This window comes from Bradyrhizobium sp. LLZ17 (assembly GCF_041200145.1).
GTDB lineage: Bacteria > Pseudomonadota > Alphaproteobacteria > Rhizobiales > Xanthobacteraceae > Bradyrhizobium.
Genome location: NZ_CP165734.1, coordinates 2,953,575 through 3,010,102 on the forward strand (window position 1 = coordinate 2,953,575; position 56,528 = coordinate 3,010,102).

Below are 56,528 nucleotides of genomic sequence, written 5' to 3' on the forward strand. Positions count from 1 at the left end.
GGTGAATCAAGAGACGAGGACATGAACATCAACAAGACTGCCACCCCTCCGCTTGCGCCCGGGCTGATCGAACAATTCCGCAAGATCGTCGGCGAGAAGCATGCGATCACCGATGCAGCCGACATCGAGGCCTATGTCACCGAGGAGCGCAATTTGTTCCACGGCCGCTCGCCGCTGGTGCTGCGTCCAGGCTCGACGGCGGAAGTCGCCGCGATCTGCAAGCTCGCCTCGGAGCATGCAATCGCGCTGGTGCCCCAGGGCGGCAATACCGGCCTCGTCGGCGGCCAGACGCCGCACAATGGCGAGGTCCTGGTGTCGCTGCGCCGCCTCGACAAGATCCGCGAAATCGACGTCGCCTCGAATACCATGACCTGCGAGGCCGGCGTGGTGCTGCAAGTCGCGCAGCAGAAGGCGGCAGACGTCGACCGGCTGTTTCCGCTGTCGCTCGGCGCCGAAGGCAGCTGCACGATCGGCGGCAATCTCTCGACCAATGCCGGCGGCACCGCCGCGCTCGCCTACGGCGTCGCGCGCGAGATGGCGCTGGGGTTAGAGGTCGTGCTGGCCGACGGGCGCGTGCTCAACGCGCTGTCGAAACTGAAGAAGGACAACACCGGCTACAATTTGCACAACCTCTTCATCGGCGCGGAAGGCACGCTCGGCATCATCACGGCGGCGACGCTGAAACTGTTTCCGAAGCCGCGGGCGATCGAGACCGCCTTCGCCGGGCTGAAGTCGCCGGAGGCGGCCTTGAGCCTGCTCACGATCGCGCAAAGCGAGGCCGCCAATGCGCTGACCAGCTTCGAGCTGCTGTCGGAGATGGCGGTCGATTTCTCGATCCGCCACGGCATCGACGTGCGCGATCCGCTTCAGGCGAAGCATCCCTGGTACGTGCTGATGGAATTGTCCTCAGCCGGCGATGATGCCCGCGCGCCGCTGGAGACCATCCTGTCCCGCGCGATGGAAGACGAGATCGTCGACGACGCCGTGATAGCGGCCAATCTCAGCCAGCGCGCCGCATTCTGGAAGCTGCGCGACGAGATGTCGTCGGCGCAGAAGCCGGAGGGCGGCTCGATCAAGCACGACATCTCCGTGCCGGTCGCTGCCGTGCCCGCCTTCATCGCGGAGGCCAATGCCGCCGTGGTCAAGCTGATCCCCGGCGCACGGCCGGTGCCGTTCGGCCATCTCGGCGACGGCAATCTGCACTACAATGTCAGCCAGCCCATTGGCGCCAACACCGCGGATTACCTGGCGCGCTGGCACGAGATGAATGCCGTCGTGTTCGCGATCGTGCTGCGCATGGGCGGCTCGATCTCGGCCGAGCACGGCATCGGCGTGCTCAAGCGCGACGAGCTGCCTGACGTCAAGGACAAGACCGCGATCGAGCTGATGCGGTCGATCAAGGCGATGCTCGATCCGCTTGGAATCATGAACCCGGGGAAAGTGCTGTGAACGTGTCTATGTCCTCTGCCCTGACGATCGAGGAGATCACCGATGTCGACGTCGAGCCTGTCGTCGCGCTGTGGCAGCGCTGCGGCCTGACGCGGCCCTGGAACGATCCGCATGCCGACATCGCACTGGCGCGGCGACGCGACAATTCCACCATCATGGTCGGACGCGAGGCCGGCGCAATCGTCGCGACCGCCATGGTCGGCCATGACGGCCATCGCGGCTGGGTGTACTACGTCGCGGTCGATCCCGACTGCCGCAAGCGCGGCTACGGCCGCGTGCTCATGGCGGCGGTGGAAGACTGGCTCCGCCAGGCCGGGATTGCCAAGCTGCAGCTCCTGGTCCGGCGCGGGAACGAGCAGGCCAATGCGTTCTACGTTTCGCTCGGATTCGAGGAATCCACCTCGGTGATGTTCCAGAAGTGGCTCGACGGCCGCGATACCACTCCCAACAACTGAGATCGAGCCATGACGATTTCCGACCGCGTCCGCATCAAGGACGTCCGCGTGCTCTCGGACAACTGGACGCCACTGAAAGAGACGACGTTCGACTACCGGCGCGCCAATGGCGAATGGCAGACCCAGCACCGCGAAACCTATGAGCGCGACAACGCCGCAGCCGTGCTGCCTTACAACCGCGTCGGGCGCACGGTGATCCTGGTGCGCCAGTTCCGGCTGCCGGTGTTTATCCGCGGCTACGACGATCTGCTGATCGAAGCCGCCGCCGGCGTGCTGGACGATGCTTCTCCCGAGGTGCGCATCCGCGCCGAAGCCGAGGAGGAAACCGGCTATCGCCTGCACCACGTCCACAAGGTGTTCGAGGCGTTCATGAGCCCCGGCGCCATCACCGAGAAGCTGCATTTCTTCGTCGCCGAATACGAGCCGGAGATGCGGGTCAGCGACGGCGGCGGCCTGGAGCATGAGGGCGAGGACATCGAGGTGATCGAGCTCGGCATCGACGAAGCGCTCGCCATGATCGCCGACGGACGCATTATCGACGCCAAGGCGATCATGCTGCTGCAATACGCAGCGCTGCATCTGTTTCGGTAGGCGCAGCTGCCTTCTTCCCTTCTCCCCCCGTGGGAGAAGGGAAAAACCAACGCAATCCGCTCTAATATGCCTGCAATTCTGACCTGCGCCGCAACGCCCGCTGTTGAGCTAGCCACCGACTATCTCTAATCTGGACTCGACAAACCAGGAGACGCGCCCATGTCCGCTCCGCGCGACGATGAATTCGGCTTTGCGCCCGACTACGACGCCCCCGTCCCCTACATGCAGCGCACGCGCGACTATTATGCGGCGATCGGCTACACCACGCCGTATCGCTGGGCGCATTACACCGAGGCGCCGTTCCAGCCGCTGACGAAGAAGCTTTCGCAATCCAGGATCACCCTCATCACAACGGCTGCGCCGTATGATCCGGCCAAGGGCGACCAGGGACCCGGCGCGGCGTACAATGGCGGCGCCAAATTCTACCAGGTCTATGACGGCGACACCGCGAAACAGCACGACCTTCGTATCTCGCACATCGGCTACGATCGCAAGCACACCACGGCCACGGACAACGGCACCTGGTTTCCGCTGCCGCAGCTCCTGAAAGCCTCCGCCGCCGGGCGCATCGGCGAAGTGGCCCCGCGCTTCTTCGGCGCGCCGACCAATCGAAGCCACCGCGTCACGCTCGATATCGACGCGCCGGAAATCCTGGCGCGCTGCCTTGCTGACAAGGTCGACGCCGCCGTGCTGGTGCCGAACTGCCCGGTGTGCCACCAGACCACGGCGCTGGTGGCGCGGCATCTCGAGGCCCATGGAATTCCGACCGTAGTGATGGGCTGCGCCAAGGACATCATCGAGCACGCCGCCGTGCCGCGGTTCCTGTTCTCGGAGTTCCCGCTCGGCAATTCCGCCGGCAAGCCGCACGATCTCGCCTCGCAGGCGCAGACATTGGAGCTGGCGCTAAAACTGCTGGAGGCCGCGAGCGGCCCGCAGACCACCATGCAATCGCCGCTGCGCTGGAGCGAGGACGCCTCCTGGAAGCTCGACTACAACAATGTCGCGCAGATGAGCCCGGAAGAGCTGGCGCGGCGGCGCGCCGAATTCGACAAGCAGAAGGAGATCGCGCGCGGCAATCGCGCCGCCTGACGTCCTCCAGCAACAAACAACATCGGGGAGAGAGACGTGACGCGACCGTTCGAGGGCGTGAAGATCCTGGATTTCACGCAAGTGCTGGCCGGCCCCTATGCGAGTTACCAGCTTGCATTGCTCGGTGCCGACGTCATCAAGGTCGAACGGCGCGAGGGCGAGGATATGCGCCGCACGCCGCTGTCGCGCGAATGGGCCGATCGCGGGCTCGCCCCTGCCTTCCAGGCCATCAACGGCAACAAGCGCAGCCTGACGCTCGACCTGCAAAAGCCCGATGCGATCGCCGTCGTGAAGAGGCTGGCCGCGCAGGTCGACGTCGTCATGGAGAACTTCCGCCCCGGCGTGATGGACAAGCTCGGCATCGGCTATGAGGCGCTGTCCGCGGTCAACCCGAAGCTGATCTACTGCGCGGTGTCCGGCTTCGGCCAGACCGGCCCGGATCGCCTGCGGCCCGGCTATGACGGCAAGATGCAGGCGTTGTCCGGCATCATGGCGATCACAGGCCATCCCGAGACCGGGCCGACGCGCGCGGGCTTTGCGGTGTGCGACGTGCTGTCGGGCGCCACCGCCGCGTTCGGCGTATCGAGCGCGCTGTACCAGCGCGACCGCACCGGCAAGGGCCAGCTCATTGACGTCTCGATGCTGGAAGCCACGATGGCGTTTCTATCGGGGCAAATCGCCGATTGGTCGGTCGCCGGCCACCGCCAGCAGCTGTCCGGCAATCAGGCGGTGAGCCGCAAGACCACCGCCAATCTCTTCAAGGCCGGCGACGGTTACATCCTGCTCGCCGTCAACAACGAGAAGCAGTATCGCGCGCTGATGTCCGCGCTCGGCCGCGAGGACACGCTGTCCGATCCGCGCTTTGCCGACTGGTTCTCGCGCAACGAGAACGAGCCGGCTCTGCGCGCCATCATCGAGGAAGCGCTCGCAGCAAGGCCAGCGCGCGAATGGGAGGCGATTTTGGAAGATTCCGGCGCGCCCTGCGCCAGCATCTGGAAGATCGAGGAGATCATCGATCATCCGCAGATCAAGGCGCGCGGAGCGATCCAGGAGCTGGACACCCCCTACGGCCGACTGCGCTTTGCCGGCAGCGGATTCAAGCTCGCGCATGGCGGCGGCAGGCTCGACCGGATGGCGCCGGAATTGGGCGCGGATACCGATGCGGTGCTGAGCGAACTCGGCTTTGATGCGGCGGACATTGCGGAGTTGAGGGCAAGGGAGATCGTGTGAGGGCGGCGCGACAAACTCCAACGTCCTCCCGGATCTGCTCTCGCTCTGACAAGGCTTCGCGTTGGAGCTCGCTTGTCCCGGACGACACGGTGCTCTGTGGCCACGACTAAAACAGCGACCCCTGCCCGTCATCCGCCGAACCGGCTGCCGCCTTGCGCATCACCTTCTTCGGCTTCAACGCCTCGACCTCCATCTCCTCCGCGCTGATCGGCAGCAATAGCTGCTCGTCGTCATTGGCGACACGGTTGACGCGGGTGGACACGGGGTGCCAGGCGAATTCGCCGATGCGCGGCGCGGTCATCAGCGGCAGGACCGCATCGATCTCGTCGCCGCGGGTGTCGAGCCAACGTTCGAGATCGCGCGGGCTGATGGTCACGGGCACGCGGTCATGCAGCGCGGCGAGATCCTCGCTCGCCGCCGCCGTGACGATTGCGACCGTGTCGACCTCCTCGCCGTTCGGCCCGGCCCAAGTCTCGAAAATCGCAGCGAAGCCGAGCGGCGCGCCGTCGGCGCGATGGATGAAGAAGGGCTGCTTGCGGCCGTCGACGGCCTTCCACTCGTAATAGCCGTCGGCCGGGATCACGCCGCGGCGCCGGCGAATGGCGTTCTTGAACGCGGGCTTGTCCAGCACCGTCTCGGAGCGGGCGTTGATCAGCAAGGTAAAGCCGCGGGGATCCTTGGCCCAGGTCGGCAGCAAGCCCCAGCGCATCAGGCGGAAATGGCGAGCGCCGTTCTCGACCAGCACGACTGGAATCGGTTGTGTCGGGGCCACATTGTACCGGGGCGGGAAATTCGGCTGCTCGATATAGCCAAACAGTTGCCGTAAAGCCGCGGGGGCCGAAGTTATGACGAAGCGTCCACACATCCTTGGCCGTCCATATAGGGTCCGTTCAGGTCCTTTTAACCCCCAACGTTAACACTGCGGCGGATGAGCTCAACGGTCTCCCAAGCCGCCCGGACGCATGGACAGACGGGGCCCGAGGCCGCGGCCTGGGCTGAGCGGCTGCGCGTGGCCAACATCAATCCGCGGACCGGGCTTGCCACCGACTATCTCAACCATTTCAATGAAGCCGTGATGCTGCTCGAAATGGTGCCGGACATGCCGGAATGCGCCGAAGATTTCTTGACCTGGTCGCCACTGTCCTACGCCGAGCACTTCACCGCCTCGAATTTCAAGGCGCGCGATCTCGCCATCGAAGCCTATGAGAAGGCCGAGCCGTCCGTGCGCGCCCAGTTCGACCATCTCACCGATACCATGACGTCGATCCTGACCGCGGTCGGCTCGGCCATGTGCGATGTCGAGAAGGACACGACCCGCGTCCGGCTCGCTGAGCAAGCTACCCTCTGGGTCAAGCCGCTGATCGCGGCCTGCGGCGGCATCATCAATGGCGGCGCGGAGGCCGACATCGACACCATCATGGCGAATTGAGCTCTGGGGAGGTGACGAGAATGGCCCCGGTCGTCCAGCCCAGCCATCCCCAGCTCGCCGTCTCGGCCGCCATTTTTCGTGACGGCAAAGTGCTGCTGGTCCGCCGTGCCCGCTCGCCCGCAAAGGGGTTTTATTCGCTCCCCGGCGGCCGGGTCGAGTTCGGCGAATCGCTGCAGCAGGCGCTGGCGCGCGAGGTCGATGAGGAGACGGGGCTCGGCATCGAGATCATCGGCCTTGCCGGCTGGCGTGAGGTGCTGCCGGCCGCACCCGGCGCCGGCCATTACCTGATCATGTCCTTTGCCGCTCGCTGGACGGCCAGGGAGCCGGTCCTGAACGACGAGCTCGACGATGTCCGCTGGGTCGCACCGGACGCACTGGCCAGCCTGGGCGACCTCCAGCTGACGGGGGGCCTCGAGGAGGTCATCCAGTCCGCCCACCGCCTGATCGCACCCTGACGGCCGTTCCCGCCCGCCTTGCGTCCATCGTCCCGAGGAGGCATACAGCGGCCGATGTCCACGCGATTTCTGGCCATTTTTGCCCTGATTCTCGCCTGCGCCTCCGCGCCCGCCCGGGCCCAGGACGTGGCGGCGCCGTTCGACGCCGATTTGCAACGGTTGGCCGAGATCCTGGGCGGCCTGCATTATCTGCGCGGCATCTGCGGCTCCAACGAAGGCAACAAATGGCGCAGCGAGATGCAGGCATTGATCGATGCCGAAACGCCCGCCGGCGAGCGCCGCACCCGCATGATCGCCGGCTTCAACCGCGGCTATAACGGCTTTCAGCAGACCTACCGGAGCTGCACGCCGGCCGCGACCGTCGCAATCCGCCGCTACATCGAAGAAGGCTCGAAGATTTCTCGGGATCTCACGGCGCGTTACGCGAACTGAGACGCGCGAAGGAACCCTGTCATCGTCTTTGTTCACAGCCGTTAACCGTTCTTAAAGATGTGGCCTAGCGGGCGTTAACGCGCGTGCTACACCTCTCGAACAGCGCATCGCCGTGGATCGCGCCCCAGCCCTAACGAGTTTCATGAGCCATTCAGTGTCCTACGCCCCCGCACGCGCGCCGCTGCCCGATCACGAGCAGAAACAGGCCGCGCTGAGCTATCTCAACGAAGCCTGGGCCGAGGCGCGCCATGACGGCGTCGACGGCGATTGCCTGGCGCAGGCCAGCCTGTTCGCGGCGCTGGCCGAACTCGTCGGCACCTATGGCGAAGACGCGGTGGCGAAGTTCGTCGAGGGATTTCCCGGGCGCATCCGTAACGGCGAGTTCTCGGTCGACATCTCCCGGCAATAGCCCTCGGTTCCCTGTCCGTTACGGCTCGACCTTGAGCGTCGCTTTCATATTGGGATGAAAGCGACAGTAGTATTCGACCGTCCCCACCTTCTTCACGACCGTCGTCGCTGATTTCTTCGCCGGCAGGTTCACGTCGAAATCGCCGTTCCTCGCGGTTGCGGTGTGGGCGAAGACGTCCTTGTTGATCCACTCGATCGTATCGCCGACCTTCACCGAGACTTCGGCCGGCGATATCTCCAGATTCTCCATCGTGATCTGAATTGTCGCGGCGTGTGCCGGGACGAGCATCGTTGCGAACACGATCGCTGTCATCATCGAAGACAACCGTCCCGGCATTCTCTTCTCCCCTATTTCAGCTCGGCCGCGACATGCTCGGCGTGCTGCTCATGCCCCTGGAAGATCTTCAAGCCCGTCTGCAGCAGGCTCTTCAGCTCTGGATTGCTGGCCGAGGGAATGAGCTGGGTCTCCAGCGCGCCGTTGACCGTCTTGTGGTAGGCGACCTCATTGGCGACATAGGCCTTGTCGAACGCTGCGCCGTCCAGCTTGTCGAGCTCGGCGAGCTTGTCGCTCGCCTGCTTCGACAGCGCGCGGCTGGTGTCATTGTCCTCGGGCGTGACATTGAGCCTCTTGACCAGCGCGAGCGCCTGCTTGTTGACCGCCTCGTGATCGCGCAGCATGTCCTCGGCGAAGGCCTTGACGTCCTTGTTCTTGGCTTTCTTCACCGCCTGCTTGGCGGCATTGATGTCGATCACCCCTGCGGTGTAGGCGATGTGCGCGATCTGCGGATCGCTCGGCTTAGCGCCTTGCGCGAGCGCAGGGCTGGACAAAAGGGCGACTGCAGCAATCGCTGCGCTCCATCGAACGAACATGGTTTAATACTCCTGTGGCGCCGTGGCTGTGCCGGCATTGCTTGCACAGGAGTTGGATGAGAATTCCGCGCGAACGTTCCCGGAAATTTACGCGCCGACGCCGAGACGTTTCAGCACGGCTTCGGTGAGGCGCTCGCAGCGCTGGCCGGCGAACGGAAAGGCATCCATCACGACCGGCCCGATCTTCCTCTCGACGTTCTCGCGCAGCATGGTGCGCGCACGATGCAACCGCGTCTTGACGGTCTCGACCTTGACGCCGAGCAGTTCGGCGGTCTCCTCCATGCTCATCCCCTCCATCACCCGCGCGATGAAGACCATGCGGAAGACATCGGGCAACTCATCGATCGCGCGCTCGACGACGCGCTGGATTTCACGTTGGGCCATAGATCTTTCCGGGTCACTTGCAGCGGACGACAGCGGGAACTGGATGATCTGTGCTTCGAGTACGGCGTCCGGCAACATGTCCAGTTCGACATGCGGCTTCCGGGCCCTCACCCGGGTAAGCGCCTCGTTGATCGCTATGCGCGACAGCCATGTCGACAGACCGGACTCGCCGCGGAAGCTCTCAAGACGCGTGAACGCGCGGACATAGGTCTCCTGCACCACATCCTCGGCCTCGCTGTCGCTGCGCAGGATGCCGCGGGCAAGCCGATAGAGCCTGCGGTTGTTGGCCTGCATGATCGCGCGCAGAGCCGCCTCGTCACGGGCCAGCGCGCGGCAGATCAGCTCCGCCTCCGGCGCGTTGGCATCCAGGGCGGGGAATATTGCAGTGCGATGGATGGCGGTCACGGGCGTGTCTCCAGCTCTCCTAACGTTGGATGCAGGGCTGGCAAGAAGGTTCCCGAAAAAAGCTCTAATCCGTCTCGATCGGCAGCCCCGGATCCCTCGCCCACTCACCCATCGATGCGTCGTACAGCGTGAGCTTGTCGTAGCCGAGCTGCGTCAGCATGAGCAGGTCGATCGTCGCCGAGATGCCGCCGCCGCAATAAAGGATCACATTCTTGTCACGCGTGATGCCTTGGGCGGTGAACTTTGCTTCGGCATCCGCAAGCGCCGTCAGCGTCTTGTCGGCAGTCGTGAGCGTTGCAGCCGGAACGTTGACGCTGCCGGGAATGCGGCCGGGCCGGCCGTAGCGGCTCGGTTCGAGACCGCGATGGAACTGCGGCCCGAGCGCGTTGACGATAACGGTTACGGGATCGCCGATCCGCGCCGCGACGGTGTTCTTGTCGACGAAAAACCCAGCGCGCGGCGCAGCCTTGAACGTCGTGGCCGGATACCCCTTGGGTGCGCCCGTCGCAATCGGCCGTCCCTCTTCCTTCCATTTGTCGAGACCGCCGTCGAGCACGCGCGCGTCGACGCCAAGCGAACGCAGCATCCACCAAAACCGCGTCGACCACATCATCGTGCCGATGCTGTAGAGCACGATGGTTTTGGATGCATCGAGGCCGTGGCGGCCGAAGGCGGCCTCCAACTGCGCCACGGCAGGCATCATGAAGAAGTGCTGCGCGGAGGCGTCGGAAAACTCACCTTGCAGATCGAGGAAATCGGCGCCCGGGATGTGGCCGGCCTCGAACGCCTTGTCGCCGGGCACTGCACGATAGGGCATGTCGCTGCCGGGAGGCGCTGGCTCCAGATACGTCGTGCAGTCGTAGAGGCGAAGGCTGGGATCGCCGAGCTGGGCGGCGAGTTGCTCGGTCGTGATGAGGGGGGTCGGTTGGTTCATTGACTACTCTCCCTGTCGAACGGAATTGTAGCTCTCTCCCTACGTCATTGCGAGCGCAGCGAAGCAATCCAGAATCCCTCCGCGGCGGCAGCATGGATTGCTTCGCTGCGCTCGCAATGACGAGGTTGCGGATACAAAGCGCCTCCTGTGTTCCAACGCCCTCGCGGCTACTGTTTCAGTGTCTCCAGAAACCGCACCGGCTCGCCTTGCGACGGCGTCACGAGTTCGCCCTGCCACATCACGCGGCGGCCGCGGATGAAGGTGCCGACGGGCCAGCCGGTGACGCGGACGCCATCATAGGGGGTCCATCCGGCTTTCGAGACGACCCATTTGTTGGTGATGGTCTCGCTGCGCTTGAGGTCGATAACGGTGAAGTCGGCGTCGTAGCCGGCCGCGATGCGGCCCTTGCAGGCCATGTTGTAGAGACGCGCGGGGCCGGCGCTGGTGAGATCGACGAAACGCGCCAGCGACAAGCGGCCTGCATTGACGTGATCGAGCATGATCGGCACCAGCGTCTGCACGCCGGTCATGCCGGAGGGCGAGGCCGGATAGGTTTTCTGCTTCTCTTCCAGCGTATGCGGCGCATGATCAGAGCCGAGCACGTCGATGATACCTTGTTCGATGCCGCGCCAAACGCCGGCGCGGTGATCGGCGCCGCGCACCGGCGGGTTCATCTGCGCGAGCGTGCCGAGCCGCTCGTAGCATTCCGGCGCGGCCAGCGTGAGGTGATGCGGTGTCGCCTCGCAGGATGCAACATCCTTGTGGTCGCGCAGAAACTCGATCTCTTCCTTGGTCGAGATGTGCAGCACGTGGATGCGCTTGCCCGTCTCATGCGCGAGCTTGACCAGCCGCTCCGTCGCCATCAGCGCCGCGGTCTCGTCGCGCCACACCGGATGCGAGCGCGCATCGCCCTCGATGCGCAGCGATTTGCGGTCGTTGAGGCGGTATTCGTCCTCGGCATGGAACGCCGCGCGGCGGCGGATCACCTGGAAGATTCGTCGCAGGCTTTCGTCGTCCTCCACCAGCAGCGCGCCGGTCGAGGAACCGATGAACACCTTCACGCCGGCGCAGCCCGGCGCGCGTTCGAGCACCGGCAGATCCTGCACGTTCTCGCGGGTGCCGCCGATGAAGAAGGCGAAATCGCAATGCATATTGTGATGGGCGCGCTTCACCTTGTCGGTGAACTCGGCCTCGTTCACCGTCAATGGAGATGTGTTCGGCATCTCGAACACGGCCGTGACACCGCCCATCACGGCGCTGCGTGAGCCGGTTTCGAGGTCCTCCTTGTGCGTCAGCCCGGGCTCGCGGAAATGCACCTGCGTGTCCATAACGCCGGGCAGGACGTGCAGGCCTTTGCAGTCGATCACCTCCGCGGCGGAGGCTTGCAACAGCGCGCCGATCTCGGCAATACGGCCACCCACGATGCCAATATCACGAACGCCCTCGCCGTCCTGGTTGACCACGGTGCCGCCCTTGAGGATGACGTCGAAACGCTGGGTCATGGCTAGAGGCCTCTCTCGTCCCCAAGCGCAGGGCTCGAGGTCTTGTCGTTTTTGCCTTGCGGGCTTACGTTCCGGAGCAACATGTCGCAAGAGATTTTAGTATGAAATCAGCGTTTCTTCCGGACCGGGGCGTGGTCAAGGTCGCGGGCGAGGATGCGCGCAACTTCCTCAATGGCCTCGTCACGACCGATGTCGACAAGCTCAAGCCGGCCCTGGGCCGATTCGGTGCGCTGCTGACGCCGCAGGGCAAGATCATCGTCGATTTCCTGATTACGGAAGCGCCGGCTGGCCATGGCGGCGGGTTCCTGATCGACTGCCCGAGGGCGCTGGCCGACGGCCTCGCCACCAAGCTGAAATTCTACAAGCTCCGCGCCAAGGTCACGGTGGAAAACCTCTCCGACAGTCTCGGCGTGCTTGCGGCCTGGGACGGCCAGCTTGCCGCTCAGCCCGACCTCGCCTTCGCCGACCCACGCAATGGCGAGCTCGGCTATCGCATCCTGATCCCCGAAGATCTCAAGCAGAAGCTGTCCGATCTCATCGGCGCCGAACTGGTCGATGCAGCAGCCTATGAGACCCATCGCATCGCGCTTGGCGTGCCGCGCGGCGGACTGGATTTCATGTACAGCGACGCGTTCCCGCACGAGACCAACATGGATCGTCTGGCCGGCGTCGATTTCGACAAGGGCTGCTATGTCGGCCAGGAGGTCGTGTCGCGCATGCAGCATCGCGGCACGGCGCGCACCCGCAGCGTCAAGGTGCTGCTCGATGGGCCATCGCCCGAGACCGGTGCCACCATTCTCGCCGGCGACAAGCCGGTCGGTACCATTGGCTCGACTGCCGACGGCAAGGGCATCGCGCTGGTGCGCATCGACCGTGTCGCCGATGCGCTCGACGCAAACCAGCCGCTCAGCGCCGGCGGCATTGCGTTGCACCTCGCCGAACCTGAGGTCGTGCGCATTCCAACGAAGCAGCCTATCGCATGAGCCGTGCTCCGCGCCTCCATGCCGACGGCCTGACCCGCTGCCCGTGGCCGGGCGAAGATCCGCTCTACGTCGCCTATCACGACACCGAATGGGGCGTGCCGGAATATGACGACCGCGCGCTCTATGAAAAGCTGATGCTCGACGGGTTCCAGGCCGGCTTGTCCTGGATCACGATCCTGCGCAAACGCGACAATTTCCGCAAAGCCTTCGACGATTTCCAGCCGGAGAAAATCGCGCGCTACACGCCCCAGAAGGTCCATGCCCTGATGAATGATGCGGGCATCGTTCGCAACCGTGCCAAGATCGATGGCGCGATCCTGAGCGCAAGATCTTATCTGGAGATAATGGAGAAAGGCCCGGGTTTCTCCAAGCTGCTGTGGGACTTCATGGACGGAAGGCCCAAGGTCAACCATTTCAAGACCACCGCGAGCGTGCCGGCCTCGACGTCCCTTTCGGTGCAGATCTCAAAGGAGCTGTCCTCCCGCGGCTTCAAGTTCGTCGGCCCGACCATCGTTTACGCCTTCATGGAGGCAACCGGCATGGTCAACGACCATCTCGTCGACTGCCATTGCCACGCGAGCTGCGGCAAGACGCAGCGCAAACCGCGCCTCAAGGTCAAATGAGCGCGAAGAAGGCGGAACGCGACGTGGCGTCTCGTGCCTGGCAGCGCATGCTGTCAGGCCGGCGGCTCGATTTGCTCGATCCATCGCCGCTCGACATCGAGATTGCCGACATCGCGCATGGGCTGGCGCGGGTGGGACGCTGGAACGGGCAGACCACCGGCGCCCACATCTTCTCGGTCGCACAGCATACGCTGCTGGTGGAAACCGTGATGCGGCACGAGGCGCCGCGGGTCGATCAGCGCCTGCGGCTCGCCGCGCTGCTGCACGATGCGCCCGAATATGTGATCGGCGACATGATCTCGCCGTTCAAGGCCGTGCTCGACGGCCACTACAAGGCGGTCGAGAAGCGCCTGCTCGGTGCGATCCACATCCGTTTCGGGCTGCCGCCGGAATTGGCCGACGAGATCACGCAACAGATCAAGGCCGCCGACCGCGGCGCGGCTTATCTCGAAGCGACCGAGCTCGCCGGCTTCAGCGATGCCGAGGCCAAACGCCTGTTCGGCCGCGATCCCGGCCTCTCCGACAGCGTCCGGCGCGACTATCTCACGCCCTGGACCGCGGCGCGGGCCGAGAAGCAGTTTCTGGAGCGGTTCAACGCGGTGTTTGCGTAATTCCTGTAGGGTGGGCAAAGGCGCACTTGCGTCGTGCCCGTCGAGTTTCGCGATTGCGACCAAAGTGGTGGGCACGCTTCCGCCTTCGCTCTTCGAGCTACGGCGGACATGTCGCTTTGCCCACCCTACGGGCGCTCGCTATAATGGCTGGCAAAAAGGTCCCCCATGATCCACGTCTGTTCCCTCGCCGCCCTTCCCGAGACCGTCCGCCTGACCGGCGCCAGCCATGTGCTAACCGTGATGGCCAATGTCGAGCAGGTGGTGCGGCCGGTGTCGGTGCTGCCGGCCAACCATCTCAAGGTGTCGATGGACGACATCACCGAGGAGATGGACGGTTTTGTCGCGCCGTCGGAGGCGCATATCGACCAAGTCCTGAACTTCGTGCGCGGCTGGGACCGCAATGCGCCATTGGTGGTGCATTGCTATGCCGGCATCAGCCGTTCCACTGCGAGCGCGTTCGCGACCGTCTGCGCGCTCAATCCGAATCGCGACGAGATCGAGATCGCGAAGAAGATTCGCGCGGCTTCACCGATCGCCTCGCCGAACCGGCGCATCGTCAGCCTCGCCGACCGCGCACTGGGCCGCAACGGCCGCATGCTGCGCGCACTCGACGAGATGGGCCCGGGCGCGATGATGGTGGACGGCCGCCCCTTCATGATCGAGCTCGAATGACCACTGCACGCAACACCGCAGGTACGCCCTCTCTCCCGCTTGCGGGCGGTGCAATTGCACATGAGTATGGCGGGCGTAGATGCTTTCACGCCGTCATGGCTGGGCTTGTCCCGGCCATCCACGAACTTTCCCGCGGCGCGAGACAGGGATGCCCGGGACAAGCCCGGGCATGACGGATTTGTGGCAGCGCCTGCGATCATTCCCAAATGAGCGAGAGACAGCTAACGCCGATCGAGATCGGCCTGACCGCGGCCATTGTCGCGATCGAGGACCATGAGCCGCTGGTCCTCACTGCCCGCGGCGGCGACGGGCTTGCCGGCCTGCCGTTCGGCCCGTTCGATGCGCCGAGCCACCGCACCTTCGAGATCGGCCTACGCGCCTGGGTCGAGGCCCAGGCGGGGTTGCGGCTCGGCTACGTCGAGCAGCTCTATACGTTCGGCGATCGCGGCCGCCACGCGGAGACCGGTGACACTGGCGCGCATATGGTATCGATCGGCTATCTCGCGCTGACGCGCGCTGTCGATAGCCCTGCGTCCACAAATGCGGCCAGTTTCGAGCCGTGGTATCGCTTCTTTCCCTGGGAAGACTGGCGCGAGGCGCCGCCCGCGATCATTGCCCGAGATATCATCCCGGCATTGACCAAATGGGCCGAACAGGAGCCGCCGGAGACCACACGCGCACTGCCGCGCAGGGATCGCGTGCGGTTCTATTTCGGCCTCGAGGGTGCGGCCTGGGACGAGGAGCGTGTGCTCGACCGGTACGAGCTCCTCTACGAGGCAGGCCTCGTCGAGGAGGCGCGGCGCGACGGCCGGCCTACGGCGTTGGCGCGCAAGGCGCTTCCCGCACTCGGCACTTCGATGCGGTTCGACCACCGGCGGATACTTGCCACGGCGATCGCCCGGCTGCGCGCAAAACTGAAGTACCGTCCTGTCGTCTTTGAACTTTTGCCCGCCGAGTTCACACTTACCGAACTGCAGTATACGGTGGAGGCGATCTCGGGCCGGGTCCTGCACAAGCAAAATTTCCGTCGCCTGGTCGAAATGGAGGCCCTGGTCGAACCGACCGGGGTGATGTCGACACAGACGGGCGGACGGCCGGCGGCGCTCTACCGCTTCCGCCGCGACGTGCTCCAGGAGCGGCCGGCGCCCGGATTGCGCGTGCGCTCCCGGCGCTAGGTTAAGATTTGCGCGATCGGCCCCTGCCCGCCGATTGCCTGGAGGCCCTATGTTCGACGCTCCGTTTGACGTCTTTGCGGTGATGATTGCGATCGCCGCGTTCCTGATCGCGCTCAAGGCGTCCAAGGAGGCGACTAATCTGCGCCGCCAGCTGAGTTCGTTGGAAGCCGCGCTGCATGCGCAACGACAGGTCCAGCCGCCGCCCCTGATGCCCGCGCAGGAGCCGCCGCCCTGGCCTGCGACGACCGCGGCAGAGCCAGCCCCGCTTGCGGCCGAAGCCGAGCCGGCGCCCCCGCTCGTCACCGATGATGTCTCACCGCCGCCGCTCGAAACCAGCACGGATCACATCGCGCCGCCGCCTCGCCTGCCGGCGGCAGAGCCCGGTTTCGAAGAGCGGCTCGGCACCCGCTGGGTGGTGTGGATCGGCGGCCTTGCGCTTGCCCTCGGTGGCTTCTTCATGGTGCGCTATTCGATCGAGGCCGGTCTTGTCGGCCCCGGCGTTCGCGTGTTCCTCGGCGGCCTGTTCGCGCTGGCGCTGCTCGGGGCCGGGGAGTGGTCGCGACGCAAGGAGAGCATTTCCGACATCGTGGCGCTGCCGATCGCCAACATCCCCGCGATCCTCACCGCGGCAGGAACGGCGGTGGCGTTTGCGACCATCTACGCAGCCTACGCACTCTACGGCTTTCTCGTGCCGGCCACCGCCTTCGTGCTGCTCGGGCTGGTCGCGCTCGGCACGCTCGCCGCGGCGCTTCTGCATGGACCCGCGCTTGCAGGTCTTGGCGTGGTCGGCGCCTTCGCGACGCCTGTCCTCGTCTCCAGCGCCAAGCCGGACTATTGGGCGCTCTACGCCTATCTCGCCATCGTCACCGCCGCGAGCTTCGGCCTCGCCCGCATCCGGCTGTGGCGCTGGCTTGCAGTGACGACCATCGTGTTCGCCGTGCTGTGGATTTTCCCGGGACTCGATCTCGGCGAATTGCAGGTCGCGCCGCACGCCTTCCATGTCATCGCGGGCTTCGTGCTGGCCGCACTCCTCGTGGTCTGCGGCTTCATGTTCGGGCCGACGATTGAAGATGGCCAGATCGAGCCGGTCTCATCGAGCGCGCTCGGCGCCTATCTGTTCGGCGCGATGCTGATCGTGCTGTCGAGCGCGCATGCCGATCTGGCGCTGATCGCCTTCACGCTGCTCGTCGCCGCGACGCTGTTGGTGGCCTGGCGCGCGCCGGCGGCGACCGGCGCGTTGGGTGCGTCCGCGGCAACCGTCTTCATCGTCTTCGCCGAATGGGCCGTGCGCGCCAATCCGGACATGCTGGTGCTGCCGGGCGGGCCCCTACCCGGCATCGGACCGACGGCCACAGACAGCGCGGTGACGCTGCATCTGCTGATGGCCGCGGTCTTCGCCGCCGGCTTCGGCATCGCCGGCTTCCGCGCGCAGGGCCGCTCGAGCTCGGCGATCATTCCGGTGGTGTGGTCGGCGGCCGGCGTCGCAACCCCGCTCGCGATCCTGGTTGCGCTCTACGCGCGCATCGCCCATCTCGACCGTTCGATCCCGTTCGCGATCCTGGCGGTGCTGCTCGCCGCCGCCTTTGGCGCGGCGACCGAAGCTCTCACCCGCCGCGAGACCCGGCCGGGCCTTGCGATCTCCGCCGCGTTGTTCGCGACCGGCACGCTCGGTGCGCTGGCGCTGGCGCTGACCTTTGCGCTGGAGAAGGGCTGGCTCACCATCGCGCTGGCGCTAATGTCGCTCGGCACCGCCTGGATCTCGATGCAGCGACCGATCCCGTTCCTACGCTGGCTCGCGGCTATCCTTGCAGGCGTCGTCACCGCGCGCATCGGTTATGATCCGCGCATCGTCGGTGACGCCGTCGGCACCACGCCGATCTTCAACTGGCTGCTGTGGGGCTATGGCCTGCCGGCAGCATCGTTCTGGGCAGCGAGCCGTTTCCTGCACCGCCGCGGCGACGACGCACCGCTGCGCATGCTGGAGGCGGCCGCGATCCTGTTCACTGCGCTGCTCGCTTTCATGGAAGTTCGTCACCTCGCGACCGGCGGCGACATGACCTCGTCGCCCTCGCTGCTCGAATGCGCGCTCCAGGTCTGCGTGGCGCTCGCCATGGCGATCGGGCTGGAGCGGCTGCGGCTGCGCAGCCGCAGTGTCGTGCATGATGTCGGCGCCGTCGTGCTCACGGCGATCGCCGGCTTCATCAGCGTGTTCGGCCTCCTCATCCTGGAGAACCCGCTGCTGTGGCGCATCGATATCGGCGGCGCGCTGTTCAACCTGCTGCTGCTCGGCTACGCGCTGCCGGCGGTGCTGATGCTGCTGCTGTCCTACGCGGTGGCAGGCGGGCGCGGCAAAGCCTATGCCAACACCATCGCGGGCGGCGCTCTCTTTTTTGCGCTGGCCTACGTCACACTGGAGATCCGCCGCTTCTATCATGGCCCGATCCTCACCAGCGGCGAGACGACGGGCGCCGAGCAATACACCTATTCCATCGGCTGGCTTGCCTTCGGCGTGGTGCTCCTCGGCGTCGGTCTTCTCGTCAACTCCGAGCGGGCGCGGCTGGCATCTGCCGTGGTCATCGCGCTGACGATCCTGAAGGCGTTCGTGATCGACATGTCGACGCTGACGGGCGTCTATCGTGCGCTGTCGTTCATGTGCCTTGGCATCGTGCTGGTCGCGATCGGCTGGCTCTATCAGCGCATTCTGTTCCGGCGGCAGGTAGCGCCGCCGCCGGCTCCGCAGCCAAGTGCATAACGATCAGGCCGCGCGGACCGATTCCAGGAACTGCGCGACCTCGACCTTCAGCCGCGTGCTGTCGTTCGCGAGCGACTTGGCGGCCGACAGCACCTCGGTCGAGGCCGAACCAGTCTCGATCGCGCCGCGCTGCACGTCCGTGATGTTGGAGGAGACCTGCTGCGTGCCGACCGAGGCCTGCTGCACGTTGCGCGAGATCTCCTGCGTGGCCGCGCCCTGCTCCTCGACGGCAGCAGCAATGGCGGCGGACACTTCGGAGAGCCGCTCGATGGTGCCGCCGATCTCCTGGATCGCGATGACGGATTCCTGCGTCGCCGCCTGAATCCCTGCGACTTGCGCCCCGATCTCTCCGGTCGCCTTTGCGGTCTGCTCGGCCAACGCCTTCACCTCGGAGGCAACGACGGCGAAGCCGCGGCCGGCCTCGCCTGCGCGCGCCGCCTCGATAGTCGCGTTCAGCGCCAGCAGATTGGTCTGCCCCGCGATGGTATTGATGAGTTCGACGACGTCGCCGATGCGTGACGCCGCGAGCGACAAGGCATTGACGCGCTCGTTGGTCCGCCCCGCCTGCTCGACGGCTTCCGCAGCCATCCGTGCCGAATCCTGCACCCGACGGCTGATCTCGGTGATGGAGGACGACAGCTCTTCCGAAGCCGACGCCACCGCCTGGACATTGGTGGAGGCCTCCTCCGACGCCGCGGCTACCACCGTCGCAAGCTCCTGACCGCGCTGCGCGGTGCCGGTCAACGTGCTCGCGGACGCCTCGAGTTCCGTCGAGGCCGAGGAGACGGTTCCGACGACTTCGCCGATCATGGTTTCGAATTTGCGCGTGATGGCGTCGACGCGCCGGCCGCGCTCGATCTTGGCCTCGGCATCGGCCGCGGCGACCTCGTCGGCGGCCTTCTTGGCGATCAGTGCTTCCTTGAAAATCTGGAGCGCGTCCGCCATCGAGCCGATCTCGGTCTTCTCGCCGCGATGCGGCACGTCGGCCGAGAGGTCGCCCTCGCCGAGCGCCTGCATCGGACTGATGATCGAGGCAATGCCGCGCGAAACGTCGCGCACGAGATAATAGGCGGCGCCGACCGCCACCAGGACCGAGGTCACGATCATGCCGACCAGCACGCGGAATATCGTGGCGTAGCTGTCGGCCGCCTGCTTGGTCTCGAGCTCGGCGCCCCGATTGTTGAGCTCGATGCCCTTCTGGAGCAAGGGATCGGCGGCTTGCGCCATCTTGGCGACCTTGGTCTGCAGCAACTCGTTGGCGTCGGTCGGGAAGCGGCCGACGCCCTTGCGCGACAGCGCCATCACATCTTGCACGCCGTTCAGATATTCGGCCCAGGCCTTGCTCCATTGCTCATAGAGCGAGCGCTCCTCGGCGGACGTGATGAGCGGTTCATAGACCTTGCGCGTCTGGTCGATGCGCTCGCGCAGCGAGGCGAGGCGCTTCTCGGCGGCGTCCTTGCCCTCGGCGGTGTCCTGCATCACATGCAGGCGGAGCGCGACACGCAGCTCGTTGATGTCGGCGCGAAGCGAGCCGAGCGCACGCACGCTCGGCAGCCAGCTCTCCGCGATCTCGACAGTGTGAGAATTGATGTTCTGCATGGTTCCGATCGCCGTCACGCCGACACCGGCGAGCGACAGAACAAGAACCGACAACACGGCCAGAAGCTTGAAGACGATCGACAACTTCGACATCACGATGAATCCCAATGATCTCACAACGGACAAGTCACCTGCGCCGCGACTGTCACGATGGACGGCAGGGCGGAAGTCATTCAATAATGCTGGCTGGTTCTTATCCCGGAGGATTGCACTCATAGTCGCAAGTAGCCGTTAACGGGATGCTGCGTAAAACTACCTAGCAGCCCGGCCGACGTCATTCTGCTGCAACCATGTGTTGCAGTTGGGCCGATATCTCGTTGCGTCACACCAGCGCACCGCAGTTCGCGGCGCGGCATCGAGCGGCATCACGCTGCCCCCACCGTATCCAGGAAGCGCGCGACTTCGCTCTTCAAGCGGTTGCTCTCCTGCGACAGCGATTGCGCGGCCGAATGCACCTGCGCCGAGGCAGCGCCGGTTTCTCCGGCGCCACGCTGAACGTCGCCGATGTTCGCCGAGACCTCCGAGGTGCCCTGCGCAGCGTGCTGGATGTTGCGGGAGATCTCCTGCGTCGCGGCGCCCTGCTCCTCGACGGCAGCGGCGATGGCCGACGATATCTCCGACATCCGCGCGATGGTGTCGCCGATCTCCTTGATCGCGCCGACGGAGTCCTGCGTCGCGGTCTGGATCGCACCGATGTGCTGGCCGATCTCCCCGGTCGCTTTCGCGGTTTGCTCGGCAAGCGCTTTCACCTCGCTCGCAACCACCGCAAAGCCTCTGCCGGCTTCGCCCGCCCGCGCCGCCTCGATCGTGGCGTTCAGCGCCAACAAATTGGTCTGTCCGGCGATCGTGTTGATCAGTTCGACCACGTCGCCGATCCGCCCGGCAGCCTTGGTCAATTCGGCGACACGCCTATTGGTGCGCTCGGCCTGCTCGACCGCGACGTCGGCGACGCGCGCCGATTCCTGCACTTGGCGGCTGATCTCGGAGATCGACGTCGTCATCTCCTCGCTCGCGGACGACACCGACTGCACATTGGCAGATGCCTCTTCCGAGGCGGACGCCACCGCGTTGGCGAGACCGCTGGACCGCTCGGCTGCCTGCGTCAGCGTGTTCGAGGACGCTTCGAGCTCGGTCGCCGCCGATGAGACGATTTCGATGATCTCGCCGACTGCGCCTTCAAAACTGTCAGCCAGCTGCTTCATATCCGCCTTGCGCTGCGCGCGGCGACGGGTATCGGCTTCGGCCTGCTCGGCACGGAGCCGCTCAGCCTCCGCCATGTTGCTCCGGAACACCTCGACCGCACCGGCCATCTCGCCGATCTCGTCTTTGCGCCCGACACCGGGAACGGCAATCGACAAATCGCCGCGCGCAAGCTCAGTCATCGCGTCGACCATGCCCGACAGTGCTTTCGAGATCGAGCGTCCCAGGAAGAAGCTGACAATCGCCAGCACCGCGACGGTGACGAAGAAGGCGATCATTATCCACAGGCGCACCGCGTCGCGGCTTGCAGCTTCCGATGCGTCGGCCTGCTTGTAGAGTCCTTCGACCGCGGTGCGGACTTCGACCATGCCTGGCTCAAGCTCACGAAACGTCTTCATCATGCTGGCGTCGAGCGCCGCGCTCTGCTGTGCGGTCTCGGCCCAGGCCACGAACTCGGATTGATATTTCTGCAGCTTGGCCGTGATCTCAGCGGAGACGGGAGCGGGTACGGCAGCAGCCTCCATGGCCTTCGAGAACTCGGTCGCGGCCTTCTTTAGTTCAGTGACGTATTTCGGATCGCGCCGAAGCATGAAATCCTTCTCGTGCCGGCGCATCGTCAGCATCCAGCTCGTCAGCCGCGGATGGTCGAGCTCCTTCAGCTTCCCCTCGATGTCGTGAACCGCGCCGCGGAGCGAACCGGACAACCCGACTGTCTCGTTCAGGCCGAGCTTGGTCTCGGCGGCGACCAGCGCGCTGAAATCCGTCGCGTACCGCTTGAAGCCGTCGTGGGCCTGCTTGGTCTTTTCGGAGAGCGCGCTGATGCCGCCCCGCGACGTCAGCCGCTCAAGCTCGTCGAAATCGCGGTTGATCGGGCCTATCAGCTCGGCATGCGCCTTCGCGTAGCTCTCGTTGCGGCGCTGCTCAAAGTTCTTCTCGTTGCGACGAGCCTCCAGCATCTCGATCGAGAGCTGCTGGTTGAGGTCCACGATCGCACGGGCACGGTTAGCGGCGCTGCGGGAGGTGTCCTGAGAGAGGCTGCCGATCTGGTAGATCGCGCCGAAAATTGCGAGACCAACAAGGCCGAATAACCCGATCGCCATCACCTTGTGCGTCAGGCGCATGGAAAGGCCGCTCATGAATGTGCTCCAAAACGGGCGATACGCGATACAGGATGGGGGACTCGAGAAGCCCGGAGTATTGCGGGGATTATGACCACTTCGCTTTTCGGGAAAGTTAACCTTGGACGCTAATCGTCGCGGCGCCGCAATATGCACGCGCGCATCCGCCGCTCGCTTGCGCGCGACAGTTGCAAGCCCGACGTGTCGGTGAAGGCCGCTGCCGTCAGGCCGCGCGCACGGTGTCGAGGAATTTTCCGACCTCGAGCTTGAGGCGGTTGCTGTCGCTCGACAGCGACTGTGCCGCCGCGAGCACCTGCGTGGATGCCGAGCCGGTCTCGCCTGCGCCGCGCTGGACGTCGGTAATGTTGGACGACACCTGATGCGTGCCTTCCGCCGCCTGCTGCACGTTGCGGGAGATCTCCTGCGTCGCCGCGCCTTGCTCTTCCACCGCGGCCGCAATGGCCGAGGAAATCTCCGACAACTTTTCGATGGTGTCGCTAATGTCCTTGATCGCACCAACCGATACCTGCGTCGCGGTCTGGATACCGGAGATCTGCTGACCGATCTCGCCGGTTGCCTTTGCGGTCTGCTCCGCCAGCGCCTTCACCTCGGAAGCGACGACGGCAAAGCCGCGGCCGGCCTCGCCGGCGCGCGCCGCCTCGATCGTGGCGTTGAGCGCCAGCAGATTGGTCTGGCCTGCGATGGTGTTGATCAGCTCGACGACGTCGCCGATCCGCGCCGCTGCCTTCGACAATTCACCGACGCGGTCGGTCGTGGTACAGGCCTGGCCGACCGCCTCGCTCGCCACCCGCGCCGATTCCTGCACTTGCCGGCTGATCTCGGTGATCGAGGAGGACAGCTCTTCCGTCGCGGACGCGACCGACTGCACGTTGGTGGAGGCTTCTTCGGAGGCTGCAGCCACCATCGTCGTAAGTCCCTGCGCGCGCTCTGCCGTCGAGGTCAGCGTCGACGCGGAGGCCTCGAGCTCTGTCGCGGCTGAAGATACCGTGTCGATGATCTCGCCCACTGCGGCTTCGAAACCGTTCGCAAGCTTGTGCATGTCGTCCCGGCGCTGCGCGGCCGCAAGCTTCTCGGAAGCTGCCTGCTCGCCGCGCAGGCGTTCAATTTCAAGGCCGTTTTGCTTGAAGACCTCCACTGTACGCGCGATCTCGCCGATCTCATCACCTCGGCTGACGCCGGGAACTTCGGTGCTGAAGTCGCGATCCGCGAGCCGGCACATCGCATGCGAAATAGCCGAAAGCGGGTTAAGAATCCGCGAGAAGGTGATCCAGAAGCTGACGCCGGCGAGCAGCAGAGCGGCGCACAGCAGCAGAGCTGTGAAAGCGAAATTACGGGTGCTGCCGGTGGCCTGAGACGTGGCCTCCTGATCTGCGGCAGCCCCTAGGGCTTCGCCGAGCTTCAGCACGCTATTGATGCCGGCGGTGGCACGCGCGAAGTATTCAGATCCGGTGATCTTGTAGTCCCCGCTTTCACCGGCAGCCAGCGTGACCGCGCGGGTTTCACCATAGAGGACGAAATAGATCTTCTCGACCTCGCTTATCGCATCCCCGACCTCCGCCGGCAGATCCGAGCGCAGCCGCACCGGCAATACCGTGTCCCAGGCGAGCTCGACCTTCGCCCGCAGCGCCGAGAGACGTTGGAAGCCTTCCGTGCCAAGTTGCGCGCGTGCCCCGATCGCACCGGCGAGCAAGGCGCGCTCTCTTCCGGCATACTCAGCCATCTGAGCTGCGAGATGTCGCAGGCCGGTCAGTTGCGCCAGCTTTGCCACAGGCGGACTGGTGAGGGTCTCGAGTGTCAGCCGCAGGCGGTTGCCCGCGACGTCGATCGCGTCGGTAATGGCGGGGACAAAACCGTCAACGACATCGGACGCGCGTTCGCCACGCGGATGCGAAAGGTTGCCATCGACCGTCTCGCGCAAAAGACGCAGCGCCTCGAACCTCGTTTGAGCTTCGGTAATCTGCTTCTGTCCCGCCGCCATTTCCGGAATCGCGCGGATATCGAGCACGGCAGCGCGAAAAGCCTCGTCGGCCGTCGCGCGCGCCTTCTCGATTTCGGTACGACGCTCCGAGGTCACGGCGTCAGGAGACTTCAGCGCCACGTTGGTCAATCCGCGTTCAATCGCCCACTGCCCTGCGCTACGCAGCAGCAGACGCGCAGCTCCATTGACCCTCAGGAATGCTTCGGACTCCTGCCGCTTGATGATCGCCTGGTAGGCAATGAATCCAGCCGAGGCCAATCCCAGCAAGGCGAGTGCCGTGATGATGGCCGGCAGAACCGTACCTATCCGAACATGTCCAAGCTTGCTGCGCGAACGGGCCATGTTGGCTCCGGTCCGCTCATTCCTGATGAGGCTCAACACAGTGGGTTTCCCCCGGGGGAACACGCAGCCAAGTCCTTGCCGGCCGCATGGACGTTGATCGCCCTTGCCTCCGAAGATACAGCTGGACCACCCTGTTTCGGTTAACGGGCGCCTTCGGAGTAATACTGAGATTTCGCGCCAAATAATTGAATTCGAAACACTATTCTCGCCAGAGAGTTGTAAATTTCGCCTTCAAGTCGCTACTGCGCGTCCTTGCAGCCGACACGGCGAAGCAGCTGATCACGCGACGTCGAGAGATTGCGCGAGCTTCAGGCCGCGCGCACGGTGTCGAGGAATTTTCCGACCTCGAGCTTGAGGCGGTTGCTGTCGCTCGACAGCGACTGTGCGGCCGCGAGCACCTGCGTGGATGCCGAACCGGTCTCGCCCGCGCCGCGCTGGACCTCCGTGATGTTGGACGACACCTGATGCGTGCCTTCCGCCGCCTGCTGCACGTTGCGGGAGATCTCCTGCGTCGCCGCGCCTTGCTCTTCCACCGCGGCCGCAATGGCCGAGGAAATCTCCGACAACTTTTCGATGGTGTCGCTAATGTCCTTGATCGCACCAACCGATACCTGCGTCGCGGTCTGGATACCGGAGATCTGCTGACCGATCTCGCCGGTTGCCTTTGCGGTCTGCTCCGCCAGCGCCTTCACCTCGGAAGCGACGACGGCAAAGCCGCGGCCGGCCTCGCCGGCGCGCGCCGCCTCGATCGTGGCGTTGAGCGCCAGCAGATTGGTCTGGCCTGCGATGGTGTTGATCAGCTCGACGACGTCGCCGATCCGCGCCGCTGCCTTCGACAATTCACCGACGCGGTCGGTCGTGGTACGGGCCTGGCCGACCGCCTCGCTCGCCACCCGCGCCGATTCCTGCACTTGCCGGCTGATCTCGGTGATCGAGGAGGACAGCTCTTCCGTCGCGGACGCGACCGACTGCACGTTGGTGGAGGCTTCTTCGGAGGCTGCAGCCACCATCGTCGTAAGTCCCTGCGCGCGCTCCGCGGTCGCGCTTAACAGGTTAACCGCACGCACCGGTAGGATGCCCAACTTCTAGCCGGTCCAGTCAGGGGCCGTCTCGCTCTCACCGACAAGGCTGATGCGAAACACCGGCGCCTTGTTCTCGTCGAGCAGCTCCATGCTCCATTTCGCATTCGGCTTCAGATTGCGCGCGATGGTGCCGAGCAAATTGGCGCAGACCTCTGTCATCTCGGTCCATGCGGCGGCGCGATCGTCGAACTCGTACGGCTGATCGGCGGCGCCGGAATAGCGGCCGGTGGTGATGCGGAAGAAATAGAGCGACATCGTTGAACCCTTGTGTCGGGCCGCCCTTGGCCGTCCCGCAAGCTGGGGCGCCAGTCGCTACCAAGGCATGAAAGCCGCCCTCCGTATGACTACGGCGCGGCGGCTTGATCGCTGATGGATATCGTCAACAACGCACGCGCAAAGTGGCTGCGCGCGCAGGCCAAAGTCACTCAGTCGAGCGGCGCAACTCCGGCACGCCTTCGTTCTTCGGCTCGGACTTCACCTCCGATTTTACCGGCTCGAGCCGGCTGCTTTCCACCCGCGGCGTTTCGACGCGCGCGGCGACCTCGGTGCTCGATGCGTTGACCGAACCGGTCTGCTCCGGCGCACGAAGCGAGCGCGGCCGCGCGACGGCGCGCGCCATCAGCATCTGGTTGCCGCCCTGGTGGTGGAAATCGCAATAGGCGAAGCCCATGCCCGACACCGAGCCGCGGAAGCTGCGATCGTCGGTCTTTTCCAGGTTAAAACAGGGCTCGAATGGAATGCCCTTGATCGAGGCGCACACGTTCTGGCCGCGGATCTGGAGCGTGTTGCCGGGCAGCCGGAGATGGCGCACCGGGCCCGCGCCCGAGAACTGCACAGCGCCGGCGGCGCCCAGATCGTCCAGGATGCGGCCTGCGCCGCGGGTGCCGTCGAAACAGGTGAAGGCAAACACCTTGCCGGCGACGAAGCGGCGCGCCTCATCGGCGTTCATGCTTCCGGCAATGGCCGGCGCAAACGTCACCGCCGCCGTGACAGCCCCCAACACAATACGCGCTAGCATGCTCAACTCCGAACCAACCCCGCAGCGGGCGATGCCGTATCTCTTTACCCGCTGCTTACCATACCAACCAAGGCGACATTGAAGCAGCTTCGTTGGTAAAGTCTGAACGCCGTTAGACAATTTTTACCACGATGCGGCCGCGGACCTGGCCGGCGAGGATTTTCGCGCCCCATTCAGGAACGTCGTCCAGCGGAATTTCTGTAGTGATTTCAGATAGTTTTTCCCGATCCAGATCGGACGCCAGACGCTGCCAGGCGGCTTTTCGCGGCGGCAGCGGGCACATCACCGAATCGATGCCGAGAAGGCACACCCCGCGCAAAATAAACGGCGCGACCGATGACGGCAGGTCCATGCCGGCGGCCAGGCCGCAGGCGGCAATCGCCCCTCCATACTTCGTCATCGACAGCAGGTTCGCGAGCGTGGTCGAGCCGACGCTGTCGACGCCGCCCGCCCAGCGCTCCCTGGCCAGGGGCTTTGGGGGCGCCGACAATTCGTTGCGGTCGATGATTTCGGCGGCGCCAAGATGCTTGAGGTAGTCCGCTTCCGACGCGCGGCCGGTCGAAGCAATTACGTGATAGCCGAGCTTCGACAGCACGGCGATTGCGACCGAGCCGACGCCGCCGGCCGCGCCCGTCACCACCACCGGGCCGCTCTTCGGCGACAGCCCGTGCTTCTCCAGCGCCAGCACTGAGAGCATCGCGGTGAAGCCGGCGGTGCCGATCGCCATGGCGTCACGCGCCGACAGGCCCTGCGGCAAGCCGACCAGCCAGTCGCCCTTCACCCTTGCCTTCTCGGCGTAAGCGCCGAGATGGGTCTCGCCCATGCCCCAGCCGGTACAAACGACCTTGTCGCCGGCCTTCCATTGCGGATGCGAGGATTGTTCGACCGTGCCGGCAAAGTCGATGCCGGCGATCATCGGGAAGCGGCGCACCACCGGCGCCTTGCCGGTGAGCGCGAGGCCGTCCTTGTAGTTCAGCGTCGACCATTCGACGCGCACGGTGACGTCGCCCTCCATCAGTTCGGCTTCGTCGAACAGAGCCAGCTGCGCGGTGGTGCCCTTGTCTGCCTTGTCGATCCGGATCGCCTTGAATGTGGCCACGGCTGAACTCCCTGACTTGTTTGTCGGAAATGTTTAGCCGATCAGGCAGGCTGCGCAACCGCTCGCGGCGCCGGTTTCTCCACGATCGGAAGATTGATCAGCGCCGAGAGCACGCCGAACAGGATCGAGAGCCACCAGATCGGCGTGTAGGAACCGAAGCGCTCGAACACGATGCCGCCGAGCCAGACGCCGAGGAAGCCGCCGACCTGATGGCTGACGAAGGCGAAGCCATAGAGGGTTGCGAACCAGCGCGTACCGAACATCAGCGCCACCAGCGCCGAGGTCGGCGGCACCGTCGACAGCCAGGTCAGGCCCGAGATAGCCCCGAACGCGATCGCCGAGAGCGGCGTGATCGGGAACGAGATGAAGGCGAGCGTCGCAAGTGCACGGGTAAAGTAGATGGCCGAGAGGATGTAACGCTTGGGCAAGGAATTCTGCAGGTAGCCGACGCTCAGCGATCCCATGATGTTGAACAAGCCGATTGCCGCGATCACCCAGCCGCCGGTTTGCGTCGAGACGCCGCGGTCGACCAGGAACGCCGGCAGATGCACGGTGATGAAGGCAAGCTGGAAGCCGCAGGTGAAGAAGCCGAGCACCAGAAGCACATAGGAGCGATGGCCGAAGGCCTCCGCAAGCGCCTTGGTAATGGTCTGCTCATCCGCGGGCGCGGTGCTGGCGGGGCCTGCGACCGGCGGTGTCGAGATCGCCAGCGATAGCGGGACGATCAACAGCATCAGGAAGCCGAACACGCTGAGCGCCTGCTGCCAGCCGAAATTGTCGATCAGCGCGACGCCGACGGGCGCGAACAGGAACTGCCCGAGCGAGCCCGCCGCGGTGCCGGCACCCAGCGCAAGGCCGCGCTTCTCGACCGGCAGCAGCTTTGTGAAGGCGGACAGCACCAGATTGAACGAGCAGCCCGCGAGGCCAAAGCCGACCATCACGCCGGCGCCAAGGTTGAGCGACAGCGGCGTCGAGGAGTAACGCATCAGCAGCAGGCCGCCGGCATAGAGCAGAGCACCGACGCACATCACCCGGAACAGGCCAAAGCGATCGGCGATCGCGCCGGCGAGCGGCTGGCCCAATCCCCACAATAGATTTTGCACGGCGATCGCGAGGCCGAACACGTCGCGCCCCCAGGCGAACTCGTGGCTCATCGGCTGCACGAAGAAGCCGAGTGCCGAGCGCGGGCCGAAGCCGAGCATGCCGATCGCGCAGCCGCAAAGAATAATGATGGCCGGGGTGCGCCAGGAGGAGGAACGTGAAGCCGGATTGAACTCGCCCGCTTGCGTCGACATGGGGTTTCTCTTCTGTCGTTGGCGGGTCCGGAATGGGCGGCCGCGAGTCAGGCATTTAATGCAAATGCATGAAAATCCCAATCCAAAAATGATTGCGTTCTACGAAGGGCTGCTGCGCTTCAACCCAACCTCGTCTGGCGTGCGCATGGCGTGACTTGACGAGAATGTGTGCGGGTGGCCCTGGCGACCTCCCGCTTGGCGTGTTACAGTTGATTTACTCAGATTGAGTATATGTAGGCTTTGGCGGAACTGCACCGGCCCTCTCGGCCGGATTTCTCAAGCTTCAGATATACTCAAATGGAGCATAATTGTCATTTACGGGAGGCTTGGATGCCGATCACTGGAATTTACGGTCCCGACGACTTTGCCGACCGGCCGCAGGGCCGAGCCCTCGCCTCTCCCCGTGCCGCCCCGGCGCGAGAGGAGCTGCGCTGCCGATGCCCTCGCTGGAATGGACTGATGAGGTCGAGCGCGCCACCGCCCACCTCTACGATCGCGTGAAGCACGTGATCCCGCCCATCGAATGGCCGCTGATGGCACCGACCATCAAGGCGATCAACGAGCTCAAGAAGACGCGCAACGCGGTGATCCTCGCGCACAACTACCAGGCCCCGGAGATCTTTCACTGCGTGGCAGACATCGGCGGAGACTCGCTGCAGCTCGCCGTCGAAGCCACCAACGTGAAGGCCGATGTCATCGTACAGTGTGGCGTGCACTTCATGGCAGAGACCTCAAAGCTGCTCAATCCGGACAAGACGGTGCTGATCCCGGACCAGCGTGCCGGCTGCTCGCTCGCGGCCAGCATCACGGGCGCCGACGTGCGCCTCCTCCGCGAAAGATTTCCGGGTGTGCCGGTGGTCGCCTATGTCAACACGTCCGCAGAGGTGAAGGCCGAGGTCGACATCTGCTGCACCTCGTCGAACGCGGTGCAGGTGGTCGAGAGCCTGAATGCGCCAACCGTCATCTTCCTGCCCGATCGCTATCTCGCGACTTATGTAGCGTCGAAAACCGACGTGAAGATCATTGCGTGGAAGGGCGCCTGCGAGGTGCACGAGCGCTTCACCGCTGCGGAGTTGCGCGGGCTTCGCGAGGCCGATCCGTCGGTGCAGATCATCGCGCATCCCGAATGCCCGCCCGACGTGCTGGCAGAGGCCGATTTTACCGGCTCGACTGCGCACATGATCAATTGGGTGCGCGAACGGCGCCCGAAGCGCCTGGTGATGATCACGGAATGCTCGATGGCCGACAATGTGCGCGCCGAGCTGCCGGACATCGAGATGCTGCGCCCCTGCAATCTCTGCCCGCACATGAAGCGGATCACGCTGTCCAACATTCTGGAGAGCCTGCTGACGTTGCGCGAGGAGGTGACGATTGATCCTGCGTTGGCGATGCGTGCGCGTCGATCGGTCGAGCGGATGATCAATCTGAAGAATTGAGAGCAATCGCTGCCACAAACTCACCAGCGCAGAATTCGGAGAGAGCTATGACAACAACCAACATCCACAACCTCACCCGCTCGACCGACGACGTCGTCATCGTCGGCGGCGGTCTCGCCGGACTGTTCTGCGCACTCAAGCTCGCGCCGCGCCCGGTGACATTGATCTCGGCGGCCCCGCTCGGACAGGGCGCATCATCCGCATGGGCGCAGGGCGGCATCGCAGCCGCGGTGGCCGAGGGCGACGGCCCGGAGGCGCATGCCGCGGATACAATCGCGGTCGGCGGCGGTATCGTCGACAAAGCGGTCGCGCTCGGGATTGCGCGCGAGGCCAGCCAGCGGATCAACGACCTTCTCGCCTATGGCGTGCCGTTCGACCGCGATCTCGAAGGCCGGCTCGCGGTGGGCCGCGAAGCCGCGCATTCGGCACGGCGCATCGTGCATGTCCGCGGCGACGGCGCGGGCGCGGCCATCATCGCAGCATTGAGCGATGCCGTGCGCCGCACGCCGTCGATCCGCCTGATCGAAGGTTTCGTCGCCGAAGCATTGGCGACCGAGGACGGCGCGGTTACCGGCCTGCAATTGCGCGAGGCCGGCAATTTCCTGGCGAGACCGACGATGATCGCCTCGCGCGCGGTGGTGCTGGCGACCGGCGGGATCGGTCATCTCTATGCCGTCACCACCAATCCCGCCGAAGCCAGCGGATCGGGCCTTGCGATCGCCGCCCGCGCCGGCGCCGTGATCGCCGATCCCGAATTCGTGCAGTTTCATCCGACCGCCATCATGGCCGGCCGCGATCCGGCGCCGCTTGCAACCGAAGCGTTGCGCGGCGAAGGCGCGACGCTGATCAACGGCAACGGCCAGCGCTTCATGGCCGCACAACATCCGCTCGCCGAGCTGGCGCCGCGCGACATCGTGGCTCGTGGCGTGTTCGCCGAGATCGCGGCCGGCCGTGGTGCATTCCTCGATGCGCGGGACGCGCTGGGAGCGCGCTTCGCCGGTAAATTCCCGACGGTGCATGCAAGCTGCATCGCCACCGGACTCGATCCCGCCACGCAACCAATCCCGATCGCGCCGGCCGCGCACTATCACATGGGCGGCATCGCGGTCGACGACCGGGGCCGCAGCTCGATCGACGGGCTCTGGGCCGGCGGCGAAGTGTCGTCGACCGGCGCGCATGGCGCCAACCGGCTCGCCTCAAATTCATTGCTCGAGGCCGTGGTCTATGCCGCGCGCATCGCCGACGACATCGCCGGCGGCGCGATCCCCTCGCCTACCCGCCTCCCGGACGTCGTGGTGACGCCGCGCGGCGGCGCGCCGGACGCAGCTGCCATAAAGCGGCTGCGAACCATGATGAGCGCGCATGTCGGCGTCATCCGCGACAGTAAGGGGCTTGAGGAAGCCATGCGAAGCTTTGCGGCGCTCGAACGCGAGGCAACGAGCGTCGTTGTCCGCAACATGGCGACGACAGCCCTGCTCGTTGCGGCGTCGGCGTGGACGCGGTGCGAGAGCCGCGGCGCGCATTTCCGGGCCGATCATCCGACGGACGTACCCGAGCTGGCGCAGAGAACGATGACGACACTCGCCGCAGCGCGCGAGGTCGCGGACAGCCTCATCGAGCACCCGATGCCGCGCATCGCACAATCCATGATCGCCTGACGGAGTTTTTCATGATCACCCCGACCTCACTGCTTTGTCCCGACGCCTTCCTGTCTCCGCTCGCGATCGACGAGGCCGTGCACCGCGCGCTCGACGAGGATCTCGGCCGTGCCGGCGACATCACCTCGCTTGCGACGATCCCGGAGGCGACAAAGGCGGAAGCGATCCTCGTGGCGCGCCAGTCCGGCGTCATCGCCGGATTGCCGCTGGCGCTGGCGACGCTGCAAAAGCTCTCGCCCGACATCGAGGTGCGCGCGCATGTCCGCGACGCCGCGCGCGTCGCCCGCGGGCAGAGCGTGCTGACGCTCTCCGGTCCCGCGCGCGCCATTCTCACCGCGGAGCGGACTGCGTTGAACTTTGTCGGCCGTCTATCTGGCATCGCGACACTCACGGCCGACTATGTCGCGCGCACGGAGGGCACAAAAATGCGCATCTGCTGCACGCGCAAGACCACGCCGGGATTGCGGGCGCTGGAGAAATACGCGGTGCGCTGCGGCGGCGGCTTCAACCACCGCTTCGGCCTCGACGACGCGGTCCTGATCAAGGACAACCACATCGCCGTCGCCGGCGGCATCCGCCCCGTGCTGGAGCGCGCCCGGGCGCACGCCGGGCATCTCGTCAAGATCGAGATCGAGGTCGACACGCTGGCGCAGCTGCGCGAGGTGCTCGACAGCGGGCTCGCCGAGGCAGTCCTGCTCGACAACATGGATATCGCGACACTGCGCGAGGCGGTGCGGATGACGGAGGGCCGCCTTAAGCTGGAAGCCTCCGGCGGTGTCACGCTGGATTCGATCGCGGCCATCGCGGCGACCGGCGTCGACTACGCCTCATCCGGCGCGCTGACGCATTCGGCGCCGAATTTCGATTGCGCGCTGGATATCGAAGCGTGAGACGCTAACGCCGCACCACTTCGCCCATCTCGGCCGAGCTCTTGGCCTCCTGGGCGAGTTCGGCCGAGAGTGCGGCGGTCTGGGCCGGGGTGCCCCAGCTCGGCTCCTCCCCGCCATCGCCCCAGGCGCGCGGCCGGTAGAAGGTGTGCACGCCGAATTTGTACATCTTCTTCATCTCGGCGACCCAGGACGGGCGGACCCAATAGGCATGGTAGTGCGTGGACTTGCCGACTTCGGGCAGCCAGATCTGGCCGTCGAGCATCGCCTTCGAGATCTTCTTGGCGCGCTCCCACATCTCGGGCTCACGGATCACGTCGGGATTGTTGTCGCACGCGAAGGTGAACTGGCAGGCCAGGTGGCGGTATCTGTTCTGATAGACCACACCGCACACAGTGTCGGGATATTTGCCGGAGAACACGCGGTTCATCACCACTTGCGCCACCGCGATCTGGCCGCGCACGGCCTCGCCGCGGGATTCGAAGTAGACCGCCTCGGCGAGACACTTCTCGGATTTCGCACGTGACTTGTCGTCCAGCGCCAGCCGTTCCGCCGGCGATTTGGCGCGCTGGTTGTCGGCATTGACCTCGCCCTTGGGCGCGACGCTCTCGCCGCTTTCGATGTCCCTGGCAATGTCCTCGGACGACGGAGACAGCGAGGCCGTCACCTTCATGTCGGGGTCGGCCATCACGATCAGCGGCTCGGCGCCCGGCTGCCAGCTCTCGATGCTCTCGACATTGCCACCGAGCGAGGAGCTGCCGAAGAACAGGCTCGCAGTCTTCACGCTGAAGGGATCGCGCGGCGGCGCGGCGATCTTGGCCTGCTTCGGCGCAGTGAGCGGCTGGGCCGGCGCAGTGAGCGGCTGGGCCGCAAAGGACAGCGCGTTGTCGCCGGCCTTCGGCGGATTGACATATTGCGGCAATGGCGGCGCGCGAAGCGCCTCCTGGAGCTCGGGATCGAGCGCAGCCGCGGATTCCGGCGACATGGCTTGCGGCAACGCGGCCGTCTTGGCGCCGAACACCGAGCTGTTGGAGGTCGCCGGATCCTGCCGTGCGGGTGGCGCGGGCGTCTCGGAGGCCGGCGCAGGCGTCACGGTGGCGAGGCGATCGCCCTTCATTGAGCGATCGACCCTTGGGAAATCGGAGGCCTGGTAGCGCGCCGGCGCCTGCAGCGCCGGATTGTGGGTGATAGAGCCGGTGACGTCGCGACCATCGAGGCTCGCAAGGCGGATCATCGTGCTCTGCGGAGCCGAGGTTCCGATCGGCCGGGAAAAGCTGTAGGTGGCGAGCTGAATGGACGACGCCGCAGAAAACACCTGCTTCTGCCAGCGCTCGGCAACGCCGGGCTGACGCGCCAGCAACGATGCAATATCCTGATAGCCGGTCTCTCTCGGCATCAATGCGAAGATGCAGAGACCGATTCCGAAGGACGCGAACCGCGCGCCCTTCGGATGGGTACGCAACACAGACATCGATACGCTCACGCTACGCTTACGCTAGAAAAATCGAGCCGCAGTACATCCGTGCAATTCGATCTTCCTCGTGAGTATCTAATTCAGGTTGCCGGGGCGTTAATCGGCGTTGCGCGCGCAACACACTCAAGCGGTCTCAGGTGTTTTCACGGGGTGATTGCGTGCGTGGTAAATGCGTCCTCACGCGACGCGGTAAACATCCGGTCAACGCGAATGGTGAAGGAACCCTTGCGCGCACGTGTCATTACGGGACGCTGGTGCGGTTCCGTGGTCTGCGCCAGATGCTCCTACCTGAGACGACTGTCATGCCCCGCGAAGGCGGGGCATCCAGTACTCCGCGGCGCCTCGTTCAGTCACCAACGTCTCGGCATACTGGATCGTCCGGTCAAGCCGGACGATGACAGCGAGGGTGTGGCGCTCGCAATGACGATATGGCGACAGCGGCGCGCAAAATGAAAAGAGGCGGGGCCAAAGCCCCGCCTCTCGCGACTCGATCTTGCGGCTTCGCCTTACGCTTGGCTTGCGATCGCCTTGCCGAGCGCGGCTTGCGCGGCGGCGAGGCGGGCGATCGGCACGCGGTAGGGCGAGCAGGAGACGTAGTCGAGCCCGATCGTGTGGCAGAAGGCGACGGAGGCGGGATCGCCGCCATGCTCGCCGCAGATGCCGACCTTGAGCGAAGGGCGCGTCTTGCGGCCGCGCGCGACGCCGATCTTGACGAGCTCGCCGACGCCCTCCTGGTCGAGCGCGACGAAGGGATCGATCGGCAGGATGCCCTTGGACACGTAGGTTCCGAGGAAGCTCGCGGCATCGTCGCGGCTGATGCCGTAGGTGGTCTGCGTCAAATCGTTGGTGCCGAACGAGAAGAACTCGGCGCTCTCGGCGATCTCGGCCGCGAGCAGGCACGCGCGCGGCAGCTCGATCATGGTGCCGACCTGATAGCTGAGCTTGGTGTTGGTGTCGCGCATCACCGCCTTCGCGGTGGCATCGATGCGCGCCTTGACCAGGTCGAGCTCGGCCTTGGTCGCGATCAGCGGCACCATCACCTCGAGGCCGACGACCTTGCCGGTGCGCTTCTCGGCTTCGACCGCAGCCTCAAAAATCGCCCGCGCCTGCATCTCGGCGATCTCCGGATAGGCGATCGCGATACGGCAGCCGCGGAAGCCGAGCATCGGATTGAACTCCGACAGCTCGCGCGCGCGGTCGGCGAGGCGCCGCGGATCGGTGTTCATGGCGCGGGCCACTTCCTCGACCTCGGCGTGGGTGTGCGGCAGGAATTCGTGCAGCGGCGGATCAAGCAGCCGGATCGTGACGGGCAGGCCCTTCATGATCTCGAACAGCTCGACGAAGTCGGCGCGCTGCATCGGCAGCAGCTTTGCCAGGGCCGCGCGGCGCGACTGCTCGTCCTCGGAGAGGATCATCTCGCGCACGGTGCGGATGCGCGTCTCTTCGAAGAACATGTGCTCGGTACGGCAGAGACCGATGCCTTCCGCGCCGAACTTGATCGCGGTGCGGGCGTCCTCCGGCGTATCCGCGTTGACGCGAACGCCGATCTTGCGGACCTGATCGGCCCAGTTCATCAGCGTCCCGAACTCGCCGGAGAGCTCCGGCTCGATCATCGGCATGCGGCCCGCGAGCACCTGGCCGAGCGAGCCGTCGATCGTGATGACGTCACCGGCCTTGAAGGTGCGCGAGCCGATGCTCATGGTGCCGCGGCCGTAATCGACGCGGATCGTGCCGCAGCCGGAGACGCAGGGCTTGCCCATGCCGCGCGCGACCACGGCGGCGTGCGAGGTCATGCCGCCGCGCGTGGTCAGGATGCCTTCGGCCGCGTGCATGCCGTGGATGTCTTCCGGGCTGGTCTCGATGCGGACCAGAATGACCTTGCGCCCGTCGCTCTGAAGCTTGGCCGCTTCATCCGAGGAGAACACGATCTCGCCGGAGGCAGCGCCCGGCGAGGCCGGCAGGCCGGTTGCGATCACGTCGCGCTTGGCGTTGGGATCGATGGTCGGATGCAGCAGCTGATCGAGCGAGGCCGGGTCGATCCGCGTCACCGCTTCCTTCTTGGTGATCAGACCTTCCTTGGCGAACTCGATCGCGATGCGCAGCGCTGCCTTGGCGGTGCGTTTTCCGCCGCGGGTCTGGAGCATCCAGAGCTTGCCCTGCTCAACCGTGAACTCCATGTCCTGCATGTCACGGTAGTGCTTCTCGAGCAGCGTGTAGATTCGCGTCAGCTCCTTGAAGGCCTCCGGCATCGCCGATTCCATCGAGGCCTTGTCGGAGCCGGATTCCTTTCGCGCATCCTCGGTGATGTCCTGCGGCGTGCGGATGCCCGCCACCACGTCCTCACCTTGCGCGTTGATCAGGAACTCGCCGTAGAGCTTGCTTTCGCCGGTCGAGGGGTTGCGCGTGAAGGCGACGCCGGTCGCCGACGTCTCGCCCATGTTGCCGAACACCATGGCCTGCACGTTGACCGCGGTGCCCCAGGATTCCGGAATGTCGTGCAGCTTGCGGTAGGTCACCGCGCGCGCGTTCATCCAGGATGAAAACACCGCACCGATGGCGCCCCAGAGCTGGTCGTGCGGATCCTGCGGGAAGTCCTTGCCCGTCTCGCGCGCGACGGCGTCTTTGTATTTGCCGACCAGTTCGACCCAGTCCTCGGCCGACAGATCGGTGTCGAGCGTGTAACCCTGGCTGTCCTTGAAGGTGTCGAGGATTTCCTCGAAGTGATGATGCTCGAAGCCGAGCACCACGTCGGAATACATGGTGATGAAGCGGCGATAGCTGTCATAGGCAAAGCGCCGGTCGCCCGACAGCTCCGCCAGCGCTTCCACCGTGTCGTCGTTAAGGCCGAGATTGAGCACGGTGTCCATCATGCCCGGCATCGAGGCGCGGCCGCCGGATCGCACCGAGACCAGCAGCGGGTTCTTGGTGTCGCCGAACACCTTGCCGGTCAACTTGCCGACATAGTCGAGCGCCTTCTCAACCTGCGACTGCAGCTCCTTCGGATAGGATTTGTCGTGCGCGTAGAAGTAGGTGCAGACCGACGTCGGGATCGTGAAGCCGGGAGGCACCGGCAGGCCGAGATTGGCCATCTCGGCGAGATTGGCGCCCTTGCCGCCGAGCAGGTCGCGCATCTCCGCTTTGCCCTCGGCCTTGCCGTCGCCGAACGTGTAGACCCACTTGCCGGCCTTGACCGCAGCGGGCGCCGCCTTGGCCGATGCTGGCTTGATCGGTGCGGCTTTGGCGGCAACCTTCGGCGCTGCCGGCTTGGTCGCAGCCTTCGAGGCGGGCTTGGCAACAGGCTTCGAGGCGCTCTTGGGCAGCGCCTTGCGGGCTGCCGGCGCGGCCTTCGTCTTGACCGAAGACTTTGATTTCGCTGGCATTTTCTTAGGCTTCGAGGCGGCTTTGGCCATAGCTTGCACACAACCTGCGAGAGGAATGGGAAATCGCGCGCTTACACCACTTTGGGCGGGTCCGCGCAAGTCGAAGAGTTCCGGAAAATGAAGGCCTAGAGATGGAGCCACCTCAACAATCCGAGCCCGATCGCACCATTTATGATGAGAAAGATCGCGACGATCAGATTGAGGAGCCGCGGCATGATCAAGATGAGCACGCCCGCAATCAGCGACAGGATCGGCGAGATGTGGGCGATGGTGAGGTGCATGAATTATCCTTCTGGGCGTGGACTTGAGACGAATCGCGGGCGGATCATAGCGGCCCCGGTTGCGCGAGTAGAGACGCGCGGACGTACAGCGGGGTTCCACCTTTCGCGAAAACTGCCCGAAATTGCCGCGAATATGGCCGCGCATTTGCCGGAACATTGACAGGACGCATGCATTGGCAACGGGTCGCGCCACCGGCGCTTCCGAAGACTCATCTCGAAGGAGTTGCCTATGCGGAACAGGATTCTTGCTCTTGCCGCGCTCGCAGCCGCGATCGGCTCGCCGGTCGCAGCGCAGGCGCAAACCGATATCACGGTGGGGCGCGCGCCCGTCGTGGTCGATAGCGGCCCGACCATCGCGGTCGAACAGCGGCCGGCGTTCCGCGACTATGTCGTCGAACAACGTGTGCCGGCTTTCAGCATTCCGGGTCGCGTGGTGGTCGGTGCCACCTTACCTGAGACCGGCGTCACGTATTACGACGTGCCGCAACGTTTCGGCGCCACCACTTACCGCTACACCGTCGTCAACGGCGAGACCGTGCTGGTCGAGCCGCGCTCGCGGCGCATCGTGGAACTCATCGACTAGTTTGGACGCGTTTTCTTCACGCAACTTCGCCTTGAAAACGCTCTCCACAACTCGATGTCCGGCGCGTCACATCAGGCTGGCGCGCATCGCGTAGTACGGACATCAGGCCCCGCCCGGTCGTCCCCCCGCCGGGCGGGGCTTTTTGTGTGCTTCGTCATTCCGGGGCGCGCGGAGCGCGAGCCCGGAATCCATCGCGCCGCGCGTGACGAGGAGAAATGGATTCCGGGTTCGCGCCAAGTGGCGCGACCCAGAATGACGCCGGTGTTTACCGCCGACCGCGCCTCAGTCCTGGATCTTCGAGAAGTCCGCCACCGCACGCGTGGCGCTGCGGATCTCATTGAGCAGCTTCAGGCGGTTCTCGCGCACCTTCGCATCCTCGTCGTTGACGCGAACCTTCTCGAAGAACGCATCGACCGGCGGGCGCAGTTTTGCCATCGCGCTCATCGCGGCGGCGAAGTCTTCTTTGGCCACAGCGGCACTGGCTTCCGCCTTCACCTCTCCGATTGCCTTCGCCAGCGCCTTCTCCTCGCCGAGGCTGTAAAGTGCAGCATCCGGCGCGCCATCGAAGCTGCGCTTGTCCTTTTTCTCCTCGATACCAAGGATATTGCTGGCGCGCTTGATGCCGGCGAGCAGGTTCTTGCCATCGTCGCTCTCGAGGAATTTTCCGAGCGCCTCGACGCGGCGGACGATCATCAAGAGATCGTCCTGACCGCCGAGTGCGAACACGGCGTCGACAAGATCGTGCCGAGCACCCTGCTCGCGGAGCTGGACCTTGAGACGGTCGGCGAAAAAGGCGAGCAGATCGCTCGGAATCTTCTGCGCATCGGTAGGCTTGACTGACAAACCCGAGAGCGCCGAAGCAGCTAATTTCATGAGCGACAGCCGAAGCGTGTTCTCGGCGATCAACCGGATCACACCCAGCGCCGCGCGACGCAACGCATACGGGTCCTTGCTTCCCGTCGGTTTTTCATCAATTGCCCAGAAGCCGACAAGCGCGTCGATCTTGTCGGCGAGCGCGACCGCCACGCTGACGGGGTCGGTCGGCACGCGATCCGCAGGCCCTTGCGGCTTGTAGTGCTCCTCGCAGGCCGCGGCGACGGAAGCGTCCTCGCCCTGGGCCAGCGCGTAGTACTTGCCCATCAGCCCCTGCACTTCCGGAAATTCGCCAACGACTTCGGTCAGCAAATCCGCCTTGGCGAGATGCGCGGCACGCGTCGCTTTGGCGACATCGGCGCCGACCAGCGGCGCGATCTCGGCGGCGAGACGCTCGATGCGCCTGATCCGCTCGGCCTGCGTGCCCAGCTTCTCGTGGAACACGATCTGCTCGAACTTCGGCAGCCGATCTTCCAGCTTCGTCTTCAGATCCGTCTCGTAGAAGAATTTCGCATCCGAGAGGCGCGGGCGGATCACGCGTTCGTTGCCGGCGACGATGGTGTTGCCGCCGTCGGGCGCCTCGATGTTGGCGGTGAGGACGAATTTGTTGGTCAGCTTGCCCGTCTTGGCATCCCTGACGACGAAGCACTTCTGGTTGTTGCGGATGGTGGCGCGGATGACCTCGTCGGGGATCGCGAGATATTCTTTCTCGAACGACCCCATCATGACCACCGGCCATTCGACGAGACCCGAGACCTCGTCGAGCAGCACCTGATCCTCGACCAGCTCAAGACCCTGCGCAAACGCCAGCTCCTTGGCGTCGGCGAGGATGATGTCCTTGCGCGTCTGCGGATCGAGAATGACCTTGCCGGCCTTCAGCTTGGCTTCGTAGTCTTCGAAGCGACGCACAGAAATCGCCGCAGGTGCCATGAAGCGATGGCCATAGGTAGTCTGGCCGGCCTCGATGCCGTCCACCGAAAATTTCACGACATCGGGGTCTTCGGTTTCCAGGCCGAAGGTGGCGGTGATCGCGTGCAGCGGGCGCACCCAATTCAGCGAGCCCGGCTTGCCGGAGCGTGCGCCCCAGCGCATCGATTTCGGCCAGGGAAAGGTGCGGATGATCACGGGAAGGATCTCGGCGATCACCTCGATCGCCGGGCGGCCGGGCTTCTCGATCAGCGCGATGTAGAAATCGCCCTTCGGATCGCGCTGGATCTTGGCTTCGTCGAGCGACTGCAAACCCGTCGCTTTCAGGAAGCCCTGCACGGCCGCATCCGCGGCGCCGATCTTCGGTCCACGGCGTTCGGTCTTCAGATCAGGCTGGCGCGCGGGAATGCCGTGCACGGTGAGTGCCAGGCGGCGCGGCGTCGCGAAGGCCTTGGCGCCTTCATAGACGAGGCCTTCGGCAACGAGCTTGTCGGTGACCATGCGGCGCAGATCGTCGGCCGCCTTGGCCTGCATGCGCGCGGGGATTTCTTCCGAGAACAGTTCGAGCAACAATTCGGGCATCAGGCCGCTCCACCGGCTTCGGTGTGCACCCAGGCGTCGCCGCAAGCCTTGGCCAGGTCGCGCACGCGAAGAATGTAGCTCTGCCGCTCAGTCACCGAGATCACGCCACGCGCATCGAGCAGGTTGAAGACGTGGCTCGCCTTGATGCACTGGTCATAGGCCGGCAGCGCCATCAGGTGCGCCTCGCGCTTGCCGTCCTTCCAACCTGCATCGAGATATTTCTTGCAGGCGGCTTCCGCCATCTTGAACTGCTCGAATAGCATGGCGGTGTCGGCGACTTCGAAATTGTGCTTCGAATATTCCCGCTCGGCTTGCAGGAACACATCGCCATAGGTGACCTTGGCGTCACCGTCGCGGCCGTTGAAGTTGAGATCGTAGACGCGGTCGACGCCCTGCACATACGTCGCGAGACGCTCGAGCCCGTAAGTAAGCTCGCCCGCGACCGGCGCGCATTCGACACCCGCAACCTGCTGGAAATAAGTGAACTGGCTCACTTCCATGCCGTCGCACCAGCATTCCCAGCCCAGGCCCCAGGCGCCCAGCGTCGGGCTCTCCCAATCGTCCTCGACGAAGCGGATGTCGTGCACGGCGGAATCGATGCCGATGGCGGCGAGCGACTTCAGGTACAGCTCCTGAAGGTTCGGCGGCGACGGCTTCATGATCACCTGAAACTGGTAGTAGTGCTGCATCCGGTTCGGGTTCTCGCCGTAGCGGCCATCCTTGGGCCGGCGCGAGGGCTGCACATAGGCGGCATTCCAGGGCTTCGGCCCGAGCGCGCGCAGCGTGGTCGCCGGATGGAAGGTGCCCGCGCCCATCTCCATGTCGTAGGGCTGCAGGATCACGCAGCCCTGCTCGGCCCAGAACCGCTGGAGCGCGAGGATAAAGCCTTGGAACGAGCGTTCCGGGCGCATATGGGCGGGCAATGAGGCGTCCATCGTCAGGTCAGGCTCTCGCGGGGGGTTTTGAATCGCGCGGGACCGTATCGACGGCGGGGGTGGAATCAAGGCAAAGGCGGTGGATCCGAGTTTAACGACTGCCGTAGGGTGGGCAAAGGCGCGAAGCGCCGTGCCCACCATGTTGCTGGGACTGCGATACTGGCGGTGGGCACGCTTCGCTTTTGCCCACCCTACGGCACCTTGTTACCCGGCAGCGCCTAACCCGGCCGGTAAGCCCCGCTGACGGGGTCACGCTTCAATGTCTGGATGTTTCCCATATGGGCGGCCTCGGCGACGCGCGAGAGGCGCATCTCCTCCAGCTCTTGGTTGATCCGGAGTGCGGTCTTGTACGCCCAGCGGACCACGGCAAGCCCGCCCAGGACGCCCGCGAATGCAACGAACGGCGGCATCGGTCGATCCTTGTTCAATGCTCAGCCCCCACGAGCATTCTTGCGCAGACCGGGCGGCGCCGCAATTGGCTCGGCCGGACCAAATGGCGCGGGTGGCCACGCGCTAGAACCCGAATTTCGCCCAGATCGCACGGGTCTCGACCGCCGAAATCAGATCGTCCGGCAAGCCTGCCATTGATTCCATGACCGAAAGCTGGCCCGCGCCGGGCGATTTCCGCCCCAGAAGACCGCTGAGCAGCCCGGTTGGCTGGGCGATCACAGGGGTGAGAACCTTCTCGCCATAGCGGGCACGAAGAGTTGAGCGGAGATCGCCGATGCCGTCGGCGAGCCCCAGCCCGATTGAGCTCTCGCCCGCCCAGTACTCGCCGGTGAACAGGGTGTCGTCCGCGCCCGTGAGCCGCGCGCCGCGGCTCTCCTTCACCAGCGCGATGAAGATCTGGTGGATCTCGCGCTGGAGCGCCTTCAGCTTCGCGACGTCGTCGGGATTTTCGGGAAGGAACGGATCGAGCATCGCCTTGTGTGCGCCGGCCGTATAGAGGCGCCGCTCGATGCCGAGACGCTTGATCGCTTCCTGGAAACCAAAGCTGCCGCCGACGACGCCGATCGAGCCGAGAATCGAGGATGGATCGCAAAAGATCTCGTCGCCCGCGCAGGCGATCATGTAGCCGCCGGAGGCCGCGACGTCCTCGACGAACACCAAAACCTTCAACTTCTTCTCCGCCGCGAGCTGCTTGATGCGCAGATAGATCTGGCGCGACTGCACCGGCGAGCCGCCCGGCGAATTGATCACCAGAGCCACCGCCTTGGCGTTACGGACGGAGAACGCTCGCTCCAGCACCCGCGCGACGCCCGCAAGCGTCATGCCTGGGCGCAATGGCGTCACGGCCCCGATCACGCCTGACAGCCGCACCACAGGCACCACCGCCGTGCCCGGGCGGAAGCGCGCCGGCACATATTGCATCAGTTTGTCGGCAAAGCCGGAGTTACTGCGATCGTTCAATTGTTCGGCCATGCCGTTACCTCTGGTTAACCAATTTTTATCACGCGACTGTCATTGAAGATGCCTGGAACGTGTTTTGCAGATTGCCCCTTGGGAGGCTGCAATGAGGCAGCGGAGAACAAGAACATGAAGATCTATCTGCTGTTGCTGCTGATCGGTGCCCTTTTCGCAGCGATTCGCTTCACGTCCCCACAGGAACAGCAGTCGGAATCGCTGCCGCAGTAGGCCTTCACGGCTCTGCCAGCGCCAAGACCGCCCTCCCTTCCAGAATATTAGTCACCTCTTTTTTAGGCATTCGTGACTCATCATTGAGCACAAAGCCCGGCAACAGCCGAGTCGGCGCCCGACCGCCTTTGACGGCACGCACCAGCACGCGGATTGCAGGGCTTGCCGCCTCGCCATGAACCGGCAGGATCGACAGGCTGCCGAAGCCGCGCGACAGCGCTGCCAAAACCTCTGCTATCCCATCCGCGCGCCAGATCAAGGTCAGTGCGCCGTTCGATCGCAGGATGCGCCGGGCTGCATGCACCCAGCCATCAAGCGTCTCGCCCGTTGCGACATGCGCGATCTGCCGCGCCTGATCGGGCGAGCCGCGATGCCGCGCGGGATCGTTGAAGGGCGGGTTCATCAGCACGCGATCGACGCTGTCGGGGACGAGCCCATGTGCCGCAAAATCCTGCGCGCCGGCGGTGACATCGAACACGATCGTCTCCGCATCAATCGCATTCGCCGCCGCATTTTCGCGCGCAAGTTCCGCCAGCTCCGGATCGATCTCGACCAGGCTCAGCCTGATCCCGCTCACGCGCCGGGCCAGTGCCAGCCCGGCCGCGCCGACGCCGGCACCGAAATCGACCACACGGTCACCAGCCTGGGCTTCGGTCGCTGCCGCAAGCAAGATGGCGTCGTGACCGGCACGGTGGCCGGAGCGCTTCTGCTTCAACAGCAATTGCCCGCCGAGAAAGGCATCCTCGGTGATCTCGAGAGCGGCCTCAATCATCGCCGCGCAGTTCGTGGTTGAGCCCGGCGTCGGTCAGGAGCTGCCGCGCCTCAAGCGCGTCATCCTCGTGAACCAGGATCCGGCGCGGCAAAATGCCGAGCGAGCCCTCGATGATGCTCATGTTCTGGTCCAGCACCAGATGATGGATGTTGGCGCCGTCGAGCAGTGCGCCTATGGCTGATACCAGCACGATATCGTTGGTCCGAACCAGTTCTCGCAAAACACAGGCCTCCTGCCTGACGGGGGTCGACGGCAAATGTCAATGGTTCCGCAGGTCTTGCCGCATCCGCGTCCAGTTTCTATTGTCTTTCCGTCAGAATAGCCCTTCCGGGGCAAATATTGGAGACCGGCGTGGCCGTCATCGTACCTTTCGAAACTCCCGGCGCGTCGATCGAAGAGCTGGTTGCCCTTGTCGCTCCCGACATGGAGCGCGTCAACGCCACGATCCTGTCGCGGACCGGCTCCGAGGTGACCATGATCCCGGAGGTGGCCAACCACCTGATCTCCTCCGGGGGCAAGCGGCTGCGTCCGATGCTGACGCTCGCCATGGCCAACCTCGCCGGCTACACCGGCGACGGCCATATCAAGCTCGCCGCCTCCGTCGAGTTCATGCACACCGCCACGCTCCTGCACGACGACGTCGTCGACGAGAGCGAGATGCGCCGCGGCAAACTGTCAGCGCGCATGCTCTGGGGCAACGAGGCGAGCGTGCTGGTCGGCGACTTCCTGCTGGGGCAGGCCTTCCGCATGATGGTCGAAGTCGGCTCGCTGCGCGCGCTCGACATCCTCTCGGCGGCGGCCGCCACCATCGCCGAGGGCGAGGTGATGCAGCTTGCGGCTGCCAAGAACACCGCGACCACCGAGGACGAATATCTCGCGGTGATCCGCGGGAAGACCGCCGAGCTGTTCGCTGCCGCCTGCGAGGTCGGGCCGGTGATCGCCAACCGCCCGAAGGCCGAGCAGACCGCCTGCCGCTCGGTCGGGATGAATCTCGGCATCGCCTTCAGCTCGTCGACGACGTGCTCGACTATGGCGGCAAGAGCGCAAAACTCGGCAAGAACACCGGCGACGATTTTCGCGAGGGCAAGATCACGTTGCCCGTGGTGCTCGCCTTCCGCCGTGGCAATGACACCGAGCGCGCGTTCTGGATCCGGGCATTGGAGCGCGGCGAGATCGGCGACACCGACCTCGATCACGCCATCGGCCTGATGAACAAGCACCGCGCGCTCGAGGATCTGCTGAGCCGCGCCCAGCACTATGGCGCCATGGCGGTCGACGCGCTGGCGCTGTTCCCGTCCTCGCCGATGAAGAGCGCGCTGGAGCAGGTGGTGGCGTTCTGCCTGGCAAGGTCGCATTAGTTTTTTACGTCTTAGCGCTTGCCGCTAGCCACACATTCAGTGTCGTGCCGGCGAAGGCCGGGACGACATGGTTGAGGTAGCGCCACCACTGCATCAACAGCATCATTGCGAGCGGAGCGAAGCAATCCAGGATCTTTGCCGCGGAGAGACTCTGGATTGCTTCGCTGCGCTCGCAATGACGGAGCAAGCTGCACGGGCACGCCCCTCCAACCTGCATTTCGCCTCGCAGAAACCTCCTTCGCAGTTCCGGCGCATTTGCACACGTCCGCAAGACCAACTCTAGTAACTTGCGTTTTGCAAGTCACTGACCTACCTTCTCCGCCATGCAGCCTAAATCGCCCTCCATCCTGGAATGCCCGGTCGGCCGTGCCGTGGAGACTGTGGGGGAGTGGTGGAGCATCCTGATCCTTCGGGATGCGTTCCAGGGCTCGACCCGGTTTGACGAGTTCGAGCGCAATCTGTCCATCGCGCCGAACATCCTGTCGCGACGTCTCGCCCATCTCACCAAGACCGGGATGTTCGTCCGCCGCCGCTATCATGAACGGCCGCCGCGTTACGAATATGTGCTGACGGACAAGGCGCGGGATTTCTTCCCGGTGATTGCCACGCTGCTCGCCTGGGGCAACAAGCATCTCGCGCCAAAGGGCGAAGCGATCCTGCTGGCGAACCGGGACGATCGTCGTCCGCTTGATCCCGTCGTGGTCAACGCCGCCGACATGCAACCGATCACGCTCGGCAATGCGGTGGTGATCGCAGGGCCCGGCGCGAGCCGCTTGATGCGGCGGCGGCTCACCTCGCTCAAGGCCATGAACCCGGCGGTCGCGCCGGCTGGAGACTGACATGCGTCGTATCGTCGTGACGGGAATGGGCGCGGTATCGCCGCTCGCCTGCGGTGTCGAATTGTCCTGGCGCCGGCTGCTCGCCGGTCAAAGCGGGCTGCGACGCCTGCCCGACTGGTCGCAGGCGCTGCCGGCGCGCATTGCCGGCCTCGTGCCCGACAAGGCCGATGATGCGGACGGCGGCTTCGACCCGGCGCAGGCGGTCGCACCAAAAGACCAGCGCAAGATGGATCGCTTCATCCTGTTCGCGCTGCTCGCGACCGCAGAGGCCGTGGCACAGGCCAAATGGATGCCGCAGGACGCAAGCGCGCGGGAACGGACCGCGACCATCATCGGCTCCGGTGTCGGCGGCTTCCCGGCGATGGCGGAAGCCGTGCGCATCACCGAGCAGCGCGGCGCGCGCCGGCTGTCGCCGTTCACGATCCCCTCGTTCCTCGCTAATCTCGCCGCCGGCCACGTCTCGATCAAATACGGCTACAAGGGCGCGCTGGGCACGCCGGTCACGGCTTGTGCCGCCGGCGTCCAGGCGATCGGCGATGCCGCGCGCATGATCCGCGCCGGCGAAATCGACGTCGCGATCTGCGGCGGCGCGGAAGCCTGCATCGACATCGTCAGTCTCGGCGGCTTTGCGGCGGCACGTGCGCTGTCGAGCGGATTCAACGACGAGCCCGCGCGCGCCTCGCGCCCGTTCGATCGCGACCGCGACGGTTTTGTCATGGGCGAAGGCGCCGGCATTCTGGTGATCGAGGAGCTGGAACATGCGCTTGCGCGCGGCGCCAGCCCGATCGCCGAGATTGTCGGCTACGGCACCACCGCGGATGCCTATCACATGACATCGGGTCCGCCGGATGGCGATGGCGCCCGCCGCGCCATGGAGATTGCGCTCCGGCAGGCGAACCTTGCGCCCGCCGAGGTGCAGCACCTGAATGCACATGCGACTTCGACGCCGGCCGGCGACGCGAGCGAGCTCGGCGCTATCGCCGCGCTGTTCGGCCGTGACCGCAGCATCGCGGTGAGTGCGACCAAATCGGCAACCGGCCATCTGCTCGGCGCCGCCGGAGGCCTCGAGGCAATCTTTACCGTCCTCGCTTTGCGCGACCAGATCGCTCCTCCGACGCTCAACCTTGAACACCCGGATCCGGGTGCCGAGGGCCTGGACATCGTCTCTGCTGCGGCCCGGCCGATGCCGATGCAGCACGCCATCTCGAACGGATTTGGCTTTGGCGGAGTGAATGCCAGCGTAATCTTTCGCCGGTTAGCCTGAATGACGGGACTTGCAATCATGCCGGGCATCGCTACGACAACAGGATGATCGAAACCGATTTCTGGCTATTCCTGGCGGCCGCACTCGTCATCGCTGCCATCCCCGGTCCGGGCATTTTCTGCGTCGCGGCACGGACCTTGTCGGAAGGGCGGACAAGCGGATTTGCCTCGACCGCAGGCACGGCGCTCGGCGGGCTGGTTCACGTGGTGGCGGGCAGCGTCGGCATCTCCGCGATTATTCTCGCGAGCGCCGAACTGTTCACGGCCGTGAAGTTCGTGGGCGCGCTGTATCTGGTCTGGCTCGGCATCAAGACCTTCCGCAACGCCGGTCGCGCGCTGTCGCTCGAGAGCGAAGCCGTTGGCGACAAGCGCGCCTTCCGCGACGGCGTGCTGGTCGAAGCGCTGAACCCGAAGACCGCGGCGTTCTTCCTGGCGTTCATTCCGCAGTTTCTCGATCCGGCGGCAGCGAACCCCACGCTGCAATTCATCGTGCTCGGCGCGATCTCGGTGACGCTGAACACGTTCGCCGACGTCGTTGTGGTGCTGATGGCGTCGGCGACGCGCACCCAGCTGGTCGGAAGGCCGCACCTGATGCGGCGCCTCACGCAGGGCTCCGGCGTTTTCATCGCGGGCCTCGGCCTGTCGCTCGCTTTGGCGCGGCGGCCGGCAAATGGCTAACGCCCCGCAAAAGCCGCTTCTATGAGTCTCACGGCCTGCGGCTGCACTATGCCGATTGGGGCAATGCGGGAGCGCCGGTCGCCATCCTGGTTCACGGCGGCCGCGATCATTGCCGGAGCTGGGATGTCATCGCCCGGTCGTTGCAGCCACATTTTCACGTGATCGCACCCGACCTGCGCGGCCACGGCGATTCCGACTGGACCAGAGGCGGCAGCTACGCGCTGACCGAGTATGTGTACGATCTCATCCAGCTCGTACGCCACATCGCGGCGCCTCAAGTGACACTCATCGGCCATTCCATGGGCGGCATGGTGAGCCTGATTTTTTCTGGATCGTTCCCCGAGCAGGTCGCAAAGCTGGTCGTGCTCGACGGCGTGACCATGCTGCCGGACGCGCCCAGAGCGCCAACGCATGAACGCATCAGCAAATGGGTCGGCCAGTTGGACAAACTGCACGTCCGCACGCCGCGCCGCTATTCGACTCTCGAAGCTGCGGCCGCTCAGATGGTGCTTCACAACAAGCGACTGTCCCGCGACCTCGCGCTGCATCTTGCAACGCACGGCTCGCGACAGAACGAGGACGGCAGCTATAGCTGGAAGTTCGATCCCTACCAGCGCGCCTCCGCGCCGCATCGGCTCTGGCCTGACGATCACGTCGCGCTGTGGTCGCGCATCGCTTGCCCGACGCTGCTGCTCAATGCCGGCGAAAGCTTTCTCGCGGGACCCAAAGCGGCAGGCCTGGAACGCTATTTCCAGCAGGCGCACATCGAGACCATCGCTGGCGCCGGGCACTGGCTGCAGCATGACAAGCCGCAAGAGGTGCTGGATGAGATCCGGCGGTTTCTCGGGCTGGGCAAGGACGCTGCGGGCTAGCTCGGCGACGTCCGCGTCATTGCGAGCGCAGCGCGCTGCGCTCGCAATGACGAACAAATTTAGCTCAACGCGCGATCGCTAGGGTGCGACGGCGATATAGGGAATGCAACCGACCACCGCGACAAGCTGGATCGCATTGCTCAACATGCCGCCCCAGTGCAGCCGTCGCAACCGGCGCACTGCATCGGAATGGCCTGCATCTCTGTCCTGAAGCCGCGCATCCATCTGCCGCAGGAACCAGCGGCGCGACCAGGCTGCGAGAACCGCGATCAGGCAGATGCCGACGGCCAAAATCGGGCGACCAGCCAGAGCAACGGCGATCGTCCCGACGGCACCGGCAACTGCCAATGCCAGGAAATAGCCGTTGAACATCCCGCGCAACAGCTCGGCGACGGTCGGGACATCCAGCCTCACCAGCAGAAAGGCGGGAGCCGCCAGCAGGAGGTAAAACATCGGAAGCAGCAGGATGATGGTGGCGAACAGGGCGACATTGTCTGGCGTCATCCAAACACCCTTTCCTCTGCCCGCCGGCCAAGAAGCTTCTCGCGGCTGACGAGCAATATCGGCCGCACCCCATCACGAGCGCCATTGGGCTTTGGTCGGAGGCGATAGGCGGACGTGCCTAACTCAACGTCCCCGCATGCACCCACCACCCGGAGTGGTCCCGGCGAATCTTCTCGGCAGCGGCATGCGCATCGGTGGGCGCGCCGAAAATCGCAAAGCAGGTCGCACCCGAGCCGGACATGCGGGCGAGCTTGACACCGCGGGAGTCGCGCAGAGCTTCCAGCACATCGCCGATCACCGGTTCGATGCGCAGCGCGGGCGCTTCGAGATCGTTCGGGACGGTTTCGAGAACGTCGACCCAGTCGGCAATGGAGGCGCCTTCCTCCGGCCAAGCGGGGGCCTCAAGGACGGAGGTGGCGCCGACCAGCAGGTCGCCATTGCGCAGGCCGAGCGCCTTGAACACGTCCTTGGTCGCGACCGGCACGCGCGGATTGACCATGACGCAGGGCATACTCGGCAGCGCCAGCGGCAATAGCTGCTCGCCGACCCCTGTCATGTCGCAGGCGCGCGAGAACAGACACACCGGCACGTCGGCACCGGTCGCGAGCGCGACCCGCTGCAGGCGGGGATCATCGAGCGACAGATTGTTGAGACGCGCCAGCAACCGCAACGCCGCCGCCGCATCGGCTGAACCACCGCCGATGCCGGCTGCGACCGGCAGCACCTTGTCGAGCGCGAAGGCGCCCAATTTCAGGTTCGGCACCGCCTCTGCCAAAAGCTTGGCGGCCTTGAACACGAGATTGTCGGTGGTGTCGCCGCAGGCCGCCGCGAGCGGTCCCGTGGTGGTGAGCTTCAGCTCGCCACCCGGCTCCAGCGTGAGCCGGTCGGCGCAATCTGCGAACGCGACCACGCTTTCGAGATCATGATAGCCGTCGGCACGACGGCCGACGACGCGAAGGCTCAAATTGACCTTCGCGCGTCCCTCTTCCATCAACGCCGGCATTGGCGACCAACCCCCAAAAGCACCCTCAGCCGCCCTTGCCGTCGTCCTTCTTCTTCTCTGCCTGCGCGGCCGAAGAGTTTGGAGTGTCCTCCGTCAAACCATTGGAGATCTTGGCCTCGATCTTCGGCAGCTCGTCCGGCTCGGGCTTGAGGTCGCGGGCGTGCGCCCACTGGAATTTTGCTTCCAGCGTGCGGCCGACGCGCCAATAAGCGTCGCCGAGATGATCGTTGATGGTGGGATCCTCGGGCTTGAGGTCGATGGCGCGCTCGAGGTTCTTCACCGCCTCCTCGTAATTGCCGATGCGGTAATAGGCCCAGCCGAGGGAGTCGACGATGTAACCGTCGTCCGGACGCTGCTCGACGGCACGCTTGATCATCTTCATGCCTTCGTCGAGATTCACGCCCTGGTCGATCCAGGAATAGCCGAGATAGTTGAGGACATGCGGCTGGTCGGGCTGGAGCTCGAGCGCCTTCTTCATGTCGGCTTCGGCCTTGCCCCACTCTTTGGAGCGCTCCTCGCAAATGCCGCGATAATAGTACCAGACGCTGTTCGCCTTGTCGTTTCCGGCCGGCAGCACGTCGATCCCTTGCGAATAGGTCGCACCGCAGTCGCCGAACTTCTTGCGGCCGCGCTCGAGATTACCGAGCGCCATGATGGCTTCGAGATCCTTGGGGTCTTCGCTCACGACGCTCTTGAGGATCTTGATCGCCTCGTCGGTGCGGTCGGCGGAATCCAGATCGACCGCGAGCTGGATCTGTGCGTTGCGCTTCAAGGGCGACGACGACGGCACGCGCTCATAGACCTTGATCGCCATCTGCGGCCGCTTCACCGATTCGTAGAGGTCGGCGAGCGAGAGCAGCGCCAGCGGATGCGTGGGCTGGAGATAGAGCGCGAGCTGGAGATAGACCAGCGCAAGATCCTCGCCCCCGCGGCGGGTCAGCGTGGCGCCGATGCCATAGAGCGCCTCGGCCGCGCCGGCCTGCGCGGAATCGACCAGCGGCGGCATCTTCTTGCCGGCCTTGGTCTCCCGCAGGCCTTCCAGGATCAGCGGATGGCGGGCGAGCTTTTTGTCGAAAGCCTCGTAGACCGCGGTCGCGGAAGCCGCGTCCTTGTTGCGTGACAACCACCGGCCATAGGCCTCGGTGACGCGCAGCATGGAATCGTCGAGCTTGTAGGCGCGCTCGAAACGCGTACCTGCGTCCTTCTCCTTGCCGGAGAGCTCGAGGATCAGGCCGGCATGCAGATCCTTGAACAGCGGATACCATTCCGGTCCCGCCAGCTTGTCGATGCTGGCGACAGCGCCCTTGGCGTCGCCGGCGCCGTAAGCGGCCCAGCCGGACAATAGGGTCGCGACCAGATCGGTGATCGGGCCGCGAATCGACTGGTTGATGTTGCTCTGCGCGCTCGGATATTTCTTGAGCTTGAGGTCGTGCACGCCGACCACGAGGCGCGCGACGCGGTTGGTCTTGTCGATGGTCAGGATACGCTCGGCGAGCTTGACCGCTTCATCGATATCGCCGTCCGCGACCGAGGAGATGAAGGCACGGTCGAGCAGCTCGTTGTTCTTGGGATCGCTGCGCAGCGCGGAGCGATAGAAGGCCGCGGCGGAGGCCGCATCGCGCTCGACGCTGGCGTGGCGCGCGGCGAGATAGCTGCCGGACGTGGTCAGCGCCTTCAGATCGTTTCGGGTCGGAAACTGCGCCGCCGTGTCGGCCGGATGATCCGGCGTCTGCGCCCGGACCCCGCCGGGGACCGTCGCGAGCGCTGTGCCCATGAGGGCGATGGCGGCAACAGTCCAGCGGTTAAAACGATTTGAAAACATCAGGGCTCGCCTTGAGTTGGTAGTGCCTGGGTTTGGAGCAGAAGGCCGTCTCGCATGCGAACGCGGCCGGCGACATCGGGACCCGGAACCGTCAGGGCCGGACAATGCCGCTTTTGGCGCCTCACCGCAAGGATTCGGACCGTGCGGTCCCCTCCGCGCGCCCCGAACCGGCCTGAGGTGCCCCAAGACGCTGCTAGTATGGCCTTATCGTGGCCGCAGCCGCCGGCTACGCCCCGGTTCCCACGCGAACGTGCGCTCCGTCACCTTTCGCGACTTGGTGCGCCGTTACATCGCCTCGTAGTTCGGGCCGCCGCCGCCCTCCGGCGGAACCCAGGTGATGTTGCCGTTGGGATCCTTGACGTCGCAGGTTTTGCAATGAACGCAGTTCTGGGCGTTGATCTGGAAGCGCGGGCCCGCACTCTCCTCGACCCATTCATAGACGCCGGCCGGGCAATAGCGATTCGATGGACCGGCAAAGACATCATGCTCGGACATTTTCTGCAGATTCATGTCGGCCACCTTGAGATGGACCGGCTGGTCCTCCTCATGATTGGTATTGGACAGGAATACTGACGACAGCTTGTCGAAGGTGATCTTGCCGTCCGGCTTCGGGTAATTCTTGGGCGCGTGCTGTTTCGCCGGATCGAGCGTCGCGCGGTCGGGCTTCGCATGCGACTGGGTGCCGAACATCGAGCCGCCGAACAGCGTGTTGCACCACATGTCGAAGCCGCCGAGCGCAACACCGATCACGGTGCCGAACTTCGACCACAGCGGCTTGACGTTGCGGACCAGGAAGAGGTCCCGGCCCACGGACGACGAGCGCCAGGCGTTCTCGTAATCGACGATCTCGTCATTGGCGCGATTGGCAGCGACGGCGGCCGCGACATGTTCGGCGGCAAGCATGCCGGTGCCCATCGCATTGTGCACGCCCTTGATGCGGGGGACGTTGACGAAACCGGCCGCGCAGCCGATCAGCGCGCCGCCTGGGAAACTCAGCTTCGGCACCGACTGGTAGCCGCCTTCCGTGATGGCGCGGGCGCCGTAAGCGAGCCGCTTGGCGCCCTCGAAGGTGCCGCGGATCGCCGGATGGGTCTTGAAGCGTTGGAACTCATCGAACGGCGATAGATACGGATCGTCATAGTTCAAATGCACGACGAAGCCGACCGCAACGAGATTGTCGTCGTAGTGATAGAGGAATGAGCCGCCGCCGGTCTTCAGGTCGAGCGGCCAGCCGAAGGAATGCTGGATCATGCCCTTCTGGTGCTTGGCGGGGTCGATCTGCCAGACTTCCTTCAAGCCGATGCCGAACTTCGACGGCTCGCTGTTGGAGTCCAGCGCGAACTTCGCGATCAGCTGTTTGGTCAGGCTGCCGCGCGCGCCTTCGGCGAACAGCGTGTACTTGCCGAGCAATTCCATGCCACGGGTAAAGGAGTCCTTTGGCTTGCCATCCTTGCCGATGCCCATGTCGCCGGTGGCGATGCCCTTCACCGCGCCCTGCTCGTCATAGAGCACTTCGGCCGCGGCAAAGCCCGGATAGATCTCGACGCCGAGCGCCTCGGCCCTGCGCGCCAGCCAGCGGCAGACATTGCCGAGCGATCCGATATAGCAGTGATGGTTGTCCATCAGCGGCGGCATGATGAAATTCGGCAGCCTGATCGCGCCGCCAGCCGTCATCCAGTAGAAGCGGTCATCCTTGACCTGCGTCTTCAGCGGGCAGTCGGAATCCTCGCGCCAGTCGGGGATCAACTTGTCCAGCCCGGCCGGATCGATCACGGCGCCGGAGAGAATGTGCGCGCCGACCTCGGAGCCCTTCTCCACCACGACGACGTTGAGATCGGCATTGAGCTGCTTCAGCCGGATCGCGGCCGCCAGGCCCGAGGGGCCGGCGCCGACGATGACGACGTCGAATTCCATGGATTCGCGCGGGGGAAGTTCTTCGATGCTCATCTGATCTCAGCCCTTGAGACGGTTCCTCGGTCGTTTGCGCTCCCTTGTTTCCGATTTTTCCGGGTAGGACAACCACGGAAATGCGTTCCGCTGGGATGCAAGGCGCCCGAAACTGATATAGAAGCCTGACTTTCCAAATGATCCCCGAACCCGCACCCACCGTCCGAGAGCTGCTCGCCTTCTATCTGGAGGCCGGTGTCGACTGCGCGCTCGCAGAAGAGCCGGTAGACCGCCTGGCGGAAATGGATGCTCCGCCTCCGGCCCCGCGTGCGACACCTCCGATCGAGGCCCCGCGGCCTGTCACCGCGCCCGCCGTGATGCGGGGCGAGGCCGCTCCCGCACCCGAGATCGCCATCGCCTCCGCACGCGATGCCGCGCGCACCGCGCCGACGCTGGAGGCGTTGCGCGAGCTGATGCAGAATTTCGAGGGCTGCGCGCTGAAGCACACCGCGACTCGGCTGGTGTTCGCCGATGGCAATCCGCAGGCCCGCATCATGTTCGTCGGCGAGGCGCCGGGCCGCGACGAGGACATCGAAGGACTGCCGTTTGTGGGGCGCAGCGGCAAGCTGCTCGATTTGATGATAGGAGCCATCGGCCTCAACCGCACCAGCGCCTATATCGCCAATGTGATTCCGTGGCGGCCGCCCGGCAATCGCACGCCGACGCCGCAGGAGACGCAGATCTGCCTGCCCTTCATTCAACGCCAGATCGAACTGGTGAATCCCGACGTGCTGGTCACACTCGGCAATCCCGCGACGCAGACGCTGCTCTCGACCCGCGAAGGCATCATGCGCACTCGCGGCCGCTGGTTTGATTACGAGACCGGCGCGCGCACGATCCGGGCACTGCCGACGTTCCACCCGGCCTATCTCTTGCGCTCGCCATCCTACAAGCGGCTGGCCTGGCAGGATCTGCGGGCGATCGCGAAGGTGCTGGCGGGCGCGTGAGGGACGGATACTCCTTCCTCGTCATTGCGAGCGAAGCGAAGCAATCCAGAATCTTTCCCAGGAGGGACTCTGGATTGCCTCGTCGCAAGAGCTCCTCGCAATGACGGCGGAGAGAGCCGCGCGCGCCTATGTCCCCTTCGGCCGCACAATGGCCCAGCCGATGCGCAGGAGCTGCTGGCGTCCGGTCACCAGCCATTCGAAGGCGCGCGGCACTTCCGGCACGATGTCCGGAAAACGCTTGAGGATATCGGGCGGCGGGGTGCCGGCAGTGTCGGAGGCGCGCCAGACCACCACGCCGCCAGTCTCGGCGAAGCGCGCGGGCGTCATCCACGGCGTGCGCGTGGGCTCGGCATCGATGAAGAGATGCGGCCGGCCGGAATGCAACGTGATCAAGCTGGCAAGCTGCGTCTCGCCGGCGACCGCGCGGAGGCGGTGATTGGTGCGGCGGGCAAAGCTGTCGTCGAAGAAGTCCGAGATCGCGCGCGCCGGCATCGAGGTCGCGATCTCGCCGGTGCCGCTCCAGGGCAGAAACAGCACCGCCAGCGCGACGCCGGCGGCGGGGGCGACGATTGCGGCGGCCCACACCGTGCGCAACATCCGGGCACGGCGCATCGCGATGAGATCGCCGGCCGCCACGACCACGGCGAGGCCGGACATCACCAGCACGACCC

General features: G+C 65.0%; 52 protein-coding genes and 2 pseudogenes (2 of these 54 cut by a window edge). 26 read left to right on the forward strand and 28 right to left on the reverse strand.

Annotated features, from left to right (window positions below):
* The 6 genes from AB8Z38_RS14595 to AB8Z38_RS14620 all read left to right on the forward strand — a co-directional run.
* Positions 1-5 carry the final stretch of an L-threonylcarbamoyladenylate synthase gene (locus AB8Z38_RS14595; protein ID WP_369725801.1) on the forward strand. The gene continues 985 nt to the left of window position 1, outside the view, so 5 of the gene's 990 nt are visible here — the last part of the coding sequence; its start codon lies off the left edge, out of view; the stop codon is at positions 3-5.
* 16 nt (positions 6-21) lie between these two features.
* The gene (locus tag AB8Z38_RS14600) at positions 22-1,449 is read left to right on the forward strand and encodes an FAD-binding oxidoreductase (RefSeq protein ID WP_369725802.1); all 1,428 of its coding nucleotides are present in this window, start codon (positions 22-24) and stop codon (positions 1,447-1,449) included.
* An 8-nt stretch (positions 1,450-1,457) separates the two neighbouring features.
* Complete coding sequence (locus tag AB8Z38_RS14605; RefSeq protein WP_369725803.1) at positions 1,458-1,904, forward strand: GNAT family acetyltransferase; 447 nt, start codon at positions 1,458-1,460, stop codon at positions 1,902-1,904.
* 9 nt (positions 1,905-1,913) lie between these two features.
* Positions 1,914-2,495 carry an NUDIX domain-containing protein gene (locus tag AB8Z38_RS14610; RefSeq protein WP_369725804.1) on the forward strand — a complete coding sequence of 194 codons (582 nt, stop codon included), beginning with the start codon at positions 1,914-1,916 and terminating at the stop codon, positions 2,493-2,495.
* A 159-nt stretch (positions 2,496-2,654) separates the two neighbouring features.
* Positions 2,655-3,584 carry a glycine/sarcosine/betaine reductase selenoprotein B family protein gene (locus AB8Z38_RS14615; protein WP_369725805.1) on the forward strand — a complete coding sequence of 310 codons (930 nt, stop codon included), beginning with the start codon at positions 2,655-2,657 and terminating at the stop codon, positions 3,582-3,584.
* A 36-nt stretch (positions 3,585-3,620) separates the two neighbouring features.
* On the forward strand, positions 3,621-4,814 hold the full coding sequence (locus AB8Z38_RS14620) for a CaiB/BaiF CoA transferase family protein (RefSeq protein WP_369725806.1): 1,194 nt from the start codon (positions 3,621-3,623) through the stop codon (positions 4,812-4,814).
* A gap of 106 nt (positions 4,815-4,920) precedes the next feature.
* Here AB8Z38_RS14620 and AB8Z38_RS14625 read toward each other — a convergent pair whose 3' ends face one another.
* Positions 4,921-5,679 carry an SOS response-associated peptidase gene (locus tag AB8Z38_RS14625; RefSeq protein WP_369725807.1) on the reverse strand — a complete coding sequence of 253 codons (759 nt, stop codon included), beginning with the start codon at positions 5,677-5,679 and terminating at the stop codon, positions 4,921-4,923.
* 63 nt (positions 5,680-5,742) lie between these two features.
* Between AB8Z38_RS14625 and AB8Z38_RS14630 the strand changes: the two genes are divergently transcribed.
* From AB8Z38_RS14630 to AB8Z38_RS14645, 4 genes are all read left to right on the forward strand, one after another.
* Entirely contained in the window at positions 5,743-6,243 is a 501-nt protein-coding gene (locus AB8Z38_RS14630) for a hypothetical protein (RefSeq protein ID WP_369725808.1), read from the forward strand.
* 20 nt (positions 6,244-6,263) lie between these two features.
* Positions 6,264-6,698: an NUDIX hydrolase gene (locus AB8Z38_RS14635; RefSeq protein WP_369725809.1), complete on the forward strand. Its 435-nt coding sequence runs from the start codon at positions 6,264-6,266 to the stop codon at positions 6,696-6,698.
* Positions 6,699-6,752: 54 nt separating this feature from the next.
* Positions 6,753-7,130 carry a TIGR02301 family protein gene (locus AB8Z38_RS14640; protein WP_247502827.1) on the forward strand — a complete coding sequence of 126 codons (378 nt, stop codon included), beginning with the start codon at positions 6,753-6,755 and terminating at the stop codon, positions 7,128-7,130.
* 142 nt (positions 7,131-7,272) lie between these two features.
* A complete protein-coding gene (locus AB8Z38_RS14645; RefSeq protein WP_369725810.1) occupies positions 7,273-7,539 on the forward strand; it encodes a hypothetical protein in 267 nt (88 codons plus the stop codon).
* A gap of 18 nt (positions 7,540-7,557) precedes the next feature.
* Here AB8Z38_RS14645 and AB8Z38_RS14650 read toward each other — a convergent pair whose 3' ends face one another.
* From AB8Z38_RS14650 to AB8Z38_RS14670, 5 genes are all read right to left on the reverse strand, one after another.
* Positions 7,558-7,875 (reverse strand): cupredoxin domain-containing protein, encoded by a 318-nt coding sequence (locus AB8Z38_RS14650; protein ID WP_369725811.1) that lies wholly within the window; start codon positions 7,873-7,875, stop codon positions 7,558-7,560.
* 11 nt (positions 7,876-7,886) lie between these two features.
* Complete coding sequence (locus AB8Z38_RS14655; RefSeq protein ID WP_369725812.1) at positions 7,887-8,408, reverse strand: DUF4142 domain-containing protein; 522 nt, start codon at positions 8,406-8,408, stop codon at positions 7,887-7,889.
* Positions 8,409-8,495: 87 nt separating this feature from the next.
* Positions 8,496-9,197: an RNA polymerase sigma factor gene (locus tag AB8Z38_RS14660; protein ID WP_369725813.1), complete on the reverse strand. Its 702-nt coding sequence runs from the start codon at positions 9,195-9,197 to the stop codon at positions 8,496-8,498.
* Positions 9,198-9,261: 64 nt separating this feature from the next.
* Positions 9,262-10,131: a sulfurtransferase gene (locus AB8Z38_RS14665; protein ID WP_369725814.1), complete on the reverse strand. Its 870-nt coding sequence runs from the start codon at positions 10,129-10,131 to the stop codon at positions 9,262-9,264.
* Between the two features lie 167 nt (positions 10,132-10,298).
* Entirely contained in the window at positions 10,299-11,633 is a 1,335-nt protein-coding gene (locus AB8Z38_RS14670; RefSeq protein ID WP_369725815.1) for a dihydroorotase, read from the reverse strand.
* A gap of 101 nt (positions 11,634-11,734) precedes the next feature.
* On the opposite strand from AB8Z38_RS14670, the gene AB8Z38_RS14675 reads away from it, so the two are divergent.
* The 6 genes from AB8Z38_RS14675 (at position 11,735) to AB8Z38_RS14700 (ending at position 18,449) form a co-directional block, all read left to right on the forward strand.
* Positions 11,735-12,616, forward strand: a complete 882-nt coding sequence (locus AB8Z38_RS14675) for a folate-binding protein YgfZ (RefSeq protein ID WP_369725816.1) — start codon at positions 11,735-11,737, stop codon at positions 12,614-12,616.
* Positions 12,613-13,239 carry a DNA-3-methyladenine glycosylase I gene (locus tag AB8Z38_RS14680; RefSeq protein WP_369725817.1) on the forward strand — a complete coding sequence of 209 codons (627 nt, stop codon included), beginning with the start codon at positions 12,613-12,615 and terminating at the stop codon, positions 13,237-13,239. Before AB8Z38_RS14675 ends, AB8Z38_RS14680 begins: the two co-directional genes overlap by 4 nt.
* Positions 13,236-13,850: a YfbR-like 5'-deoxynucleotidase gene (locus tag AB8Z38_RS14685; protein ID WP_369725818.1), complete on the forward strand. Its 615-nt coding sequence runs from the start codon at positions 13,236-13,238 to the stop codon at positions 13,848-13,850. The genes AB8Z38_RS14680 and AB8Z38_RS14685 overlap by 4 nt, the downstream gene beginning before the upstream one ends.
* A gap of 165 nt (positions 13,851-14,015) precedes the next feature.
* Positions 14,016-14,522 carry a tyrosine phosphatase family protein gene (locus AB8Z38_RS14690; protein WP_369725819.1) on the forward strand — a complete coding sequence of 169 codons (507 nt, stop codon included), beginning with the start codon at positions 14,016-14,018 and terminating at the stop codon, positions 14,520-14,522.
* Positions 14,523-14,728: 206 nt separating this feature from the next.
* Positions 14,729-15,697 carry an NAD regulator gene (locus AB8Z38_RS14695; RefSeq protein WP_369725820.1) on the forward strand — a complete coding sequence of 323 codons (969 nt, stop codon included), beginning with the start codon at positions 14,729-14,731 and terminating at the stop codon, positions 15,695-15,697.
* Positions 15,698-15,746: 49 nt separating this feature from the next.
* Positions 15,747-18,449, forward strand: coding sequence for a DUF2339 domain-containing protein (locus AB8Z38_RS14700; protein ID WP_369725821.1), 2,703 nt, complete (start codon positions 15,747-15,749; stop codon positions 18,447-18,449).
* 3 nt (positions 18,450-18,452) lie between these two features.
* On the opposite strand, the gene AB8Z38_RS14705 is transcribed toward AB8Z38_RS14700, so the two are convergent.
* The 8 genes and pseudogenes from AB8Z38_RS14705 to AB8Z38_RS14740 form a co-directional block, all read right to left on the reverse strand.
* On the reverse strand, positions 18,453-20,141 hold the full coding sequence (locus tag AB8Z38_RS14705) for a methyl-accepting chemotaxis protein (protein WP_369725822.1): 1,689 nt from the start codon (positions 20,139-20,141) through the stop codon (positions 18,453-18,455).
* Positions 20,142-20,413: 272 nt separating this feature from the next.
* Positions 20,414-22,384 carry a methyl-accepting chemotaxis protein gene (locus AB8Z38_RS14710; protein WP_369725823.1) on the reverse strand — a complete coding sequence of 657 codons (1,971 nt, stop codon included), beginning with the start codon at positions 22,382-22,384 and terminating at the stop codon, positions 20,414-20,416.
* Positions 22,385-22,589: 205 nt separating this feature from the next.
* The gene (locus AB8Z38_RS14715) at positions 22,590-24,707 is read right to left on the reverse strand and encodes a methyl-accepting chemotaxis protein (RefSeq protein WP_369725824.1); all 2,118 of its coding nucleotides are present in this window, start codon (positions 24,705-24,707) and stop codon (positions 22,590-22,592) included.
* A 308-nt stretch (positions 24,708-25,015) separates the two neighbouring features.
* Positions 25,016-25,756, reverse strand: a pseudogene (locus tag AB8Z38_RS14720) (methyl-accepting chemotaxis protein); the annotation flags it as partial.
* Between the two features lie 36 nt (positions 25,757-25,792).
* Positions 25,793-26,044, reverse strand: coding sequence for a hypothetical protein (locus AB8Z38_RS14725; RefSeq protein ID WP_369725825.1), 252 nt, complete (start codon positions 26,042-26,044; stop codon positions 25,793-25,795).
* Between the two features lie 166 nt (positions 26,045-26,210).
* The gene (locus tag AB8Z38_RS14730; protein ID WP_369725826.1) at positions 26,211-26,807 is read right to left on the reverse strand and encodes a hypothetical protein; all 597 of its coding nucleotides are present in this window, start codon (positions 26,805-26,807) and stop codon (positions 26,211-26,213) included.
* Positions 26,808-26,919: 112 nt separating this feature from the next.
* The gene (locus AB8Z38_RS14735; RefSeq protein WP_369725827.1) at positions 26,920-27,906 is read right to left on the reverse strand and encodes an MDR family oxidoreductase; all 987 of its coding nucleotides are present in this window, start codon (positions 27,904-27,906) and stop codon (positions 26,920-26,922) included.
* A gap of 41 nt (positions 27,907-27,947) precedes the next feature.
* Positions 27,948-29,201, reverse strand: a complete 1,254-nt coding sequence (locus AB8Z38_RS14740) for an MFS transporter (RefSeq protein ID WP_369725828.1) — start codon at positions 29,199-29,201, stop codon at positions 27,948-27,950.
* A 437-nt stretch (positions 29,202-29,638) separates the two neighbouring features.
* On the opposite strand from AB8Z38_RS14740, the gene nadA reads away from it, so the two are divergent.
* From nadA to nadC, 3 genes are read left to right on the forward strand one after another with little or no spacing between them, the layout of a single operon-like run.
* Positions 29,639-30,637, forward strand: a complete 999-nt coding sequence (gene nadA / locus AB8Z38_RS14745) for a quinolinate synthase NadA (protein WP_369725829.1) — start codon at positions 29,639-29,641, stop codon at positions 30,635-30,637.
* Between the two features lie 47 nt (positions 30,638-30,684).
* Positions 30,685-32,295 (forward strand): L-aspartate oxidase, encoded by a 1,611-nt coding sequence (locus AB8Z38_RS14750; protein ID WP_369725830.1) that lies wholly within the window; start codon positions 30,685-30,687, stop codon positions 32,293-32,295.
* A gap of 11 nt (positions 32,296-32,306) precedes the next feature.
* On the forward strand, positions 32,307-33,185 hold the full coding sequence (gene nadC / locus AB8Z38_RS14755) for a carboxylating nicotinate-nucleotide diphosphorylase (RefSeq protein ID WP_369725831.1): 879 nt from the start codon (positions 32,307-32,309) through the stop codon (positions 33,183-33,185).
* Between the two features lie 4 nt (positions 33,186-33,189).
* On the opposite strand, the gene AB8Z38_RS14760 is transcribed toward nadC, so the two are convergent.
* From AB8Z38_RS14760 to AB8Z38_RS14770, 3 genes are all read right to left on the reverse strand, one after another.
* Positions 33,190-34,653, reverse strand: coding sequence for a cell wall hydrolase (locus tag AB8Z38_RS14760; protein WP_369725832.1), 1,464 nt, complete (start codon positions 34,651-34,653; stop codon positions 33,190-33,192).
* Positions 34,654-35,162: 509 nt separating this feature from the next.
* Complete coding sequence (ppdK, locus tag AB8Z38_RS14765; RefSeq protein ID WP_369725833.1) at positions 35,163-38,066, reverse strand: pyruvate, phosphate dikinase; 2,904 nt, start codon at positions 38,064-38,066, stop codon at positions 35,163-35,165.
* A 95-nt stretch (positions 38,067-38,161) separates the two neighbouring features.
* Positions 38,162-38,317 (reverse strand): DUF3096 domain-containing protein, encoded by a 156-nt coding sequence (locus tag AB8Z38_RS14770; RefSeq protein ID WP_082081526.1) that lies wholly within the window; start codon positions 38,315-38,317, stop codon positions 38,162-38,164.
* Positions 38,318-38,546: 229 nt separating this feature from the next.
* Here AB8Z38_RS14770 and AB8Z38_RS14775 point away from each other — a divergent pair, with 229 nt between their 5' ends.
* Entirely contained in the window at positions 38,547-38,900 is a 354-nt protein-coding gene (locus AB8Z38_RS14775) for a DUF1236 domain-containing protein (RefSeq protein WP_369725834.1), read from the forward strand.
* A 282-nt stretch (positions 38,901-39,182) separates the two neighbouring features.
* Here AB8Z38_RS14775 and glyS read toward each other — a convergent pair whose 3' ends face one another.
* The 6 genes from glyS to AB8Z38_RS14805 all read right to left on the reverse strand — a co-directional run bounded on the left by glyS (position 39,183) and on the right by AB8Z38_RS14805 (position 44,844).
* Positions 39,183-41,282, reverse strand: coding sequence for a glycine--tRNA ligase subunit beta (gene glyS / locus AB8Z38_RS14780; RefSeq protein WP_369725835.1), 2,100 nt, complete (start codon positions 41,280-41,282; stop codon positions 39,183-39,185).
* Complete coding sequence (locus AB8Z38_RS14785; RefSeq protein ID WP_369725836.1) at positions 41,282-42,217, reverse strand: glycine--tRNA ligase subunit alpha; 936 nt, start codon at positions 42,215-42,217, stop codon at positions 41,282-41,284. Before AB8Z38_RS14785 ends, glyS begins: the two co-directional genes overlap by 1 nt.
* A gap of 218 nt (positions 42,218-42,435) precedes the next feature.
* On the reverse strand, positions 42,436-42,627 hold the full coding sequence (locus AB8Z38_RS14790) for a hypothetical protein (protein WP_369725837.1): 192 nt from the start codon (positions 42,625-42,627) through the stop codon (positions 42,436-42,438).
* A 103-nt stretch (positions 42,628-42,730) separates the two neighbouring features.
* Positions 42,731-43,639, reverse strand: coding sequence for a S49 family peptidase (locus tag AB8Z38_RS14795; protein ID WP_369725838.1), 909 nt, complete (start codon positions 43,637-43,639; stop codon positions 42,731-42,733).
* Between the two features lie 217 nt (positions 43,640-43,856).
* Positions 43,857-44,624 carry a tRNA1(Val) (adenine(37)-N6)-methyltransferase gene (locus AB8Z38_RS14800; protein ID WP_369725839.1) on the reverse strand — a complete coding sequence of 256 codons (768 nt, stop codon included), beginning with the start codon at positions 44,622-44,624 and terminating at the stop codon, positions 43,857-43,859.
* On the reverse strand, positions 44,617-44,844 hold the full coding sequence (locus tag AB8Z38_RS14805; protein ID WP_369725840.1) for a DUF2007 domain-containing protein: 228 nt from the start codon (positions 44,842-44,844) through the stop codon (positions 44,617-44,619). Before AB8Z38_RS14805 ends, AB8Z38_RS14800 begins: the two co-directional genes overlap by 8 nt.
* Before the next feature lie 131 nt (positions 44,845-44,975).
* On the opposite strand from AB8Z38_RS14805, the pseudogene AB8Z38_RS14810 reads away from it, so the two are divergent.
* The 5 genes and pseudogenes from AB8Z38_RS14810 (at position 44,976) to AB8Z38_RS14830 (ending at position 49,634) form a co-directional block, all read left to right on the forward strand.
* Positions 44,976-45,982, forward strand: a pseudogene (locus AB8Z38_RS14810) (polyprenyl synthetase family protein).
* A gap of 323 nt (positions 45,983-46,305) precedes the next feature.
* Positions 46,306-46,821 carry a winged helix-turn-helix transcriptional regulator gene (locus AB8Z38_RS14815; RefSeq protein WP_369725841.1) on the forward strand — a complete coding sequence of 172 codons (516 nt, stop codon included), beginning with the start codon at positions 46,306-46,308 and terminating at the stop codon, positions 46,819-46,821.
* Between the two features lies 1 nt (position 46,822).
* On the forward strand, positions 46,823-48,085 hold the full coding sequence (fabF, locus tag AB8Z38_RS14820; RefSeq protein WP_369725842.1) for a beta-ketoacyl-ACP synthase II: 1,263 nt from the start codon (positions 46,823-46,825) through the stop codon (positions 48,083-48,085).
* A gap of 44 nt (positions 48,086-48,129) precedes the next feature.
* A complete protein-coding gene (locus AB8Z38_RS14825; protein ID WP_369725843.1) occupies positions 48,130-48,762 on the forward strand; it encodes a LysE family translocator in 633 nt (210 codons plus the stop codon).
* A gap of 35 nt (positions 48,763-48,797) precedes the next feature.
* On the forward strand, positions 48,798-49,634 hold the full coding sequence (locus AB8Z38_RS14830; RefSeq protein WP_369726499.1) for an alpha/beta fold hydrolase: 837 nt from the start codon (positions 48,798-48,800) through the stop codon (positions 49,632-49,634).
* A gap of 78 nt (positions 49,635-49,712) precedes the next feature.
* On the opposite strand, the gene AB8Z38_RS14835 is transcribed toward AB8Z38_RS14830, so the two are convergent.
* The 4 genes from AB8Z38_RS14835 to AB8Z38_RS14850 form a co-directional block, all read right to left on the reverse strand.
* Positions 49,713-50,138 carry a hypothetical protein gene (locus AB8Z38_RS14835; protein ID WP_369725844.1) on the reverse strand — a complete coding sequence of 142 codons (426 nt, stop codon included), beginning with the start codon at positions 50,136-50,138 and terminating at the stop codon, positions 49,713-49,715.
* Positions 50,139-50,256: 118 nt separating this feature from the next.
* On the reverse strand, positions 50,257-51,141 hold the full coding sequence (locus AB8Z38_RS14840; RefSeq protein ID WP_369725845.1) for a 4-(cytidine 5'-diphospho)-2-C-methyl-D-erythritol kinase: 885 nt from the start codon (positions 51,139-51,141) through the stop codon (positions 50,257-50,259).
* A gap of 25 nt (positions 51,142-51,166) precedes the next feature.
* Positions 51,167-52,963, reverse strand: coding sequence for a tetratricopeptide repeat protein (locus tag AB8Z38_RS14845; protein WP_369725846.1), 1,797 nt, complete (start codon positions 52,961-52,963; stop codon positions 51,167-51,169).
* 285 nt (positions 52,964-53,248) lie between these two features.
* Positions 53,249-54,910 (reverse strand): electron transfer flavoprotein-ubiquinone oxidoreductase, encoded by a 1,662-nt coding sequence (locus AB8Z38_RS14850; protein WP_369725847.1) that lies wholly within the window; start codon positions 54,908-54,910, stop codon positions 53,249-53,251.
* Between the two features lie 137 nt (positions 54,911-55,047).
* Between AB8Z38_RS14850 and AB8Z38_RS14855 the strand changes: the two genes are divergently transcribed.
* Positions 55,048-55,857, forward strand: a complete 810-nt coding sequence (locus AB8Z38_RS14855; protein WP_369725848.1) for a uracil-DNA glycosylase family protein — start codon at positions 55,048-55,050, stop codon at positions 55,855-55,857.
* Positions 55,858-55,983: 126 nt separating this feature from the next.
* Here the strand turns inward: AB8Z38_RS14855 and AB8Z38_RS14860 are convergent, their stop codons facing one another.
* Positions 55,984-56,528, reverse strand: partial view of a glycosyltransferase family 39 protein gene (locus tag AB8Z38_RS14860; RefSeq protein ID WP_369725849.1) — the end only. The gene runs 964 nt beyond the window's last position; the window shows 545 of its 1,509 coding nt (coding positions 965-1,509); the start codon falls outside the window, past its right edge; it ends in the stop codon at positions 55,984-55,986.

Coding starts and splice junctions, on each gene's coding strand:
- AB8Z38_RS14655 (WP_369725812.1), bottom strand. CDS start 8,408: ATGTTCGTTCGATGGAGCGCAGCGATTGCTGCAGTCGCCCTTTTGTCC.
- fabF (WP_369725842.1), top strand. CDS start 46,823: ATGCGTCGTATCGTCGTGACGGGAATGGGCGCGGTATCGCCGCTCGCC.
- AB8Z38_RS14650 (WP_369725811.1), bottom strand. CDS start 7,875: ATGCCGGGACGGTTGTCTTCGATGATGACAGCGATCGTGTTCGCAACG.
- AB8Z38_RS14850 (WP_369725847.1), bottom strand. CDS start 54,910: ATGAGCATCGAAGAACTTCCCCCGCGCGAATCCATGGAATTCGACGTC.
- glyS (WP_369725835.1), bottom strand. CDS start 41,282: ATGCCCGAATTGTTGCTCGAACTGTTCTCGGAAGAAATCCCCGCGCGC.
- AB8Z38_RS14640 (WP_247502827.1), top strand. CDS start 6,753: ATGTCCACGCGATTTCTGGCCATTTTTGCCCTGATTCTCGCCTGCGCC.
- AB8Z38_RS14630 (WP_369725808.1), top strand. CDS start 5,743: ATGAGCTCAACGGTCTCCCAAGCCGCCCGGACGCATGGACAGACGGGG.
- AB8Z38_RS14715 (WP_369725824.1), bottom strand. CDS start 24,707: ATGGCCCGTTCGCGCAGCAAGCTTGGACATGTTCGGATAGGTACGGTT.
- AB8Z38_RS14690 (WP_369725819.1), top strand. CDS start 14,016: ATGATCCACGTCTGTTCCCTCGCCGCCCTTCCCGAGACCGTCCGCCTG.
- AB8Z38_RS14700 (WP_369725821.1), top strand. CDS start 15,747: ATGTTCGACGCTCCGTTTGACGTCTTTGCGGTGATGATTGCGATCGCC.
- AB8Z38_RS14615 (WP_369725805.1), top strand. CDS start 2,655: ATGTCCGCTCCGCGCGACGATGAATTCGGCTTTGCGCCCGACTACGAC.
- AB8Z38_RS14785 (WP_369725836.1), bottom strand. CDS start 42,217: ATGGACGCCTCATTGCCCGCCCATATGCGCCCGGAACGCTCGTTCCAA.
- AB8Z38_RS14705 (WP_369725822.1), bottom strand. CDS start 20,141: ATGTCGAAGTTGTCGATCGTCTTCAAGCTTCTGGCCGTGTTGTCGGTT.
- nadA (WP_369725829.1), top strand. CDS start 29,639: ATGCCCTCGCTGGAATGGACTGATGAGGTCGAGCGCGCCACCGCCCAC.
- AB8Z38_RS14795 (WP_369725838.1), bottom strand. CDS start 43,639: ATGGCCGAACAATTGAACGATCGCAGTAACTCCGGCTTTGCCGACAAA.
- AB8Z38_RS14770 (WP_082081526.1), bottom strand. CDS start 38,317: ATGCACCTCACCATCGCCCACATCTCGCCGATCCTGTCGCTGATTGCG.
- AB8Z38_RS14845 (WP_369725846.1), bottom strand. CDS start 52,963: ATGTTTTCAAATCGTTTTAACCGCTGGACTGTTGCCGCCATCGCCCTC.
- AB8Z38_RS14840 (WP_369725845.1), bottom strand. CDS start 51,141: ATGCCGGCGTTGATGGAAGAGGGACGCGCGAAGGTCAATTTGAGCCTT.
- AB8Z38_RS14855 (WP_369725848.1), top strand. CDS start 55,048: ATGATCCCCGAACCCGCACCCACCGTCCGAGAGCTGCTCGCCTTCTAT.
- AB8Z38_RS14775 (WP_369725834.1), top strand. CDS start 38,547: ATGCGGAACAGGATTCTTGCTCTTGCCGCGCTCGCAGCCGCGATCGGC.
- AB8Z38_RS14645 (WP_369725810.1), top strand. CDS start 7,273: ATGAGCCATTCAGTGTCCTACGCCCCCGCACGCGCGCCGCTGCCCGAT.
- AB8Z38_RS14675 (WP_369725816.1), top strand. CDS start 11,735: ATGAAATCAGCGTTTCTTCCGGACCGGGGCGTGGTCAAGGTCGCGGGC.
- AB8Z38_RS14800 (WP_369725839.1), bottom strand. CDS start 44,624: ATGATTGAGGCCGCTCTCGAGATCACCGAGGATGCCTTTCTCGGCGGG.
- AB8Z38_RS14665 (WP_369725814.1), bottom strand. CDS start 10,131: ATGAACCAACCGACCCCCCTCATCACGACCGAGCAACTCGCCGCCCAG.
- AB8Z38_RS14600 (WP_369725802.1), top strand. CDS start 22: ATGAACATCAACAAGACTGCCACCCCTCCGCTTGCGCCCGGGCTGATC.
- AB8Z38_RS14760 (WP_369725832.1), bottom strand. CDS start 34,653: ATGTCTGTGTTGCGTACCCATCCGAAGGGCGCGCGGTTCGCGTCCTTC.
- AB8Z38_RS14790 (WP_369725837.1), bottom strand. CDS start 42,627: ATGCCGCCGTTCGTTGCATTCGCGGGCGTCCTGGGCGGGCTTGCCGTG.
- AB8Z38_RS14670 (WP_369725815.1), bottom strand. CDS start 11,633: ATGACCCAGCGTTTCGACGTCATCCTCAAGGGCGGCACCGTGGTCAAC.
- AB8Z38_RS14825 (WP_369725843.1), top strand. CDS start 48,130: ATGATCGAAACCGATTTCTGGCTATTCCTGGCGGCCGCACTCGTCATC.
- AB8Z38_RS14680 (WP_369725817.1), top strand. CDS start 12,613: ATGAGCCGTGCTCCGCGCCTCCATGCCGACGGCCTGACCCGCTGCCCG.
- AB8Z38_RS14740 (WP_369725828.1), bottom strand. CDS start 29,201: ATGTCGACGCAAGCGGGCGAGTTCAATCCGGCTTCACGTTCCTCCTCC.
- AB8Z38_RS14625 (WP_369725807.1), bottom strand. CDS start 5,679: ATGTGTGGACGCTTCGTCATAACTTCGGCCCCCGCGGCTTTACGGCAA.
- AB8Z38_RS14685 (WP_369725818.1), top strand. CDS start 13,236: ATGAGCGCGAAGAAGGCGGAACGCGACGTGGCGTCTCGTGCCTGGCAG.
- AB8Z38_RS14750 (WP_369725830.1), top strand. CDS start 30,685: ATGACAACAACCAACATCCACAACCTCACCCGCTCGACCGACGACGTC.
- AB8Z38_RS14710 (WP_369725823.1), bottom strand. CDS start 22,384: ATGAGCGGCCTTTCCATGCGCCTGACGCACAAGGTGATGGCGATCGGG.
- AB8Z38_RS14815 (WP_369725841.1), top strand. CDS start 46,306: ATGCAGCCTAAATCGCCCTCCATCCTGGAATGCCCGGTCGGCCGTGCC.
- ppdK (WP_369725833.1), bottom strand. CDS start 38,066: ATGGCCAAAGCCGCCTCGAAGCCTAAGAAAATGCCAGCGAAATCAAAG.
- AB8Z38_RS14610 (WP_369725804.1), top strand. CDS start 1,914: ATGACGATTTCCGACCGCGTCCGCATCAAGGACGTCCGCGTGCTCTCG.
- AB8Z38_RS14725 (WP_369725825.1), bottom strand. CDS start 26,044: ATGTCGCTCTATTTCTTCCGCATCACCACCGGCCGCTATTCCGGCGCC.
- AB8Z38_RS14635 (WP_369725809.1), top strand. CDS start 6,264: ATGGCCCCGGTCGTCCAGCCCAGCCATCCCCAGCTCGCCGTCTCGGCC.
- AB8Z38_RS14605 (WP_369725803.1), top strand. CDS start 1,458: ATGTCCTCTGCCCTGACGATCGAGGAGATCACCGATGTCGACGTCGAG.
- nadC (WP_369725831.1), top strand. CDS start 32,307: ATGATCACCCCGACCTCACTGCTTTGTCCCGACGCCTTCCTGTCTCCG.
- AB8Z38_RS14730 (WP_369725826.1), bottom strand. CDS start 26,807: ATGCTAGCGCGTATTGTGTTGGGGGCTGTCACGGCGGCGGTGACGTTT.
- AB8Z38_RS14695 (WP_369725820.1), top strand. CDS start 14,729: ATGAGCGAGAGACAGCTAACGCCGATCGAGATCGGCCTGACCGCGGCC.
- AB8Z38_RS14835 (WP_369725844.1), bottom strand. CDS start 50,138: ATGACGCCAGACAATGTCGCCCTGTTCGCCACCATCATCCTGCTGCTT.